This window comes from Stenotrophomonas sp. SAU14A_NAIMI4_8, assembly GCF_003086695.1.
Classification (GTDB): domain Bacteria; phylum Pseudomonadota; class Gammaproteobacteria; order Xanthomonadales; family Xanthomonadaceae; genus Stenotrophomonas.
In genome coordinates this window covers 2786046-2843716 of sequence record NZ_CP025999.1, presented here as the reverse complement: position 1 = coordinate 2843716, position 57671 = coordinate 2786046, and the positions used below count along the sequence as shown (strand labels likewise).

The window sequence follows — 57671 nt, the reverse complement described above, 5'->3', positions numbered from 1 at the left end:
TGGCGGGCTGTCGCCGCGCCATGCGCTGGGCCTGGCCCAGTTCGTGTCGGCCCATGTGCTGGCCGGCCGCGAAGTAGTGATCGTCTCCTCCGGCGCTGTCGCGGCGGGGCGGGCGATCCTGCCGCGCGTGGATGAACCCGGCGCCGCCATGGCCGCCCGCCAGGCGCTGGCCGCACTGGGCCAGGCGCAGCTGATCGGTTTGTGGCAGCGCTTCTTCGAGCGGCCGGTGGCGCAGGTACTGCTGACCCACGACGACCTGCGCAACCGCCGCCGCTACCTCAATGCGCGCGCAACGCTGAACGAGCTGCTGCGGCTGGGTGCATTGCCGGTGGTGAACGAGAACGACACCGTTTCGGTGGACGAACTCAAGCTCGGTGACAACGACAACCTGGCCGCCACGGTGGCCGCGCTGGTCGATGCCGATGCGCTGTTCATCGCCACCGACATCGACGGGCTGTACAGCGCCGACCCGCGCACGGTGGCCGACGCGCGGCCGCTGCACGACGTGGCCGAGCTGAGCGATGCCGTGCTGGCCATGGCCGGCGGTGCCGGCTCGCGTGCCGGTACCGGTGGCATGCGGACCAAGCTGGAAGCCGCTGCCAAGGCCGGCCGGCTCGGCATTGAAACCTATCTGTTCAACGGTCGCAGCGGTGACGTGGTGCGCGCGCTGACCCGCGATCGGCTGTTTGGCACGCGCATCCACGCCGCACGCAGCCGTGAAGCGGCGCGCAAGCATTGGCTGCGGCATGCGCCGCTGGCCGAGGGCGCGATCCTGGTCGATGCCGGTGCTGCGCAGGCCATGCGCGAGAAGGGCGCCTCGCTGTTGCCCGGCGGCATTACCGGCGCCGACGGCGCGTTCCGTCGCGGTGACATGGTGCAGGTGTGCTGGAACAGCGACGCGGGGCGGGTCTGCGTGGCGCGCGGGGTCAGCCAGTACGCCGCCGACGATGTGCGCCGCATCGCCGGCCGCCACACGCGCGACATCCAGGCCGTGCTCGGCTACAACTACGGTGGCACGGTCGTGCATCGCGACGATCTGGTGCTGCCATGAACGAACTGCAGGACATCCCCATGAGTGAAATCGAAGCGCAGGCGCGGGCCTGCCGTGATGCGGCCACGGTGGTTGCCGGGCTGGACACTGCGGCGCGCCGTGCGCTGCTGCTGTCCATGGCTCAGGCTCTGGAAGTGAACGCTGGCCTGATCCTGGCCGGCAACGCACGCGATCTGGCAGCAGCGCGGGAAAAAGGCGTGGGTACGGCGATGCTGGACCGCCTGGCGTTGGACCCGGCGCGGTTGTTCGGCATGGCCGAAGCGGTGCGCGACGTGGCTGCGCTGCCCGATCCGGTCGGGCAGGTAACCCGCGACGATGTGCGCCCCAATGGCATCCGCGTGCAGAAGGTGCGCGTGCCGCTGGGCGTGATCGCGATGATCTACGAGGCACGCCCGAACGTGACCGCAGAGGCCGCCGCGCTGTGCCTGAAGGCCGGCAACGGGGTGATCCTGCGCGGTGGTTCCGAGGCCATCCATTCCAACACTGCCATCGCCCAGGCCCTGGCCGGTGCGCTGAAGGCCAACGGCGTGCCGCCGGCGGCGGTGACCGTGCTGACCGATCTGCGCCGCGAGGCCATGCTGGAACTGCTGCAGCTGCACGAGCTGATCGACCTGGCCATTCCGCGTGGCGGTGAAGGCCTGATCCGCTTCGTTGCCGAGCACGCGCGGGTCCCGGTCATCAAGCACTACAAGGGTGTCTGCCATCTGTTCGTGGATGCCAGCGCCGATCTGGACGAGGCCGTTGCGCTGCTGGTGGATGGCAAGTGCAGCCGCCCGGCGGCCTGCAATTCGCTGGAAACGCTGCTGGTGCACCGCGACGTGGCCGAGGCATTCCTGCCGCGTGCGGCGCAGGCGCTGGGCGAGCGCGGGGTGGAGCTGCGTGCCGACGCGCGCGCGCAGTCGTTGCTTCCGGGCAGCACGGCCGCTACCGACGAGGATTTCGCTGCCGAATTCCTCGATCTGGTGCTGGCAGTGGGCGTGGTCGATGACCTGGATGCGGCAATCGCCCACATCCGCACGTATACCTCCGACCATACCGAAGTGATTGCGACCGAAGACGCCGGCAATGCCGAGCGCTTCGTCAACGCGCTGCGTTCGGCGGTGGTAATGGTCAACGCGTCCTCGCGTTTCTCCGACGGTGGCCAGCTGGGGCTGGGGAGTGAGATCGGCATTTCCACCACGCGCCTGCACGCGTATGGGCCGATGGGCCTGGAAGCGCTGACCGTGGAACGGTTCGTGGTGCGCGGCGAAGGGCAGACCCGGTAGGGGGCGTTGCGGCAGGGCCTGCGGCCCTGCACCTGCTGCACGTCAACGTCAACGTCAACGTCAGAAGCGGGATGTCCGTGGGATGGCGGGGCGGTGTTGGAATGCGGGGACGCCGCAAGTCCCCCTCCGGGGCCCGGCCCAGCCGCTGGCGGCTGTGCGTTCGGGCGCTTGCGAAGCAGTGCTTCGCAAGCAAAGCGCCCTCACCCCTGTAGGCTTGGCAGCCGCATCCATGCGGCTGACACCCCGCATTCCGACACCGCCCCGCCTCTGACAGTGTCCCGCGATCTGTCGGAACGGCAGCGGGGTCGGATCCCGTTGCTGCGCAACGGGCTCTGACCCCGAGGAAATGCATCCACGCATGGCGTGGATCTACTGTGTCGACCAAGGTCGACACCTACCGTCGGCGTGCTGTGTCAGAACGGCAACGGGCTCTGACCCCGGAATTGTTTCGGCATCCGTCAGTAGATCCACGCCATGCGTGGATGATTCATTCGATACCTGACAGATGTGTCGACCAAGGTCGACACCTACCGTTGGCAAGCGCTGCCGGAACGGCAAGGGGTCGGATCCCGTTGCTGCGCACCGGGCTCCGACCCTGGATTCAATATTCGATTTTCATGGAAGTTCATCCACGCATGGCGTGGATCTACTGTGTCGACCAAGGTCGACACCTACCGTCGGCGTGCTGTGTCAGAACGGCAGCGGGGTCGGATCCCGTTGCTGCGCAACGGGCTCTGACCCCGGAATTGTTTCGGCATCCGTCAGTAGATCCACGCCATGCGTGGATGATTCATTCGATACCTGACAGATGTGTCGACCAAGGTCGACACCTACCAGCAGCCGCGAGAATCTGTCAGAGGTGGGGCGGTGTGGGTGGGCAGGACCGCAGGCGCCATGGATGGCGCCTACGAGCCTACACGGACGTACTTGCGGCGTGTCCTGCCCACCCACACCGCCCCGCCACCCACGGATACCCAGCTGTTGACGTTGCTCTTGCTTGAAGCAGGTGCAGGGCTGCAAGCCCTGCCAAAAAAACACCCCTTACAAAAGCGGCTGCCGCGTCAGGCCGACCGGGCGTGCGTTGTCATCCATGTGCAGCGTCACCGCCTTGGCATTCACCAGCAGATCGGCCAGTGCATCGCTGGCGCCCAGCGAATGGGCGATCTCCGCCCGGCTCGAATCCACCCGCGGCGCGCGCCGCTCCTTGCCGGCGAAACGGTAGCGGTTGTACTCGGCCCAGGCGATCAGCAGCAGCGCGCAGCACACCAGGATGATCGGCAGCGCGATCATCACGAACGGATCCAGATGCTGCTTGTGCTGGTACAACTGCACGAACGCCATCTGCCCGCCCAGCAGCCACGAGATCAGCGTGACCAGTGGTGCCCACAGGTAGAAGTAGAAGCCCCAGAAGGCCAGGGTGACGAAGCCCCAGGCCGTGCGCTGCAGGCGCGGCTGCTGGCGAGGCTTCTGGATCAACCGCGAATCGAAGCGGTTGGACGGTTTCTTGGTGGTGGTGCCACGTACGGTGCTCATCGGATCCCCCGGTCAGGGCTGACCCAGGTGGCGCGCTTGCCGCGGCGCTTGAACAGCGTCTTCGGCAACGCCACCAGAGTGGTGAACAGGCTGATCAACCAGTACGCCATCGGGTACCAGATGACCCAGAAGTAGTTGCGTCCAATGTGTGTTTCGTAACGACGGTCGATGATCAGGCTGCTGGCGAACTGCAGCAGACAGACCAGCGCCAGGATCACGCCGTGCCATTGCGGCAGCAGCGTATCGATGTACAGCGGAGCCGGCAGCGGAACGAACTTGCCCAGCGCCCACAGCACCACGATCAGCAACATGGTGTACGCCCAGAACACGCTCAGGATGTACTCCAGCAATACCCCCCACATCCGCCGCTTGCGCCAGCTGAACAGCGAAGTGCCATGCCGCAGCAGCACCTCCACGCCACCCTGGGCCCAGCGCAGGCGCTGCCGCCACAGACCCTTCAGGGTTTCGGGCATCAGGATGAAGCACAGCGCGTTGGGCTCGTAACGGATGTCCCAGTGGTCCAGCTGCAGGCGCCAGCTGATGTCGATGTCCTCGGTCACCATGTCGTCGGCCCAGTAGCCGATGCGGTGCAGGGCGGTACGGCGGAACGCGGCGATCACCCCGGACACGGTGAAGATGCGCCCGTACACGCGCTGGGCGCGCTTGATCATGCCGATGATCGAGGAGAACTCGGCCACCTGCAGGCGACCCAGCAGGGTGGAGCGGTTGCGGATGCGCGGGTTGCCGGTCACCGCGCCCACGCGTGGGCCGCTGGTCAGGTGCCAGACCATCCAGTGCATCGCGAACTCTTCCAGCATCGCATCGCCATCGATGCACACCAGGTATTCCGAACGCGCGGCCAGGGCGCCCATGCGCAGTGCATTGGCCTTGCCCAGGTTGCGGTCCAGGTGCACCACGCGCAGGCGCGGGTGCTGTGCGGCCAGTGCGTCCAGGCGCGCGCCGGTGTCATCGCGGCTGCCATCGTTGATGGCGATCACCTCGAAATCCGGGTAGCGCTGGGCCAGCGCCGCGCCGATGGTGTCGTCCAGGTTGTCCGATTCGTTGTGGCAGGGAATCAGCAGCGTGGCGAACGGGTATTCGGCCATCGGTGGCGGATCGTTGCGCGGCCGCGACTTCCGCTCGCGGCGGAAGAAGTAGTACAGGCCACCGGACATCCAGAAGAACGCCATCACCATCGGGTAGAAGAAGGCGAACTGGAACAGGGCATACAGCCAGGGGCTCATGTCCATGTCACTTCTCCGGGTACGGGAAGTTGCGCGCAGACATCGCGGCGCGCGCGTCCACGGTCGACGGCTTGTCGGCAATGAAATCGTCCGGGTACCACGCGAAGTGGCGTACACCCTGTGCCTGCAGGCGGCGCACCTGGGCGCGCAGGCGCTGGCCGCTGATCGGCGTCTGCGTGCGCCAATCCACGGTCTGCAGTTCGAACATGGTGTGCTTCAGGTCCGGGTCGTGCGCGCGCACGGCGGTGACCAGGCGGTCCAGCCAGCGCTCGGGGTGGCGGCTGCCTTCCATCCACGGCATGGCCATCAGCGCGGTGCGGTCGTAGGCCTTGTTGAACAGGTCCAGACGCTGGGCGAACCAGGTGGCGCTCTGCGGTTCCAGCACCGGCTGGGCGTACAGGTTGCGCACCGTGCCCAGCTTCGGCCGCCAGCGCTGCGCGCTGTCACGCAGTTCCAGGGTGAAGTCGATCAGTGCCTGTGTGCGGCCGCCATCGGGGCCTTCCTGCGGCAGCTGCGCCAGTTCGGTGTCGCGCACGTAGGCATCGTCATGGAACAGCAGGCCTTCGAAGTACGAATTGATGGCCAGGTCTTCGTAGATGTCCTTGATGATCTGCCGCGCCTGCGGCTTGGTGAAGTCCAACCGGTACATGCCATCGTGTTCCGGGCTGGCGATACCCAGCGCGGTGCGCTGTGCAGCGTCGGGCAGTTCGTAGCCCAGCACCGGCAGCCACGCATACACCTTCACCCCGGCACGGGTCTTCAGCTGCCAGGCCACGCGGTTGAACAGGTCCGCGCGCATCGGCAGGTGGCGGTTGGGGAAGTACAGCGCATCAGCGGTGTTGTTGCCGTCCGGATCGGCGAAGGCCTGCAGGTAGACGTGGGTCGGGCCGACCTTCTTTACGCGCTCGATCAGCGCATCCAGGTTGCGCGCCTGCTGCGCGGGGTTGGCGTCGTACACCGCATCCATGTCGATCTGCAGCGCGCGGGTGCCGTCCAGGCCGACATTGCGGCGCAGTTCAAAGGCCAGCGAGGCCGTGTTCGGGTTGTTGGTCACCAGCAGGCGCGCCAGGCCGTGCAGGTCGCGGGTCACCGGCGTGCTGCGGCCTTCCAGGTCGAACGACACCGGCATGCCCAGCTGCTCGGCAATATCGTTGCTCAGCTGGTTGTAGGCGGCGTACGGCCAGACGATCGCCTTCGGCGTCACCCCCAGCTCTTTCCTGATCAGCTGCACGCTGCGGCCCAGGTCGGCGCGCAGGCGCTGTTCGTACTCCTGCGCGGTTTCGTAGCGCTGCGCCTTCGGGTCGTACACACGGGTGATCACCGCCGGGGTCTGGTTGCCCTGCGGGTTGGACTGCACGCCGTGGTGCAGGTTGTCGGTGTGGCTGGCCAGTTCGATCAGCCCGCTGGACTGCATCTCGCGCAGCTGTGCCCAGGTCAGGAAATCGTCATGGCCGAACGGGCGGTAGCCGTAGTCGATGGTGCGGCCCGGTGCCATGTCCACGTAATCGGTGATCACCGCCACCAGCGCCGGGTAGTTGTAGGCACGCAGCAGGGGGTACACGCGCGTGTAGACGCTGCGCAGGCCGTCATCGAAGGTCAGCAGCACTGGCCGCGGCGGCAGCGTGGCTTCCCCGCGCGAGGCCTTGATCAGCTGCGACAGCGAGATCGGGTGGTAGCCATGCGCCGACAGCCAGTCCAGGTGTGCGGCGAAGTTCTGCGTGCTGACCGCGTAGGCGTCGGCGTCGGCCTTTTCGCGCACGTCATCGCGGATGTCGTGGTAGCTCAGGATCAGCAGGCCGTTGTCGCTGGCATCCAGCTCGGTGGGCTGCTGGGCGCCGGCCGGCAGTGCCAGGGCCAGCAGGCCCAGCAGCACGGTGGTCATCAGGTAGCGAAGCATCCGTTCCATCTCACTCTCCCCAGCGCAGCGCGGCATCGAAGCCGATATGACGTTCACGTTGGCCGTCGTAGACCGGCCGCGACCAGCTCACCCCGTATTCCAGGATGCGCCCCTGGCTGAACTGCCATTCGTGGCGGTAGGCCACGCTGGGAATCAGTGCACTGCCATAGCCTTCCTGCCAGTAGTCGCCCAGCGACACCGTCAGGCGGTGGCGGAAGTGACGTTCGTAGTGGCGCCACAGCTGCTGGTCGATGCGCAGGCCGATCTCAACCGAGCGGTCGCGCGAGGGGTTGAAGTACGGTGCGTCGTCCTGGCTGCCACGGCTGGTGTAGACGCTGCCCAGGCCATCGATCAGCAGACGCGGGCGGGTCAGCAGGCGCTGCTCGATGGCGCTGGTCAGGGTGTCGCGGCGGTTGCCATCGTCGTAGCGGAACTGGCTGCCGCCCAGGCTCCAGTGGGTGCGCTCGTTGCGCGTGTAGTCCACGGCCACGGCCACGCTGTCGGCGGTGATGCCCGAGACGCGGGCCTGCATCGAGGCTTCCGGATCGTTGCGCGCGGCGGTGACGCCGGCATGCCACTGGTCGTTGAACTGCCAGCCGAAACCACCGCGCAGGCCGGTGTCGCCGATGCTGTCGTTGGGACGGAGCACGGCGGCTTCGGCGTCGGCGCGGCCGAAGCGGTAGCGCACGCCGGCACCCATCCACAGCGGGTTGATCTTCTGGTCCTGGAAGGTGACCGAACGGCGGTCGGCGAAGGCGAACAGCCGCCAGCGGTCGTCCAGGATGGGCGTGGCCACTTCCATGCCGTAATGCAGGTCGTCGTTGCCCAGCGGCGAGGTGCCGCCGCCGCCCGAGCTGCGGCCGCCCTCAACGGTGGCCTGCAGCTGCCAGCCGCGGTGGGCGCGCCAGTCGCGGTCCATGCGCAGCACCGAGGGCTGGTTGGGGTAGCGTTCCAGCAGATCGTCGTGCAGCGGCCGCGCCAGATCGTCGCGCTGCAGCTGCACGTAGGCTTCGTGCATGCCCAGGCGCGGCGAGACGTCGCGCGGGTCCAGCGTGTAGGCCATCTGGTGGCGTTCCAGCGAACGCCGCGGCCAGCCGCGCATCTGGTACACGCTGCCCAGTGCAGTCTGCAGGCCGCCATTGCCCGGGCCGACGTCCACCAGGGCCTCCAGTTCGCGCTGCGCGGTGGGCAGGTCGCCGCTGTAGGCGCGGATCATCGCCAGGTTCACGTCGGCCTCGTAGCGCGCCCAGTTGGCGTACGGGCTCTTGCCGCCGCCCCAGCGCCAGGCCGGTTCGTCCTTCTGCCACGCCTGCAGGTAGCCAATGGCCTTTTCCGCCTGCTCGGTTTCCAGGTAGGCGTAGGCCAGTTCCGAGCGCGACTGGAAGCGCGACGGATCGTTCTTCACCGCCGCTTCCAGCAGCGGAATGGCTTCGTCGGGGCGCTGGGTGGCCATCATCGAATCGCCCACTGCCGGCAGCACATAGTCGGGCAGGGCATGGCCTTCGGCCTGCAGGGCGCGCGCTTCATCGCGCACCTGTGCGTGCCGTGACAGGCGATTGAGCAGGATCAGCCGGTCCATGCGGATGCGCAGGGGGGCCTGCGCCAGCGGCGTGCCGTCGCGCTGCACGTAGCGTTCCATTTCCGCCAGCGCATCCTCGGCCTCGTCCAGGCGCGAATCTTCGGTCTGGCCGTAGGCCAGGCTCCAGTTCACCAGCTTGGCCACGTAGTTCGCTTCCAGCCGGGCCTTCTGGTCGGCATCGAACAACTGCGGCCGTGCCTGGTACAGGCGCCAGGCGCGGTGCGCATTGCCGATGTCGCCCAGGGTGAGCACCTGCAGCTTGTACAGCAGGTCATCGTTGGGTTCGACCTGCTGCGCGCGCTCGATGGCGGCCAGCGCATCAACCCAGTGGGCCTGGTCACGGTAATGGCTGATTTCAGCCAGCCGATCGGCACGGGTGGCCTGGGTGGGCGGCGGCGCCGCGTGGGCCCCGGACGCCAGAGCGGCGCAGGCCAGGCCGACGCAGAGCGCCAGCGGTCGGTGAACAACCATGAATTCCCCCTTCAGCATCCATTCTTAGACGATGTGCAAAAATTGTGACGCACATCACATGCCAACTTTAGCCGACACGCCCCAAGGAGGCCAGAGCCTCGCTGTTCCCTCTACACGCAACCGCCACCGGATACAGGCCATTTCCATCGCACCGCCCCTTCCGCCAAAGGCTTGGACTGCGAAATAACGTTGAACCGGCCGCCGCAGCGGCGCGGTGCGCAGGCACGGTGGGCGCGCCCCGGCCAATGGGCCTGGACGCGCCCCGCGTCAGCTTTGGACACGCTACGTCAGTTCGCGCCGAAGCGGTGTGTAGACGCGCGGGGGAAGGTGGATCGGATCACCACAGATCTTCCAGGCGGCGCGGCTTGCACGCCACCCAGGACGCGCACAGCATCACCGTGGCACAACCGAACAGGAAGCCGAACGGCAGGCCCCAGCCGTTGCTGACCGTGTGCAGCCAGCCGACCAGGAACGGCCCCAGGCAGCTGAAGCTGTAGCCCACGCCCTGCATGAAGCCGGACAGCGCCGCCGAGCCGGTGGCGGTGCGCGTGCGCAGGTTGATCAGGGTCAGTGCCAGCGGGAAGGTGGACGGGCCCACGCCCAGCAGGGCGCCCCACAGCAGGGGCGCCTTCATCGGCGCCAGCAGCAGGCCGGCAAAGGCGATCACGAACGAGAAGAAGCCGATCAGCACCAGCGGAAACGGGTTCTGCAGGCGCACCGCCAGCGACGGGATGACCAGCGACGGCAGCAGCCCCAGCGCCGAGAATACGGCCACCATCACCCCGCCGAAGGCCGGCGTGGCGCCGGCTTCCACCACGATGCGCGGCAGCCAGGTGAACATCGAATAGGTCATCAGCGAGGTCATGCCGAACATCAGCGACATGCTCCAGCCCAGCGACGTGCGCCAGACCTTGCCATGCGGCTGGGCGCTGGGATCGTTGGCCGCCAGCTGCGCGTGCGGCGCGCGGCGGGCCAGCATCAGCCACGGCAGGGCGGCGGCCAGGGCCAGCAGCGCCCACATGCCCAGCGACACGCGCCAGCCGGCCGCCTGCGCGACCGGCACCGCCAGCAGCGCCGGCAGCATGGTGCCCAGCTGCAGCATGCTGATGTACAGCGTGCTCATGGTGCCCACCTTGTTGGCGAAGTAGCGCTTCACCAGCGGCGGTACCACTACGTTGCCGATGCCCATGCCGGCCAGGGCCATCACCGAGCCCAGCAGCAGGGTGCCGACACCGCCGGCGCTGGAGCGCAGCAGCAGGCCGGCCATGGCCAGGGTCATGGCCAGCAGGGTGGTGCGTTCCAGCCCCAGGCGCCGGGCCAGGGCCGGGGTGGCCACGCCGAACAGGGCGAACGAGGCGGTCGGCAGCATGCCCAGCACGCCGGTCATGGTGGTGCCGAAGCCGAAGTGCTGGCCCAGCACGTCCAGCAGCGGGGTGATGGAGGTGACAGCGGTGCGCAGGTTCACGGCCGCCAGCAGGATGGCGGCGAAGGCGAGCAGCCGCCCGTGCAGCAGTGAGGGCGAGTCGTGGGGGGCGTTCGTCATGCGGAATCCTTGCAGGTGGCGCACGCGGGATCATGGGCGTGTAGCGGCGGCACCAGACCAGGCCGGTGCGACAGGTGGGAGCAGGGGGCCATTGTACGTGGCCGCGGCATTGCGGCCGCCACGCGGGCGGGGCGCCGATTTCAGATACAAAAAAACCCGGAGGACTGTCGTCTTCCAGGCTTCTTGCTGACCACCGAAGTGGTCGGGGAGACAGGATTCGAACCTGCGACCTCTACGTCCCGAACGTAGCGCTCTACCAGACTGAGCTACACCCCGAAGGGAGCCGCCTATTCTAGCTGTTCACCCCGACGGCGGCAAGGGGTGAAAGCCGTTTCCTTCACACTGCCAGGGCAGTGTCACTTCAGGGAACAAAAAAGCCTGGACAACTTCACCAGGCTTCAATGCGACCACAAAAGTGGTCGGGGAGACAGGATTCGAACCTGCGACCTCTACGTCCCGAACGTAGCGCTCTACCAGACTGAGCTACACCCCGAAGGAGCCGCCTAAGATACCGTGTGAAGGCCAAGGCGGCAAGGTTTTTTTACAACTCAGCGACGGTTTTCCTGTTCGAGCCGGTTCTGCTCGCGCGATTCGAACCACATGCCGTTGAGGATGGCCACGGTGGAGGCCAGGCCGGTGCCGAGAATCCAGGCGAAATACCACATGTTCGTTTCTCCTCTTGTCGGGGTAGGTGCCGACCGTGGGTCGGCACACCTTGCTTGTGGGTGGGTGCCGACCGTTGGTCGGCACACCTTCAAATCAATACGCGTTCGGGTTCTCGTCCATCTCTTCGGTGGTCGTCTTGCCCTTCAGCACGCGGTACACCCAGGTGGTGTAGGCCAGGATGATCGGCAGGAAGATCGCCGTGGCCACCAGCATGATGCCCAGCGTCAGGTGGCTGGACGAGCTGTCCCAGACGGTCAGGCTGGAACCGGGCTGGCTGGAAGACGGCAGCAGGAACGGGAAGATGGCAAAGCCGACGGTGAGGATGATGCCGGCAATCGACGCGCCCGAGGCGATGAACGCCAGGCCGCCACGACGGGCCCGCAACAGCGCCGCGCTGGCCAGTGCACCCAGCAGGCCCAGCACCGGGAACACGATCGTGAGCGGCATGCTGCTGTAGTTGCGCAGCCAGCCACCGGCGGCCGTGCCGATGGCAGCGGTCTTCAGCAGCGGGTTGGTCGGGCCGTCGGTCACCACCTGCGAGGTGATCTGGTAGCCGGGCAGGCCGAAGGCCACCCAGGCACCGGCTGCGGCGAACAGCACGAAGCTGATGATCGCCGCCACGCTGCCGTAGCGGGCGGCACGATCGGCCACCGGGCCATCGGTCTTGATCACCAGCATGGCTGCGCCGTGCGACACCAGCATCGCCACGCTCACCAGACCTGCCACCAAGGCGAACGGGGTCAGCAGGCCGAAGAACGAGCCGGTGTAGAAGATGCGCATGCTGTCATCGAAGTGGAACGGCACGCCCAGCAGCACGTTGCCCACCGCCACACCGGCGATCAGGCCCGGCAGCAGGCCACCGACGAACAGCACCCGGTCCCAGTTGTCGCGCCAGCGCTTGCTGGGCAGCTTGCTGCGGTACTTGAAGCCGACCGGGCGCAGGATCAGCCCGAACAGCATGGCAAACACCGCCAGGTAGAAGCCGGAGAAGCTGACCGCATACAGCGGCGGCCACGCGGCGAAGATCGCGCCGCCACCCAGCACCAGCCACACCTGGTTGCCTTCCCACACCGGGCCGACGGTGTTGATCACCAGACGGCGCTCTTCATCGGTCTTGGCCACGAAGGGCAGCAGGGTGCCCACGCCCAGGTCGAAGCCATCCATCACCGCCCAGCCGATCAGCAGGATGCCCAGCAGCAACCACCAGATCACGCGCAGCGTGGTGTAATCCAATCCAAGAAATTCCATGTGCGTTCTCCTGCCTCAGACCTGGCCGGGGGCCGGCATTGCGGCATTGGGGGATGCGGGGCGGATATCGGCCTGCAGCGTCGGCAGGATATCTTCCGGGCCCTTGCGGATCGCCTTCAGCATCAGCTTCACCTCGATCACCAGCAGCACCGTGTACAGCGCGGTGAAGATGGCCAGCGTGGTCAGGATTTCATGCAGGGCCAGGCCCGACGCGGCATAGAACGTGGGCAGCACGCCATCCACCGCCCACGGCTGGCGACCGTATTCGGCCACGAACCAGCCGCACTCGATCGCAATCCACGGCACCGGCAGCGACCACACCGCCAGCTTCAGGAACCAGCGCTTGTCCTGGAAGTTGTTGCGGCAGGAGAAGTAGAACGCCAGGGCGAAGAAGGCGATCAGGTAGAAGCCCAGGCCGGCCATCACGCGGAAGGTCCAGAACAACGGTGCCACGCGCGGCACGGTATCCAGCGCCGCCTTGGAGATTTCTTCCGGCGTGGCGTTGAGGATGTCCTCGCGGTAACGCTTCAGCAGCAGGCCGTGGCCCAGGTCCTGCCAGTGGCGGTCGAACATCTCGCGCGCTTCCACATCGTCCTTGTTGGCACGGATGCGTTCCAGCGCACCGTAGGCCAGCTGGCCGCCGCGGATGCGGTGTTCGGCGCGCTCCACCAGTTCCAGGATGCCCGGGATCGGCTGGTTGGTGGAACGGGTGGCGATCAGGCCCATCAGGTACGGGATCTTGATCGCATAGTCGTTCTGCTGGGTGGTCTGGTTGGGAATGCCGAAGGCGGTGAAGTCGGCCGGCGCACGCTCGGTTTCCCACATTGCTTCAATGGCGGCCAGCTTCATCTTCTGGTGTTCGCTGGCGGCGTAACCACTTTCGTCACCCAGCACCACCACCGACAGCGACGACAGCAGGCCGAAAGCAGCGGCCACCGCGAACGAGCGGCGGGCCATGTCGCGGTGCTTGTTGCGCAGCAGGTACAGGGCGCTGATCGACATCACGAAGATCGCACCGGTCACGTAGCCGGCGCTGACGGTGTGCACGAACTTGGCCTGGGCCACCGGGTTCAGCAGCACGGCGGCGAAATCCACCACTTCCATGCGCATCGTTTCCGGGTTGAACACCGCGCCGGTCGGGTTCTGCATCCAGCCGTTGGCGATCAGGATCCACACGGCCGACAGATTGGTGCCCAGCGCCATCAGCCAGGTCACCGTCAGGTGCTTGACCGGGCTCAGCCGCTTCCAGCCGAAGAAGAACAGGCCGATGAAGGTGGCTTCCAGGAAGAACGCCATCAGGCCTTCGATGGCCAGCGGCGCACCGAAGATATCGCCCACGTAGTGGCTGTAGTACGACCAGTTCATGCCGAACTGGAATTCCATCACCAGGCCGGTGGCCACGCCGATGGCGAAGTTGATGCCGAACAGGGCGCCCCAGAACAGGGTCATCTGGCGCCAGACCTGCTTGCGGGTCATCACGTATACGCTTTCCATGATGGCCACCATGAAAGACAGGCCAAGGGTGAGCGGTACGAATAGGAAGTGGTACATCGCGGTCAAAGCGAATTGCAGCCGCGACAGTTCTACGACTGTCTGATCAATCATGGCCTGGCTACCTCGTTGGATAGTGCCGTTGCAGGTGGCGGGAAGGGTGGTCTACGGGGTGGATGATGTGACCGACTACTTCAAACAGCCTTGATCCAGATCAATGTATGAATGGCTCTGCACAGGGATCGTATGCCAAACCGGATGAAGACTGCGACCGCTGGCCGCAGGGGAGGGTGCCTGTGTGTGCCTACAATGCCGGCCATGCCCTGTTGCCCGTGACCCCCTTGAGCGCTGCCGAATCTTCCGCTGTTGACACCGACCCGCACGCCGAATCGGCCCTGCAGCGGCGTACCCGTACGGCCTGGCTGGCCGATCTGGCACGCGCGGCGCGGGGCCGCCAGCGCCTGGCGGGGCTGTGCCTGGGCGTGTCCGGCGCGTTGCTGATCGGCCAGGCCGCGGCCATCGCCTGGCTGGTGCAGCACGTGCTGGTGCAGCGTGCGCCGCTGGCGTCGGCGCTGCCGGTGCTGGCCGGGCTGGTGGTCATCCTGCTGCTGCGCACCGCACTGGGCGGCGCCAGCCAGGCTGCGGCAGGCGACGTGGCCGACGCCGCGCGCCTGGCCCTGCGTGAGCGCGTGTTCGCACGCCTGCTGGGGCAGGGCCCGCTGTGGCTGCGGCAGCGTCGCACCGGCGAGCTGGGTGAATTGATGCTGCATCACGGCGATGCGATTGAGAACTATTACAGTGGGTTCCTGCCGGTACGCATCGAAGTGGTGGTGGTGCCGCTGCTGATCCTGGCGGCGGTGGCCTGGGTGGACTGGGTGGTGGCGCTGATCCTGCTGTTCACCGCGCCGCTGGTGCCGTTCTTCATGATGCTGGTCGGCTGGGGCGCCGAAGCCGCCGGTCGCGCGCAGCTGGGTGAACTGGCGCGCATGAGCGGGCACTTCGCCGATCGCATCAAGGGCCTGGGCCTGCTGCGCCTGTACGGCCGTGGCGATGCCGAACTGGCCGGTGTGGAAGCGGCCGCCGAAGGGGTGCGGGTGCGCACGATGAAAGTGCTGCGCATCGCCTTTCTGTCGTCCACCGTGCTGGAATTCTTCGCCTCGGTCAGCGTGGCGATGGTGGCGCTCTACCTGGGCCTGAGCTACCTGGGCCTGATGTCATTGCATGCCAGCGTGCCCACTCTGGGTGCGGGGCTGTTCTGCCTGCTGCTGGCACCGGAGTTCTATGCGCCGCTGCGGCGGCTGGCCGCCCATTACCACGACCGCGCCAACGCGTTGGCCGCTGCGGCCGAAGTAGAACGCCTGCTGCACGCATTGCCGGAAGAAACGGCGTTGCCGGACGAAGGCATGGCCACGCGCGCGCCCGAACCGGCCGAGGCCGCGTTGCCGCCGCTGCAGGCGCAGGGCCTGGTGCTGCGCCCGCTGGGCGCGCCGCAGGATGTGCTGAGTGGGCTGGATGTACGCCTGGAACCCGGCCAGCGCCTGGCCCTGGTTGGCCCCAGTGGTTCGGGCAAGAGCACGCTGCTGGAGGCACTGGCGGGCTGGCTGCCGCCGCGCGAAGGCCGCGTGCTGGTGCGGCCCGGCGTGCAGGTGGCCTACGCCAGCCAGCGCCCGTACCTGTTCCATGGGTCGATTGCCGATAACCTGCGCCTGGCCGATCCCGGTGCCAGCGATGCACGGTTGCGCGCGGTGGCCGAGGCGGCACAGGTGCTGCAGTTCGCCCAGCGCCTGCCGCAGGGCCTGGATACGATGATCGGTGAGCGCGGCTTCGGCTTGTCCGGTGGCGAAGCACGGCGCATCGGCCTGGCGCGGTTGCTGCTGCGCGATCCGCAGGTGCTGCTGCTGGACGAGCCCACTGCGTTCCTGGATGCCGACACCGAGGCCGCACTGCTGCGCAGCCTGGCCGCCTATGCGCGTGGCCGCGCCGTGGTGGTGGCCACCCACAGCCCGGCGGTGATCGCCTGGGCCGATCGCTGCCTGCTGCTGCCTGAAGGCCGCCTGGTGGACCCGGCGCAGGCGGTGCACGCATGAGCCGCTCGCCCGATTCGCTGCGCGCGGTATTCATGCGCCACCGTCCGCGGCTGCTGCTGACCGTGCTGCTGCTGTGGATCACGATGCTGGCCGGCACCGCGTTGCTGGGGCTGTCCGGTGGCTTCCTGACCGCCGCGGCGCTGGCCGGTGCCGCAGGCTTGGCGCAGGGCTTCAATTTCTTCTCGCCGTCGGCCGGCATCCGCGGGCTGACCATGGCCCGCATCGTCTCGCGCTATTTCGAAAAACTGGTGGGCCACGATGCCACCCTGCGCATCGCCCGCGACCTGCGCGTGTGGTTCTTCCGCCGCGCGCTGCCGCTGGCACCGGCGCGGCTGGGGGCCACCCGTACCGGTGAACTGCTGGCACGCCTGCTGGGTGACATCGGCGAGGTCGATGGACTGCTGGTGCGCGCGCTCGGGCCGCTGTTCGCGCTCGCTGCGCTGTCACTGGTGGCCATTGCATCGGCAGCGCTGATCCTGCCCGCGGCGGCCGTGCTGCTGGCCGTGCTGGCGCTGCTGATCGGCTTCGGCGTGCCGTGGCTGGGCGTGCGCGGGCGCGATGCCGAAGAAGCCGACCGCGCTGCGCATCGCGCCGCGTTGCGCACTGCCGCGTTCGAAGGGCTGGAAGGGGCGGGTGACCTGGCGGCCCTGCATGCGGCTACCGCGTGGCAGTTGAAGGTGCGCGTTGCAGCCAAGCAACTGGCGGCGCGCGATCGGCGCCGGCGCTGGCGCCTGATTGCAGCGTCCACCCTGCACGGCGCGGTGGCCGGGCTGGGCCTGGTCAGCATGTTGGCGCTGGCCCTGCACGCGGCCGAACAGCAGCGTATTGCTGCGGAAATGGCCGCAGGCCTGGTGTTCCTGACCGTGGCGCTGATCGAGCTGTGGGCCGGCATGGGCCTGGCCTGGCAATCGCTGCAGTCTGGCCGTATTGCGGCCGATCGCCTGCAGGCCATCGTCGAACAACCCGCCGCCGTGGACGAGCCGCACTCGCCGCAGCCGGTGCCGCAGGCATCGGCGGTGCAGTGGGAAGACGTGCATTTCCAGTGGCCGGGCGCGGCGCGGCCGGTGCTGTGCGGGCTGCAGCTGCGCTTGGCCCCGGGTGAACGCATCGCGATCCGTGGTGACAGCGGTTGCGGCAAGACCACCCTGTCCAGCCTGCTGCTGCGCTTGTGGGACCCGCAGCAGGGGCGCTTGAGCTATGGCGGCCAGGACCTGCGCACGTTCGCCCAGGCCGATTGGCACCGGCAACTGGCCTGGCTGCCGCAGAACGCGCCGGTCTTTGCCGGCAGCGTGGCCGACAACCTGCGTCTGGGCGACCCGGATGCCAGCGATGCCACGCTGTGGGCCGTGCTGCGCCGGGTGCGGCTGGGCGAGTGGGCCGAGCGCAACGGCGGCCTGGACGCCTGGGTGGGCGAGAACGGCGCGACGATGTCGGCCGGGCAGGCACGTCGCCTTGCGCTGGCGCGCGCGCTGCTGCGCAATGCGCCCATCCTGGTGCTGGACGAACCTACCGAAGGGCTGGACGTGGATACCGCGCACGCGTTGCTGCGCGACCTGCCGGCGCTGCTGGACGGCCGCAGCTTGCTGATGATCACCCACGACGACCTGCCGGACGGCGTGGTGGATGCGCAGTACCGTCTGCGCGATGGCGTAGTGGTGCGCGAAACGTAATCGCGGTGGTAGCGCCGGGCCATGCCCGGCGGCCGTTTGCGTGATGGCGTGCCGACCGGCACATCCACGCATGGCGTGGATCTACCGGTTTCGGGCCGCTTGGTAGCGCTGGGCCATGCCCGGCGGCCGTTTGCGTGATGGCGTGCCGACCGGCACATCCACGCATGGCGTGGATCTACCGGTGTCGCGCCGCCTGGTAGCGCCGGGCCATGCCCGGCGGCCGTTTGCGTGATGGCGTGCCGACCGGCACATCCACGCATTGCGTGGATCTACGGGTGTCGTGCCGCCTGGTAGCGCTGAGCCATGCCCGGCGGCCGTTTGCGTGATGGCGTGCCGGCCGGCACATCCACGCATGGCGTGGATCTACTGGTGTCGCGCCGCCTGGTAGCGCCGGGCCATGCCCGGCGGCCGTTTGCGTGATGGCGTGCCGATCGGCACATCCACGCATGGCGTGGATCTACTGGCGTCGTGCCGCGTCGTTCGAACGGCTACCGCGAAAACTCGCGCAGCATCACTGTGATCGAGGCCACGTTGGCCACCACGCACAGCCAGAACACCCACTGGAATTCCGCCTTGCTGTGCTTGTGCCGGAACAGCGCCTGGCCCAGCAGCGCACCGGGCCAGCCACCGGCGAAGGCCAGAAGCTGCAACGTGCGTTCGGGAATGCGCCACTGCCTGCGCTGTGCTGCCCGCTTGTCATGCCCGTACAGCCCGAACGACACCACGCTGGCCAGCACGCACCAGCCGCCCAGCCACAGCGGCAGCACGCCACAGACCGTCAACGCGATGAGCGCGCCGAACGCGGCCAGCGCGAGGTTGCGCCGCCAGGCCACTTACAGCCCGTCGAGGAAATCGCGTACGGCTGGGCCGAAACGCTCGAAGTCGACCAGGAACGCATCGTGCCCCTGCGGCGAGTCCAGGCCGATGAAGCGTGCGTCGGCACCCCCGGCACGCAGGCCGTCGGCCACCTGTTGCTGCTGCTGCACCGGGAACAGGATGTCGGTGTTGGCACCGATCGCCAGCGCCTTTTCAACGCGTATCCGCGCCAGGCCGGCCAGCACGTCACCGTCGGCATATTCGGCCAGGTCGAACCAGTCCATCGAACGGCTCAGGTACAGGTAGCAGTTGGGATCGAAGAAGCGCACGAAGCGCCGTGCATGGCCTTCCAGATAGCTTTCCACCTGGAATTCCAGGCCGAACGGATCGTCGTCGGTCTGGTCCGAATCCAGCCGCACGCGACCGAAGCGCCCATCCCATTCCAGCGCGGAACGGTAGGTGATCACCCCGAGCTTGCGCGCCATGCGCATGCCCGATTCGGGGTAGTGCGCATCGTCGTAGCGGCCGCCGTTCCACTGCGGGTCCAGGCGGATGGCTTCGCGCTGCAACGAGCGGATGGCGATGGAGAACGGCAACGCCTGCGCGCTGCCGGAAATGTTGATGTGGCTGCGGGCGATGCCCGGCTGCAGCATCAGCACCGCCAGCGCGGTCATGCCGCCCATGGAATTGCCGATCACGCAGGCCAGCTGTTCGATGCCCAGCGCATGCACGACCTCGATGGCTGCGCGCGCACCGTCTTCCACCGACAGTTCCGGGAAGTCGAGGCGATAGGGCTCGCCAGTGGCCGGGTTCAACGAGGCCGGGCCGGTGGAGCCCTTGCAGCTGCCCAGTGAGTTCACGCAGACCACGAACCAGCGGTCGGTGTCGATCGGCTTGCCTGCACCAACCATGGCTTCCCACCAGCCGGGCGCGGGGTTGGCCGCGTTGGCGGCGGCGTGCGCATCGGGCGACAGACCGGTAACGATCAGGATCGCGTTGCGGCCGTCGGCGGCCAGCGTGCCCCAGGTCTCGTAGGCCACGCGCGCGCCGTGCAGGGCGCCACCGCGCTTGAACGGGAACGGCGAGGGCAGGGCATGGAAGCGGGTGCCGGGCGGAATGAATTCAGTCATGGCGCCATTCTAGCGGGGCGGCCCGTGGAGCTGGCGGCACGCTGGTTTCCATGGACGGCATGCGCGCAAAGCCGCCGGGCATGGCCCGGCGCTACCGGTGGTACGTGCACGAGGGGGGTAGCGCCGGGCCATGCCCGGCGAGCGCAGCGGTGTGTGGATCACGGGAACCGCAGTTCCACCACGCCGTCATGCGGCAGCGTTACCCGCACCGCCTCGCTCTGCAGATCGCCTTCACTGCGGTTGGCGCTGCCGCTGCGCGAAATGCGCGCCAGCACCTCCACCTCGCGGTGCGCCGACAGCGGTGCGGTCGGCATCGGGCTGTCAGCGTCGCCCAGACCGACCGTGGCCGGGAAGGCGGTCAGCGGCAGCTTGCGCGCCGCCACCGGCATCGGCGGGCCGCCCACGGCGCGGGCCAGCACGAACACCTGCGCACTGGCCGGCCAGTCGCCGTGCTTCACCGCGTCGGGCAGCTGCACCTGCACCTGCAGCAACGCCGGTGCCGCCCTGGTGGAAGGATCGACTGACTGTCCCGCGGCTTCGCGGGCAATCGCAATCTGCGCCTGCAGGGCCTGCGCGGCGCCCGGTTCCAACTGCGGCAGCACGCTGCTCCAGATTTCGGCCGCTTCGGCATTGCGGCCGCGCTGGCGCAGGGCAATGCCCAGCAGCCAGCTGGCCCGCTCGGCCTGCGATGCCACCCGCCGCGCCTGCTGCAACCACGCCATGGCGGTGTCATCGAACTGCTTGCCGGCATCGGCCTGCGCGCGCGCCTGCGCCGCTTCCACCAGCACGCCGACATCGTCCGGAGCCAATGCTGCGGCACGTGCAAAGGCATCGGCCGCCGCCTGTGCATCGCCCAGTTCGGTCTGTGAACGGCCCAGCAGTGCCCAGCCATCGGCACGCTGCGGATCGCGCTGCAGGGCCTGCTGCAGCGCCGTTACACCCTCGCGCAGGGTCGCCACCGACGGTGCCGGCTGCACCTGTGCGGCGCGCGGGTCGCCCACCAGCAGGTACAGGCAGGCACCGGCCACGCCCAGCGCGAACACGCCCAGTACGTAACCGCGGCGTCCCTGCCGACGCAGCGGCCACAGCACCAGCGCGGCCATCACCGCGGCCACCAGGCCGGCCAGCACGGGCAGTGTGTAGCTCACCAGCCATCTCCTTCATCGGCGTTGCGGTCGGCCGCTGCCGGTGCCACTGTGCGGCCGCGCCGGCGCACGATGCCCAGCACCAGCAGGGCACCGCCGCCAAGGATCAGCAACGGCCCGCCCCACAGCAGCCAGGTGCCCGGCTGCAGCGGCGGCTGGTACAGCACGAATTCGCCGTAGCGGGCGACCAGGAATTGTTTGATCTGTGCATCGTCGTGGCCCTGCTGCATCAACTGCAGCACTTCACGGCGCAGGTCCTGAGCGATCTGTGCGTTGGAATCGGCCAGCGACTGGTTCTGGCACTGGACGCAGCGCAGCTGCGCTGCCAGGTCGTGGAAGCGGGCTTCTTCGGCCGCGCTGCGGAAGGCGAGCGGCCGTGGGTCGTGCAGCGGCTGCTGCGCCAATGCGGGCAGCACCGCGCACAGCAGCAGCGCCAGCAGCGCGTTACGGATTGCCGTGCAGGCCGGTATCGGCATGGCCTTGGGCCTTTTCGATCTTCTGCAGCGCGGGAATCAGCTTTTCGTCCACCACCTGCTGGGTCATCGCGCCGCTGTACTTCCAGCGCACGATGCCACTGCCATCGACCAGGAAGGTTTCCGGCGCAGCGGTAACGCCCCAGTCGATCGCGGTACGGCCTTCCATGTCACTGAGCACCACCATGAACGGGTTGCCCAGCGTCTCCAGCCAGTGCAGCGCATCGGTGGGCTCGTCCTTCCAGTTGTAGCCGATCACGCGCACGCGCTTGCTTTCGGCGAAGCGGGTCAGCACCGGGTGTTCCTCGCGGCAGGCCGCGCACCAGCTGCCCCACACGTTCAGCAGGTAGGGCGCACCGCGCAGTTCCTCACTGCGCACGGTCATGCTCGGGTCGTGCAGCACCGGCAGCGCGAAGGCGGGGGCCGGCTTGTCGATCAGCGCCGAAGGCAGCACGTCGCGCTGCGGATCCCCCGACTTCATCACCCCGTACACCATCAACCCCAGCAGGCCGAAGAAGAACAGCACGCCGATGACGATGGCGATGGGGGGCAGCGGGCGCGACGGACGCGGGGCAGGGGACGACGACATGAAAACTCCTACGGACGACGGAAACGGCGGTCGGCGGCGGTGATGAATCCGCCCAGTGCCATCAGCAGTGCGCCCAGCCAGATCCAGCGCACGAACGGTTTGATGTGCACCCGTACCGCCCACGCATTGTTGCCCAGCGGCTCGCCCAATGCCACGTAGACATCGCCGTTCAGGCGTGCATCGATGCCGGCCTCGGTCATCACCTGGCCGCCGCTGGCGTACTGGCGTTTTTCCGGGTGCAGCAGGGCCTGCTCGCGGCCGTTGCGGAACACCCGCAGGTGGCCACGGTCGGCCACGAAATTGGGGCCTTCGCGGTGGTCCACGCCTTCGAAGCGGACTTCGTAGCGGCCAACGACCAGTTGCTGCCCCGGCGCCAGCGCCACTTCGCGCTGCACGTTCAGTGCTTCCACCAGCAGCGCCCCGGCCAGGAACACCGCCATGCCGCCATGGGCCACGATCATGCCGAGCATTTCGGCGGTGAAGCGGCCATTGCCGCGCAGCCGCTGCCAGACGAAGCGCGCGGTGCCCAGGCCGACCCAGGCCGCGGCCGCAACGCCCAGCCCTGCCTTCCAGCCATTCTGCGGCGCCTGCCACCACGCCAGCGCACCCAGCACGATCGCCAGCCCCATCCACGGTGCCAGCAGGGCCAGGGCGCGCGAGGCCTGGTCGCGTTGCCACTTCACCAGCGGCCCGAACGGCAGCAGCAGCACCAGCGGTGCCATCAGCAGCAGGAACAGACTGCCGAAGTACGGTGGGCCGACCGAAATCTTGCCCAGCGACAAGGCATCGGCCAGCAGCGGGTACAGGGTGCCCAGCAGCACCATGGCGCAGGCCGTGGCCAGCAGCAGGTTGTTGCCCAGCAGCAGGGTCTCGCGCGAAGTGGCGGTGAAGCCACGGCGTGGATCATCGCTGTCCATGCCCAGACGGCCGGCACGCAGCGCGTACAGCACCAGGCTGCCACCGACCAGCAGCGACAGGAAGATCAGGATGAACAGGCCACGTGACGGGTCGGCGGCGAACGAATGCACGCTGGTCAGCACGCCCGAGCGCACCAGGAAGGTGCCCAGCAGGGACAGCGCGAAGGCGGCGATGGCCAGCAGCAGGGTCCAGCTGCCGAAGGTGCCGCGCTTTTCAGTGACGGCCTGCGAATGGATCAGTGCGGCGCCGACCAGCCAGGGCATGAAACTGGCGTTCTCCACCGGGTCCCAGAACCACCAGCCGCCCCAGCCCAGCTCGTAGTAGGCCCACCAGCTGCCCAGCGCGATGCCCAGCGTCAAGAAGCCCCAGGCCACGTTGGTCCAGGGCCGCGTCCAGCGCTGCCAGCGTGCATCCACGCGGCCCTCCAGCAGCGCGGCCACGGCGAAGGCGAAGGGCACCGAAAACCCGACGTAGCCCAGGTACAGCATCGGCGGGTGGATGATCAGCCCCGGATCCTGCAGCAGCGGATTCAGGTCGCGACCTTCCAGCGGCGCCGGATTCAGGCGCAGGAACGGGTTGGAGGTGAAGATCAGGAAGGCCAGGAAGCCGACGCTGACCACGCCCATCACCGCCAGCACGCGGGCCTGCACCGGCGCCGGCAGCTGCCGCGAGAACAGCGCCACCGCACCGGTCCACAGCGCCAGCACCAGTGCCCACATCAGCAGCGAACCCTCGTGCGCACCCCACACCGCCGAATAGCGATAGATCAGCGGCAGCAGCGAATTGGAATTCTCGGCCACGTAGCGCACCGAAAAATCCTGCTGCACGAAGGCGGCCGTCAGCACCGCGAAGGCAGCGGCCACCAGCAGCAGCTGGGCGAAGGCGGCCGGGCGTGCGGTGGCCATCCAGGCGCTGTTGCCGCGCTGGGCGCCGGCCAGCGGCAGGCCGGCCTGCAGCAGCGCCGCCAGCAACGCACACAACAGCAGGATCTGACCCAGCTCCGGCAGCACTCAGCGCACCTCGGGCGCCGTTACCGGCACGTCGTGCTTGCGATGGGCATCGCCCATCTTGTCGGCCACTTCCTTGGGCACGTAATTCTCATCGTGCTTGGCCAGCACTTCGTCGGCCACGAACACCCCATCCTGCAGGCGGCCGCTGGCGACCACGGCGGTGCCCTCGCGGAACATGTCCGGCAGGATGCGATCGGTGCTGACCGGCAGCGTGGCATCGCCATCGGTCACCACGAAATGCGCCTGCAGCGAACCACTGGGGCGATCGAAGGAACCCTTCACCACCATGCCGCCCAGGCGGAAGCGCGACTGCGCGTCGACATCCCCGCGCAGCACTTCAGACGGGGTGTAGAGATAGGCGATATTGCGCTGCAGAGCGAAGGCCACCAGGGTGGTCGCCAGCCCGGATGCCAACAGCAGCAGCATTACCCAGACCATGCGGCGTCGCTGCACCGGCGTCATCGGCTGAGCTCGGTGGCCAGCGGCGCCGCTGCCGGGCCATTGCTGCGCGCCTGCAACCGCTGCTGGCGGCGCTGTGCCTGTTGCCGGGCGTGGCGCAGGCGCAGCCAGGAACCCAGCGCATCGCAGCCCAGCACGAGCAGGAACACCGAGAACGCTGCGATCAGATAGGGCAGGTGGGTCATGGCCGTGGCTCCGTGTGGCGGGCTGCCGCTGGCGTGCCGAAGCGTTCGCCGATCCAGGCCTTGCCGGCCTCGCGGGCGATGTTGTCGGCGCGCGCCTTGGCCAGCAGCGAGCCGACGAACCACAGTTTGGTGGCCACCACCATCCACCACAGCGGCGCAATCAGTTCCGGGCGTACCGCGTTTTCGCCGAACACATTGATCGACTGGCGCTGGTGCAGTGCCCCCCACCAGTCCACCGAATAGCGGATGACCGGCAGCAGGCCCACGCCGATGATCGCCAGCAGCCCGGCGGCGCGCGCGGCGCTGCGGCGGTCCTCAATGGCGTGGTACAGCCCGATCACGCCCAGGTACAGGAAGAGCAGGATCAGCTCACTGGTCATGCGCGGGTCCCAGTCCCACCAGGTGCCCCAGGTGCCTTTTCCCCAGATGCTGCCGGTCAGCAGGGTGATCAGGGTGAAGCCGGCGCCCATCGGCGCACAGGCCATGGCCAGGATTTCGCAGATCTTGATCCGCCAGATCAGTGCGATGGCGGAATAGGCCGCCATCAGCGCGAACACGAACAGGCTCATCCATGCACTGGGCACGTGGATGTAGATGATGCGGAAGGCATCGTGCTGGTTCTGTTCCGGCGGCGCCACGAACAGCCCCTGCCACAGGCCGATCAGCAGCACCGGTACCGCTGCGGCGTAGAACACGCGGGACCAGCGCGCGGCGAAACGATCGAAGGTCGGAGGTGAACCGAGTTGGTGGAACCAGCGGACGATCGGATTCATGCGTGGCGGCTATCCAGCAGGGATGGATTGGCTCTCAGCTCGTTCAACTCAGAGAAATACGGATGGCCGCGGCCGTGGCCAGCGGTGCCAGCACCAGGGCAACCACCAGCCCCGCGCCCAGCATCAGCAGCGCACCGACTGGATCCTGCCCACGGCCGGCTGCCGCCAGACTGCCTGCACCGAACACCAGCACCGGTACATACAGCGGCAACGACAGCAACGCCACGAGAATACCAGAGCGCCGGATGCCGACGGTCAGTGCTGCCACCACACCGCCGATCAGGCTCAACACGGGTGTTCCCAGCAGCAACGATGCCAGCAACATCGGCAGTTGGTCATGTGGCAGATGCAGCATTTCCGCCAGCAACGGGCTGACCACGATCAGCGGCAGCGCCGTGGTGGCCCAGTGCACCAGCACCCGCACCAATACCAGCCAGGCCAACGGCACCGGGGCCAGCAGCCATTGTTCCAGCGAGCCGTCTTCGGCATCGGAACGGAACAGCGAGTCCAGCGCCAGTTGCCCGGCCAGCAGAACCGCCAGCCACAGCACGGCACCGGCCGTAGCGGCCAGCGGCTGCGGATCGCGGCCCTGGGCCAGGGCGAACAGCACCACCACCAGCAGCGCGAACAGCAGCGGCTGCAGGGCATCGCCACGGCGGCGCCACAGCAGGCGCATGTCGCGCGCCACCAGGGCGCGCGCGGTCTGCCACAGACCCGGTTCGGTGCCCGGCGCGATCATGCGGCTTCTCCCTGGGCAAGATCCGGCTGCAGTTGCAGCAGGCGCGTGCGTACCGGCGGTGCGGCATAGGCGCCATGGGTGGTGACCAGGGCGGCACCGCCGCTGCGCAGGTGCGCGGAAATCATCCGGTTGACCAGGTTGATGCCGTCCAGATCCAGGTTGGCGTAGGGCTCGTCCAGCAGCCACAGCGGGGCCGGTGACAGCCAGATGCGGGCCAGTGCCAGCCGCCGTTTCTGCCCGGCCGACAGGTGCCGCACCAAGGTGTCTTCGTAACCGGCCAGGCCGACGATGGCCAGCGCATTGCCCGGCATCTGCCGTGCGCGCCGCCCATGCAGGCCGCACAGGAAGTGCAGGTTTTCCAGCGTGTCCAGGTCCGGCTTCAGCGCGGGCAGGTGGCTCAGGTAGGCCACGTAGCGCGCGCGCTCGGCCGTGCTGGCCTGCTTGCCGTCGATGCGTACCTGACCGGCGCCCGGCCGGGCCAGGCCGGCCAGCACGCGCAGCAGGGTGGTCTTGCCGGCGCCGTTGCCGCCCTGCACCAGCAAAGCCTCGCCGGCGTCCACATGGAAGTCCAGCGGGCCGAACACGGGCTCATCATTGCGGGAGAAGCTCAGGCCGCTGGCGGCCAGCAATGCAGGGGTGTTCAAGGGGCAGGGATCTTCATGCCGGGGTGCGGCGGCAATTGTAGCGGTGAATGCGGCCCCGGTACCGCCAGACCCGGGCCGCTGGCGGCGTGGAATATGCAAAGAACGGCCCGGTTCCGCAGGCAGGGCGTGGATTTCGTACACTTCCGGGCCTTGTTCTCCCATATTCCAGGCCGATGCAACCGAACACCAAGCTGCCCAAGGTCGGCACCACCATCTTCACGGTCATGTCCCAGCTCGCCGCCGAGCACGGCGCGGTCAACCTGGGCCAGGGCTTCCCGGATTTCTCCGCACCGCAGCGGCTGATCGACGAGACCAGCAAGGCGATGGCGGCCGGCCTGAACCAGTACCCGCCGATGACCGGCGTGGCGCCGCTGCGCCAGGCCATCGCGCAGAAGTCGCTGGACCTGTACGGCGCCACTATCGACCCGGAAACCGAAATCACCGTGACCAGCGGTGCCACCGAGGCCATCTTCAACGCCATCCACGCCGTGGTGCGTGCCGGCGAGGAAGTGATCGTGCTGGACCCGGCCTACGACTGCTACGAACCGGCCATCGAGCTGGCCGGCGCCACCGCCGTGCACGTGCCGCTGGACCCGCAGACCTTCGCCGTGGACTGGGACCGCGTGCGCGCGGCAATCACCCCGCGCACCCGCATGCTGATGGTCAACACCCCGCACAACCCGTCCGGCGCCATGCTGGACGAAGCGGACATGCAGGCGCTGGCCGACCTGCTGCGCGGCACGCAGATCTACCTGATTTCCGATGAGGTGTACGAGCACATCATCTACGACGGCCGCCGCCACGAATCGGCGCTGCGTTACCCGGAACTGCGCGAGCGCACCTTCGTCATCTCCAGCTTCGGCAAGACCTACCACTGCACCGGCTGGAAGATCGGCTACGCGGTGGCGCCGCCGCTGCTGACCGCCGAATTCCGCAAGGTGCACCAGTACAACACCTTCACCAGCTTCGGCCCGGCCCAGTACGGGTTTGCCGCGATGATCCGCGACGAGCCGGAACATCACCTGGAGCTGGGCGCGTTCTACCAGGCCAAGCGCGATCGCTTCCGCGAGCAGCTGGCCGGCACGCGCCTGAAGCCGCTGCCGGTGCCGGGCGGCTACTTCCAGTTGGTCGACTATTCGGACGTCAGCGATCTGCCCGACCACGAATTCGTGAAGTGGCTGACGATTGAAAAGGGCGTGACCGCCATTCCGCTGTCGCCGTTCTACGAAACCGCGCCGGTGGGCCAGCGCCTGGTGCGCCTGTGCTTTGCCAAGAACGAAGCCACCCTGGACGCGGCGATCGAACGCCTGCGCCTGCTCTAAGGGGACACGACCATGCAGGACCTTCGCATTTCCCTCGTCCAGGGCGACACCCGCTGGCATGACCCGGCGGGCAACCGCGATTACTACGGTGCGCTGCTGGCGCCGCTGGCCGGCCGCACCGACCTGGTGATCCTGCCGGAGACCTTCACCAGTGGGTTTTCCAACGATGCCATCGCCCACGCCGAAGGCATGGACGGGCCGACCGTGGCCTGGCTGCGTGAGCAGGCACGTGCGCTGGATGCCGCGGTGATCGGCAGCGTGCAGCTGCGCGAAGGCGAGGGCGTCTACAACCGCCTGCTGTTTGCCACGCCTGACGGTGCGCTGCAGTACTACGACAAGCGCCACCTGTTCCGCTACGGCGGCGAGCACGAACGCTATGCCGCCGGCCGCGACCGCCTGAGCGTGGAATGGAAGGGCTGGCGGATCAACCCGCAGGTCTGCTACGACCTGCGTTTCCCGGTGTTCTGCCGCAACCGCTTTGACGTGGAGCGGGCAGGGCAGATGGATTTCGACCTGCAGATCTTCGTGGCCAACTGGCCCTCGGCACGTGCCTATGCGTGGAAGACCCTGCTGCGCGCGCGCGCCATCGAGAACCTGTGCTTCGTGGCGGCGGTCAACCGCATCGGCGTGGACGGCAACCAGCTGCACTACGCCGGCGACAGTGCGGTGATCGATTTCCTGGGCCAGCCGCAGGTGGAGATCCGCGAGCGCGAGCAGGTGGTCACCACCACCATCTCGGCCGAGGCCCTGGCCGCGCACCGCGCGCGTTTCCCGGCCATGCTCGATGCCGACGCCTTCCATCTGGACGAGCGCGCCTGAGCGCGCGCTGCGGCGGCTGAACGCTTGCCGCACCCACGCGCGCGCCTGCATCCACCGTGCACGCGCGCGCTGCTAGATTCGCCAGCAGTCCGATTGAAGTGGAAGTGCTGCCGATGAAGAAGTCCCTTGCCCTGCTGCTGGCCCTTGCCGCCAGCGCCCTGGCCCCGGCCGCGCAGGCCGGCGGCAACCTGGATTGCCAGTTGCGCTACAACCTGTCCGGCTGGTCGCTGATCTACAAGACTGCCTCGGGCACCGGTACGGTCCGCTGCAGCAACGGCGCCAGCATGCCGGTGCGCATCCAGCTCAAGGGCGGCGGCCTGACCGTGGGCAAGTCGAAGATCACCGATGGCCGTGGCAGCTTCACCGGCGCCAGCAGCGTGGGTGAGCTGCTGGGCACCTATGCCTCGGTCGGTGCCCATGCCGGTGCGGTGAAATCCAGCAACGCCCAGGTGATGACCAAGGGCGATATCTCGCTGGCCCTGTCCGGCACCGGCAAGGGCTGGGACCTGGGCGTGGATGGTGCGGCGTTCACCATCAGCCGCCGCTGAACCTTACCAGCCGATCTGCAGGTGCCAGGCGTGGCCGGTCACGCTGAGCTGTTCGACCACGTAGCCGCGGTCCTGGTAATGCGCCAGTACCGCTTCGGCCTGGCCTTCGCGGGCCTGGCCGCGGGGCAGGGCCACCACGATGCGGCGTTCGCCCTTGCGCGAGTTGGCGTCGATGGAATGATCGATGTCCTGGATGAATTCGCCGGTGGTACGGCCAGCGAGGTCGGCGTTGGCACGGGCCTGGTCGGGAGTGATGCCGGTCATGGGTGTTGCCTTGTCATGTGAGTGAGGCTTGACGATAGGCAGCGGGCGCACCAAATGCGGCGACCTATGGCACAAATGGCATGTTTTCAAACAATTCCTAGAGAAAATCCGCGCAACGATCAGGCGCCCTCGCGACCTGCACGCCAACAAAAAACCCCGGCCGAAGCCGGGGTTTTTCATTTCAGCGAGGACCGCGATCAGCCGCCGCGCGGGCCGCTGCGGCGCGGGCCGCCCGGGCCACGGTTGCCGCCGGGGCCACCCGGGCCGCGGTTGCCACCCGGACCGCCGGGACCACGGTTGCCGCCCGGGCCACGGTTGCCACCGGGACCGCCCGGACCGCGACCGCCCGGACGGGCGCCGTGCGCCGGCTTCGGGCTGCCATACGGGTTGAAGCCCGGAGTGGCATGGTCGGACGGGAAGCTCGGGGCGTTGCCCGGATGGCCGTACGGGTGCTTGTTGCCCTGGCCCTGCGAGCGGTTGCCCGCGCCGGCCGGACGACCCTGGCCGCCACCGGCGCCACCACGGCCTTCACCGCCGAAGCCGCCACGGCCCTGGCCGCCGGCATTGCCGCGACCTTCGCCGCCGAAGCCACCACGGCCCTGGCCGCCGCCGGCACCCGCACCCGGGGCCTTCGGCTTGCCGTACGGACGGCCCTGGCCGCCTGCGCCCGGACCACGGGCACCCGGGCCACGCGCGCCGGGGCCGGCATTGCGGTGGCCGCTCGGGCCAGTGCTCACGCCGTCGGGCACGTACCAGGTGCGGAACGCGGCCGGGTTGCCTTCCGGCAGCGAGCGATCGTTCTTCGGCGCGCGCTGCTTGAACGGCTTCTGCGACTGCTTGGCCGCCGCTTCACCGCTGACGGTCAGGCCGCCCTTGAAGCCGCCGCCCTTGCCGCCACGGCCACGGCCGCGGTCTTCGCGCACGTTGTCGAAGCGGCGCAGTTCGCGGCCTTCATCGGCCGTGCTGTGGCCATTGACGTAAGCATTGCCGCGGCCACCTTCGCGCACGCGCACGGTGGTCTTGGCGGCGCGGCGCTGGCCGATCACCGGCTGCAGGGTCAGCGCCGACGGCGCGCCTTCTTCCAGCTTCAGCTGCGCGCGCAGGGCTTCCACCTGGGCGCTGGGCAGTTCCACGGTCTGGCCACGGGCCAGTTCGCGCGGCAGCGACACCTTGCCGTAGCGGGTGCGCTTGAGGCGGCTGACCTGGCAGCCCTGCGATTCCCACAGGCGGCGCACTTCGCGGTTGCGGCCTTCCTTCACCACCACGCGGAACCAGTCGTGCGAGTCGGTGCCGCCGATGCGTTCGATCTCGTCGAACTTGGCCGGGCCGTCTTCCAGCGCCACGCCACGGGCCAGGCGGTCGACGATCGCGTCGCTGACCTTTTCTTCGCCTTCCGGTGCACGCACGCGCACCACGTACTCGCGCTCGACCTCGAACGACGGGTGCATCATGGCATTGGCCAGTTCACCGTCGGTGGTGGCCAGCAGCAGGCCGGTGGTGTTGATGTCCAGGCGGCCGATCGCGATCCAGCGCGCGCCCTTCAGCGGCGGCAGCGCTTCGAACACGGTCGGGCGGCCTTCGGGGTCTTCGCGGGTGGTCACTTCGCCTTCCGGCTTGTTGTAGACCAGCACGCGCGATGGCTCGGCCAGCGCGGTGGCGACGAAGCCACGGCCGTCCAGCTCGATCTTGTCGCCGCTCTTGACCGACATGCCGGTCTGCGCGACTTCGCCGTTCACCTTGACCAGGCCTTCGGCGATGCGCTGTTCCAGCGCGCGGCGCGAACCCAGGCCGGCCTGGGCCAGCACCTTGTGCAGGCGCTCTTCCAGCTTGAACTGTTCGGAGGTGGCTTCGCGCTTCAGCGACAGCTTGTTACGGGGGGTGTCACTCATCAGATTTGCTCCGGCCGACGGTTTCGAGGTCGGCCTCTGGTTCGGAATCGGCTTGGTCAACAGCCACGGTCGTCATCGCGACGGCGTTGTCTTCGCGTTCGTTCACGGGAACCGCGCGCTCGCCCGGCGCGGAATCGGGGTGCCCAGCATCGAAGGGCGAAGGTGCTTGCTCGTCACTGGCCGGTGCAGGGGCTGCGCCGGCGGAATCGGGGGTGTTGCCTGTGCCTGCGTCCAGGCGGGTGTCATCGTTGGCAGCGCCGTCAGGGTCGGCACTGATGTCCGGGCCGGCGGCGCCTGCGGCGGCCGGGCCGTCACGGTCCAGCGCCAGCTGCGGTTCCAGTTCGCCCAGGTCCTTCAGTTCGGACAGTGGCGGCAGTTCGTCCAGCCGCTTCAGCCCGAAGTAGTCCAGGAAGCCCTTGGTGGTGCCAAACAGCGCCGGCTTGCCGGGTACGTCGCGGTGGCCGACCACGCGGATCCATTCGCGCTCTTCCAGCGCCTGGATGATGTTGCTGCTGACGGCCACGCCGCGCACCTGCTCGATCTCGCCGCGGGTGATCGGCTGCCGGTAGGCAATCAGCGCCAGCGTTTCCAGGGTGGCGCGGGTGTAACGGGTCTTGCGTTCGGTCCACAGCCGGCTGATCCAGCCATGCACTTCGGCGGTCACCTGGTAGCGGAAGCCGGAGGCCACCTCCAGCAGTTCCACGCCGCGGCCGGTGCAGGCCTCGCGCAGCTGTTCCAGGGCGCGCTCGATGCTGCCCGGCGGCGCCGGCTCGTCTTCCGGGAACAGGTCTTTCAGCTGGGCCAGGGTGAGCGGCTGGCTGGACGCCAGCAGGGCACCTTCGACAATACGGTTGATCAGCGGTTGGTCCATCGGCAGGCAGCGCTCACTCGTTCTCGTTGGCGGCGTCGTTGTCGTCGAACTCGCTGCTGAACTGCAGCGGGGCGTTGGTGTTGCCGGCCGCCAGCGACTTCACGTAGATCGCCGCCAGCGGTTCTTCCTGCACGATGTCCAGCAGCTGTTCCTTGGCCAGTTCCAGCATGGCCAGGAAGGTGACCAGCACGCCCAGCTTGCCTTCCTCAGTGGTGAACAGACTTTCAAACCGGTAGAACCGGCCATCTTCCATGCGGCCCAGGATCTCGCCCATGCGCTGGCGCACGCTCAGTGCCTCGCGCTTGATCGCATGGCCAGTGAACAGCTCGGCGCGCTTGAGCACGTCGTGCAGGGCCAGCAGCATTTCCTTCAGGTCCACCGGCGGCGGCAGCTTCACCGTCGCCCGTTCCGGCATGAACGCATGCGCCACCGTGGTGTCGCGGTCCTGCCGGGGCAGGGCGTCGATATCCTCCGCCGCCTGCTTGAAGCGTTCGTACTCCTGCAGCCGGCGCACCAGCTCGGCGCGCGGGTCGGCTTCGTCGCCATCCTCGCTGACCGGGCGCGGCAGCAGCATGCGCGACTTCACTTCGGCCAGGATCGCGGCCATCACCAGGTACTCGGCGGCCAGCTCGAAACGCAGCTCGCGCATCACCGTGATGTATTCCACGTACTGCCGGGTGATCTCGGCCACGGGAATGTCCAGCACGTCCAGGTTCTGCCGGCGGATCAGGTACAGCAGCAGGTCCAGCGGCCCTTCGAAGGCATCCAGGATGACTTCCAGCGCGTCCGGCGGGATGTACAGGTCCTGCGGAATCTGCAGGACCGGTTGCCCATGCACCACGGCCAGCGGCATTTCCTGCTGCTGGGGGGCGGGCGGCCGGGTTGGCGGGTTCGCGTCGAGCGCGAGTTCGGAAGTCATCTAATGGACGTCAGCATTGCAACGGACCAGTCGCGGTACCCGTCATGCCGGGCCAACGCCACGGCCACGGGGGCACCAGGCACGCCTGTCTCGGCGCGATTCCACACATATGAAACAGCAGCACGCGCTGCACAACAGCGGCAGCGACAAGACTACGGGGAGGTCGTCTACGTGGCCCGTCAGGAAGCGGCGGGGCGATCGTCGGGGGCTGCGGAAGCCGCGGAAACCGACGGGCTGCTGCATCCAGCCACGTGCAATTGACCCTAGGGTAAGGCTTTGCCGCGCCAGTGTCCAGCAACGGCAGGCAACAGGCCGGCATTGGCTAGAATCGGCGCACCGCAACATGAACGAGGAACCACCCCATGTGGTACGTGATTGAAGGCTATGACGACCAGGACGTGCTGGCCCAGCGGCTGCAGGTACGTCCGCAGCACCTGGCGCGCCTGCAGGCGCTGAACGACCAGGGGCGCCTGCTGCTGGCCGGTCCATGCCCGGCCATCGACAGCGAAGACCCGGGTCCGGCCGGCTTCAGCGGCTCGGTGGTCATCGCCGCATTCGACTCGCTGGCGCAGGCACAGGAATGGGCCGAAGCCGACCCGTACGTGGCCGCGGGCGTGTACGTGCGCACCCAGGTGCGTCCGTTCCGCAAGGTGCTGCCATGAACGCGGGGCGCATCGAACAGATTCGTGATGCACTGCAACAAGCGTTGGCCCCCAGCGTGCTGGAGATCGAAGACGACAGTCATCGCCATGCCGGCCATGCCGGCGCGCGCGATGGGCGCGGCCATTTCAACGTGCACGTGGTCAGCGAACGCTTCGCCGGCATGGCCCCACTTGCGCGCCACCGCGCGGTCTACGCTGCGCTGGGCAGCCTGATGGACACCGACATCCATGCGCTGTCCATCCGTGCACATACCCCGTCAGAACAGGGCTGAACATGACCCAGATACTGTCTTTGCAGGTCACCGTGCGGGCCTGCCCGGGACAACTTTTTGTGTCCGGAATGGGACATTCGCCTAACGGACAGTTTACAAGCGCAGATGGAAACGCTTACATTCCGCGCCAAGCTGGTAGGTCCAAGCCGTGGAGGGCGGCTTCGTGAACAAGGCAGCCATAACAATCAAAGATGTCGCACGCGAAGCCCGGGTCTCCGTGGCCACGGTTTCCCGCGCGCTCAACGGGCATGAGAACGTTGCCGAACCGGTCCGCCAGCTTGTGCTGGAAGTGGCCGCGCGGCTGCGCTACACCCCACATGCTGCCGCGCGCAGCCTCAGCAGCCGCCGTACCAATACGGTGGGCGTGGTGCTGCCCGATCTGTACGGTGAATTCTTCTCCGAACTGATGCGTGGCATCGACGGAGTGGCCCGCAGCCGCCGCCAGCACCTGCTGGTGTCCAGCTACCACGGCGACCAGGAACAGCAGGGCGCTGCGCTGCGCGCCATGCGCGGCCGCGTCGATGGCCTGCTGGTGCTGTCCCCGTATGCGGAAAGCCCGGGGTTCCTGACCGACAACCTGCCGCAGTCGCTGCCCACCGTGCTGATCAACACCTACCTGCCCACGCAGGACCACCCGGTGTTGAGCATCGACGACCACGCAGGGGCGATGGCCATGACCCGCCACCTGCTCGATGCCGGCCACCGCCGCATCGCTTTCATTTCAGGCCCGGACCTCAACTTCGACGCGCGCGAGCGCCTGCGCGGCTTCCGTGACGCGCTGGCGGCTGCTGGCAATGGCGCCGAAGGCATCGAGCTGCCCGGTGATTTCGACGAAGCTTCCGGCCATCGCGCCGGTCAGGAGTTGCTGGCAGCCGGTGCGCTGCCCGATGCCGTGTTCGCCGCCAACGACATGATGGCCCTGGGATGTCTGTACGCGTTCGCGCAGGCAGGTGTCCACGTGCCCACCGATGTCGCCCTGGCGGGTTTCGATGACATTCCGCTGGCGCGGTTCGTACACCCATCGTTGACCACCATGCAGGTCAGTATCGCCGAGTTGGGCGATCGGGCCATGACGCGCCTGTTGCAGTTGATGGACGGCACTACCACGGAAGGGGCAGGGGACAAGCAGACGCTGGTACCCCGCCTGATCGTTCGAGATTCCACCACCTCGCCATCCGGCCGTTGAAGCCGGAGGCTTTCCTTTTCTTTTGACTGATCGCAGGAACCGCGCAAGCGGTTACCACCACCCGGAGATTGAGTTGATGATGCATTCCACCATCCGCACGCCGGCACGCCGGCTGCTGAGCACCGCCCTGGTCAGCTGCCTGATGCTGGCCGCCGCCCCGAACGTGATGGCCCAGTCGGCCAACGCCAGCCTGCGTGGCCAGGTGTCCGGCGCCCAGGCCGGCGCGGAAGTGACCGCCACCAACGTGGCCACCGGTTCGGTGCGCCGTGGCACCGTGCGTGCCGACGGCAGCTACTCGCTGATGGGCCTGGACCCGGGCACCTATGACGTGGTGGCCAACGGCCAGACCCAGAAGGTCACCGTCACCGTGGCCTCCACCGCCACGCTGAACTTCAGCGAAGCGGCCGCCACCGGCGGCGGCACCTCGGCGGCCACCAACCTGGACACCGTGAACGTGGTCGCGCCGACCCTGCTGCAGGAAGTGCGCACCTCCGAAGTCGGCAAGACCGTCAGCCTGCAGCAGATCCAGACCACCCCGCAGGTGTCGCGCAACTTCCTGGAGTTCGCCGACGCCGTGCCGGGCATGATCTTCACCCGTGATGCCAAGGGCAACACCTCGCTGCGTGGCGGTGCCACCAATGCCGACGGCACCAACGTCTACATCGACGGCGTGGGCCAGAAGAGCTACGTGAAGGGCGGCGGCGTGGCCGGCCAGTCCGGCAGCGCCGGCAACCCGTTCCCGCAGCTGGCCATCGGCGAATACAAGGTCATCAGCGGCAACTACAAGGCCGAGTACGGCCAGGTGTCCAGCGCCGCGGTGACCGCCGCCACCAAGTCCGGTACCAATGAATTCAAGGGTGAGGCGTTCTACCGCTACACCGACGAAGACATGCGCGCCAAGACCCCGGCCGAGCGCCAGGCCGGCCAGGAAAAGATGGTCTCGGCCGAGAAGGAATACGGCTTCGCCCTGGGCGGCCCGATCGTCAAGGACAAGGCCCACTTCTTCGTGACCTACGAAGCCAAGCGCTTCGACCTGCCGGTCACCATCGCGCCGGACGGTGCGGTGACCAGCAGCGTGGGTCTGCTGCCGGCTGACGGCGCTGCCGGCCTCGGCCCGGCCAGCCAGCCGTTCCAGCAGGACCTGATCTTCGCCAAGGTCGACTTCGAGCCGACCGACAACGATCGCATCGAGCTGACCTTCCAGGACCGCGACGAAACCCAGCAGCAGTTCAGTGGCCAGACCTCGCCGGAAGCCGGCCGTGAAGTGGTCAACACCGACCGCCGCTATGCCCTGCGCTGGAACCACAGCGGTGAGCGTTACTACAACGAATTGATGGTCACCCATGAAGATTCGTTCAACAACCCGACCCCGCTGACCCTGGCCAACGGCATCACCTACACCGCACCGGACGGCACCGAAGACCGCACCATCGTGAAGGTCGGCGGCGCTTCGGCACTGGATTCGCAGGTGAAGGGCCAGAAGGGCTGGTCGATCGAAGACAACCTGACCCTGGACGGCATCCAGTGGGCGGGCGACCACACCATCAAGATGGGCGTGAAGTACAAGGAAATCGATCTGTACGCCTCTGACGCGGCGCAGATCAACCCGACCTTCACCTATACCCTGGGCGATCCGGACTTCCCGTCGGACATCCCGTACAAGGCGCAGTTCGTCAAGCCGGTCACCGGCGTTGCCGGCGTGTCCGGTGAAGTGCGTTCCAAGGCCAAGCAGCTGGGTCTGTTCATCCAGGACGACTGGCAGGTCAACGACCACCTGCAGGTCAACCTGGGCCTGCGCTGGGATTACGAAAAGAACCCGGCCTACCTGGACTTCGTGACCCCGCAGCAGGTGGTGGACGCCATCTACTCGCAGGACCCGCGCGCTGCCGCCGGCCAGACCTACGCCGATTCGCTGGCGCTGGGCGGCCTGGACATCAGCGATTACATCAGCAACGGCCACAACCGCAAGGCGTTCAAGGATGCCTGGCAGCCGCGCCTGGGCTTCTCGTATGACATCAACGCCGACGAGCAGCACGTGATCCACGGTGGTGCCGGCCGTTCCTACGACCGCGACCTGTTCGACAACCTGCAGCTGGAAACCACCAAGCTGGCCCTGCCGCAGCCGACCATCTACTTCCGCAACCCGGCCACCGGCACCTGCATCAACGGCCAGGCCGCCTGCTACGACTGGAACCCGAACCTGCTCAACGGCATCGGCAACCTGCAGGCCCTGGTAGGCGCCACCAGCAATGCCGGTCTGGAAGTGGACCTGCTGAACAACAAGCTGAAGGCCCCGTACTCGGATCAGTTCAGCCTGGGCATGAGCAACCAGATCGGTGACTGGCTGACCGACGCCACGATCGCCCGTACCCTGAGCTACGACGGCTTCGCCTTCACCCTGGGCAACCGTTACCCGACCGGCCAGTTCTTCGATGACCCGCGCCTGTGCGGCGGCACCGACCCGGGCCTGAGCCAGGCCTGGAGCTGCAACGTGCCGGGCTTCGGCAGCCTGATCATCGGCCAGCAGGGCATCAAGACCCGTGCGACCCAGGTGCTGCTGTCGGCGCAGAAGCCGTTCACCAAGGAAAGCGGCTGGGGCACCTCGATCGCCTACACCTGGACGACCGCGCGCCACAACCGCGACATCAACGAGAAGTACGCGTTCGACCGCGGCCTGATCGGCGATTACCCGACCATCCGTTCCAACGGCGCGCCGCGCCACCGCCTGGTGGTGACCGGTTCGTACGCGGGCTTCTGGGGCATCACCTTCGGTGGCAAGATCACCCTGGCCACCCCGACCGCCGTCAACGACTGGTACGGCATCCCGCAGGCCAGCGGCTACACCCTGCCGACCCCGCAGGCCGCCGTGCCCAACGCCAATGGCAAGTTCCTGATCGGTGGCAAGGTGTTCGGCTACCGCTCGGTCGACCTGCAGGCGACGAAGACGTTCAAGATGCCGGGTGATACCGAGCTGTACGCTCGCCTGGACATCATCAACGTGTTCAACTTCGACAACTTCTCCAGCTACAACTACATCAAGAGCAACGGCAAGCTGGAAGCCAGCTACAACGAGACCGGTGACATCATCGGTACGCCGCGCCAGATCAAGGCCGAAGTGGGCTTCCGCTTCTGATGATCGCGCTTGGTACCGCCGGTTCGCCGGCGGTACCGGTTGTGCAATGGCCGGCCGTGATGGCCGGTCCATTGCCCATGCCAGTGCACCGCGACTGCACGGTGCACTGGCATGGGCAATGACGCCGACACCCGGGCCACGTTTTTCGTGGTTTTTTAAGAGTCCGTGCTGTAAACGATTTCAGGTGTTTGGACGTTATGCTCTTCCATCGAACAGCCCACCGGAGGAACCGCGCCATGCAGGCACGCCACCTGTTGACCGCCGCTGCGATGACCCTGGCCATCGCCGCCTGCAAACCGGCCCAGCAGGAAGCACCTGCCAAGCCCAAGCCGCAGGTGATCCTGGTCGAGGCCGACGCACCGCCACGGCCGATGAAGCCGGAACTGCCGCCGCTGTTCGACGATATCGAGCGCCGCACCTTCCAGTTCTTCTGGGATACCACCAATGAACTGAACGGCCTGACCCCCGACCGCTATCCGTCGCGTCCGTTCGCCAGCATCGCCTCGGTGGGCTTCGCGCTGACCGCCTACCCGATCGGCATCGAGAACGGCTGGGTCAGCCGCAACCAGGCCATCGACCGCACCCTGACCACGCTGAAGTTCTTCCGCGACGTGCCGATGGGCCCGCAGCGCACCGGCAAGGCCGGTTACAAGGGCTTCTACTACCACTTCCTGGACATGCAGGAAGGCCGTCGCTACGACAGCTGGGTGGAACTGTCCTCGGTGGATACCGCGCTGCTGATGATGGGCGTGCTGTTTGCCCAGTCGTACTACGACGGCGACGACCCGCGCGAAAAAGAGATCCGGCAGATTGCCGACAGCCTGTACAAGCAGGTCGACTGGCCGTGGCTGCAGCAGCGCGCACCGCTCATTTCAATGGGCTGGTTCCCCGAAAGCGGCTTCATCGACCACGACTGGATGGGCTACAACGAAGCGATGATGGTCTACATCCTCGCCCTGGGCTCGCCCAGCCACCCGGTCAGCCCGGATGCGTGGACCGTGTGGACCCGCACCTACGACAACGACTGGGGCGTCTACCAGGGCCAGGAATACCTGTCCTTCGGGCCGCTGTTCGGCCACCAGTACAGCCACGTCTGGATCGATTTCCGCGATATCCAGGACGCGTACATGCGCGAACGCGGCAGCACTTACTTCCTCAACAGCCGTTCGGCGGCGCTGGCCCAGCGTGAGTACGCCATCGCCAACCCGATGAACTGGAAGGACTACGGCGAGAACGTGTGGGGCCTGACCGCCAGCGATGGCCCGCAGAACACCACCCAGGAATACCGCGGCGAGCAGCGCCAGTTCCGCCATTACTCCTCGCGCGGCGCAGGCCTGCGCGAGAACTTCGACGACGGCACCATCGCCCCGACCGCGGCGGTGTCTTCGATCGTGTTCGCGCCCGAGGAAGTGATCCCGGCCACGGTGGAGATGCACAAGCGCTACGGCGACTACATCTATTCCAGCTACGGGTTCCTGGATTCGTTCAACCCCAGCTTCAACTACGACATTCCGATCAAGACCGGGCGCCTGGTGCCCGACCGTGGCTGGGTTGCCAGCGATTACATCGCCATCGACCAGGGCCCGATCCTGACCATGATCGCCAACTACCGCGATGATTTCGTCTGGGAAGTGATGAAGAAGAACCCGTACATCCGCAAGGGTCTGGAACGGGCAGGATTCAGTGGTGGCTGGCTGGCACCGGAAGGCGAGTTCCAGCCGCTGCAGCTGCAGAAGGATGAGAAGGCCGCGGCGGCGCGCGCGGTAGGTATCGCAGAATCGCGCGCGGCCGCCGCGCAGGAACAGAAGAACAATGCCAACCGCAACACTGGACAGGGGAAGTAAGCCGGTGCAACCCTGGACCCATCGCCTGCGCCGCTGGGCGCTGCCGCTGCTGGCCGCGCTGGCCGTTGCCGGCTGCGCCCGCACCGAGCCGGGCACCACCACCGTGCGCTTCTGGGCCATGGGCCGTGAAGCGGAAGTGGTCAGCGAGCTGATCCACGAGTTCGAAGCCGAAAACCCCGGCATCAAGGTGGATGTGCAGAACATTCCGTGGACGGCCGCGCATGAAAAGCTGCTGACCGCCTTCGCCGCCGATGGCCTGCCCGATGTCTGCCAGCTCGGCAACACCTGGGTGCCCGAGTTCGCCGAACTGGATGCACTGACCCCGCTGCAGCCGTTCGTGCAGCGCTCCACCGTGGTCGATCCGCAGGACTATTTCCAGGGCATCTGGGATACCAACGTGATCCACGGCGAGCTGGTGGGCGTGCCGTGGTACGTCGATACGCGCCTGATCTATTACCGCAAGGACCTGCTGGCCAAGGCCGGTTTCGACCACCCGCCGCGCACCTGGGCCGAGTGGGACCAGCAGATGGCCGCGATCAAGAAGATGCAGGGACCGAACCGCTATGCGGTGCTGATGCCGATCAACGAATTCGAGCAGCAGCTGTCGCTGGCACTGCAGCAGCCCGACCCGCTGCTGCGCGACGATGACACCCGTGGCAACTTCGCCAGCCCCGGCTTCCGCCGCACCCTGGCCTTCTACTCGAACATGTTCGAGCAGGGCTGGGCGCCGAAGATGTCCGAGACGCAGATCTCCAACGTCTGGGATGAATTCTTCCGCGGCTTCAACGTCTTCTACATCTCCGGGCCCTGGAACATCCGCGAGTTCAAGAAGCTGCAGCCCAAGGAACTGGAAGGGCAGTGGGGCACCGCTGCGCTGCCGGGCCCGGACGGTCCGGGCGCGGGCATCGCCGGTGGCACCAGCCTGGTGATCTTCCGCAAGTCGCAGCAGAAGGAAGCCTCGTGGAAGCTGATCGAGTTCCTGTCGCGGCCGGAAATCCAGGCCCGCTTCCATTCCATCATCGGTGACCTGCCGCCGCGTCGCAGCACCTGGAACGCGCCGTCGCTGGCCGGTGATCCGCTGGCCGCGGCCTTCCGTGACCAGCTGGAGCGGGTCAAGCCCACGCCGAAGGTGCTGGAGTGGGAGCGCATCGTGCAGGAAATGCGCATCGTCACCGAAAAGGTGGTGCGCGGTGGCCTGCCGCAGGACAAGGCCGTGGAAGAGCTGGACCAGCGCGTGGACAAGGTGCTGGCCAAGCGCCGCTGGATGCATGAACAACAACGCCTGCAGGGCGGCGGTGCGCAGGCACCTGCCGATGCGCCGGCCGCAGCGGCCGGGAGCCCGCAATGAAACGTACTTCGCTTGCCGGCTGGATCTTCGCCGGCCCCTCGCTGATCGTGCTGGGCCTGTTCTTCGGCCTGCCGGTGGCCTCGGCGCTGGCGCTGAGCGTGACCGACTTCGATCTGTATGCCCTGTCCGACAGCAGCAACCTGCGGTTCGTCGGCCTGGGCAACTACATCGATCTGCTGCAGACCCCGATGTTCTGGAAGTCGCTGTGGAACACCACCTACTTCGTGCTGATCGGCGTACCGCTGTCGATCGGCGTGTCGCTGGGCGCGGCGATGCTGCTGAACGCACCGGCGGCGCGCTTCAAGGCGCTGTTCCGTACCGCACTGTTCGCCCCGGTGGTGACCACCCTGGTGGCGGTGGCGGTGATCTGGCGCTACCTGTTCCACACCAGCTACGGTCTGGTGAACTACGGCCTGGGCCACATCGGCATCAGCCCGATCGACTGGCTGGGTGACCCGAACTGGGCCATGCCCACCATCATGCTGTTCGCCGTGTGGAAGAACTTCGGCTACAACATGGTGATCTTCCTGGCCGGCCTGCAGGCCATTCCGCATGACCTGTACGAGGCCGCGCGCATCGATGGTGCCTCGCGCTGGAAGCAGTTCCTGCACATCACCCTGCCGATGCTCGGCCCGGTGCTGCTGGTGGTCGGGGTCATTACCGTGTCCGGCTACTTCCAGCTGTTCGCCGAACCCTACGTGATGACCCGCGGCGACCCACTGCAGAGCACCGTCAGCGTGCTGTATTTCATGTTCGAGGAAGGCTTCAAGTGGTGGAACCTGGGTCGCGCCTCCGCGGTGGCGTTCCTGCTGTTCCTGATCATCCTGGCGGTGACCACCGTGATGCTGCGTTTCGGCCGCAAGAGGCAGTTGGTATGAGTCGTGAAATCGGCCAGTCGCGCTGGCACCCGTGGATGGTCAATGGTGCGTTGCTGGTGCTGGCCCTGGTCAGCCTGGCACCGCTGCTGTGGATGGTCTCGGTCTCGTTCATGCCGCAGGGCGAGGCCACCCATTTCCCGCCGCCGTTGCTGCCCTCGCACGTCACCACGCGCAACTACCTGGAGTTGTTCGCGCGTACCGGCATGGGCGGCAACTTCGCCAACAGCCTGCTGGTGTCGCTGGCCATCACCCTGGGCTCGCTGCTGCTCAACACCATGGCCGGCTACGCCTTCGCCAAGCTGAACTTCGTCGGCCGCGAGCGCCTGTTCCAGGTGTTGATGGCCGCGCTGGTCATCCCGGCGCAGGTGGCCATGCTGCCGCTGTTCCTGCTGATGAAGCAGCTGGGCCTGGTCAACAGCTTCGGCGGCGTGATCGTGCCGGCCCTGGCCAGCGTGTTCGGCATCTTCCTGGTGCGCCAGTACGCCCGCTCCATTCCCGATGAGCTGCTGGAAGCGGCGCGCATCGACGGGGCAGGGGAGCTGCGCATCTTCTTCCAGATCGTGCTGCCGATGCTCAAGCCGGTGCTGGTCACCCTGGCGATCTTCACCTTCATGGGCGCATGGAACGATTTCATGTGGCCGTTGATCGTGTTGACCGACCAGGAGCACTACACTTTGCCGGTGGCACTGGCCACCCTCTCGCGCGAACACATCATGGACGTGGAAATGATGATGGCCGGCGCGGTGGTCACCGTGGTTCCGGTGCTGGCGCTGTTCCTGGTGCTGCAGCGGTACTACATCCAAGGTCTGTTGCTGGGGAGTGTTAAGGGATGAAGCGTGCGATCGCCGTTGGATTGGGCCTGCTGTGGTCTTCCCTGGCGATCGCCGCACCACCGGCGCTGCCCGCGCCGAAGGTGCTGGATGACTTCGACGACATCGGCGCATGGAAGCTGGTGCTGTCCGACCAGGTCAGTGGTTCGCTGCGCCCGGTCACCGCACCGGGCGGTGGCCGCGCGCTGTGCCTGGATTACGACTTCCACAAGGTCTCCGGCTATGTGGGCCTGCGCCGTGCGCTGAACATCGAATACCCGGTCAATTACCGCTTCGGCTTCCAGCTGCGCGGCGATTCGCCGGGCAACGACCTGCAGTTCAAGCTGATCGACGCCAGCGGTGACAACGTGTGGTGGGTCAACCGCCCCGGTTACAGCTTCCCCAAGGCCTGGACGCCGGTGGAGTACCGCCGGCGCCAGATCGACAAGGCCTGGGGGCCATCGCCGGACAAGGAGATGGCGCGCAGTGCCGCAGTCGAGTTCACCATCTACAGCAAGGTGGGCGGGCGCGGCACGGTCTGCTTCGACAAGCTGACCCTGCAGGGCCTGCCGGCGCAGGACACCTCGCCGCTGCACCCGGCGGTGATTGCCGACACCGCGCCTGCGCTGCAGGACCGCATGATCGACGGCAAGAGCGATACCTTCTGGATCAGCGGCGGGGTCAAGCAGCAGACCATCAGCCTGGATCTGCACGACACCCGCGAGATCGGCGGGGCGGTGATCGACTGGCTGCCCAGTCTGGAAGCCACCCGCTACACCGTGCGCACCTCGCAGGATGGCCGCGACTGGCGCACCGTGCGTGAGGTGACCAATGGTGGCGGTGGCCGTGATTGGCTGGCGCTGCCCGACACCGACGCGCGCTATGTGCGTTTCGACCTGCAGGGCGGCCCGAACTGGCGCTATGGCATCCGTGACATCGCGCTGAAGCCGCTGGCCTTTGCGGCCACGCCCAACGCCTTCCTCTCGTCGGTGGCGGCAGACCTGCCGCGCGGCGCACTGCCGCGTGCGTTCGTGGGCGAGCAGCCGTACTGGACCCTGCTGGGCCTGGATGGTGGCCAGGAACAGGCGCTGATCAGCGAAGACGGCGCGCTGGAGCCGGCCAAGGGCAGCTTCAGCATCGAGCCGTTCGTCCGCCTGGATGGAAAGCTGCTGGACTGGTCCAACGTGGCCATCACCCAATCGCTGCAGGACCGCTACCTGCCCATCGCCAACGTCGATTGGTTGCATGAAAAGGCCGGGCTGTCAGTGACCGGTTTCGTGCAGGGCACGCCCGATCGCGCGCAGCTGATCGGCCGCTACCGCTTGAGCAACCCGGACAAGGTGGCGCACGAATACACCCTGGCGCTGGCGATCCGGCCGTGGCAGGTGAACCCGCCGACCCAGTTCCTGAACACCACCGGCGGCTTCAGCCGCATCGACAGCCTGGACGTGGGCGAGCAGCTGGTGCGCATCAATGGCGAGCCGCGGGTCTATCCGCTGCAGGCGCCCGATGCGCGCTTTGCCACCACGTTCGACGGCAAGTTGGACGCGATGCACCTGGCCAGCGGCAAGCTGCCCGGCACCACGGCGGTGAAGGACAGCACCGGGCTGGCCTCCGGCGCCTTGCTTTACACCATCAAGCTGGAGCCGGGGCAGAGTCGCGAAGTGGCGGTGGTGCTGCCGCAGACCGGCAGCTGGGCGCCGCAGGCGCTGGATGTGGCCAAGGCGCAGCAGCAGGTGGCCGCGCAGTGGCGGCAGAAGCTGGGCGTGGTGTCGCTGCAGGTGCCGGCCGCCGGCCAGCCGCTGGTGGAAACCCTGCGCACCGCCGTCGCACATATGCTGATTTCCCGCGTGGGGCCGCGCCTGCAGCCGGGCACGCGTTCGTATGCGCGCAGCTGGATCCGCGATGGCGCGATGATTTCCGAGGGTCTGCTGCGCATGGGCCGCAGCGATGCGGTGCGTGACTACGTGAACTGGTACGCGCCCTTCCAGTTCGAGAACGGCAAGGTGCCGTGCTGCGTGGATGCGCGCGGCAGCGACCCGGTGCCGGAGAACGACAGCCATGGCGAACTGATCTACAACATCGCCGAGTACTGGCGCTACACCGGCGACGGCACCTTCCTGGAACTGATGTGGCCGCATGTGCAGGGCGCCTACCAGTACATGGAACAGCTGCGCGCCAGCGAGCGCACCGAAGAGAACCGTGCGCGCAATCCCGCGTTCTACGGGATGATGCCGGCCTCGATCAGCCACGAAGGCTATTCGGCCAAGCCGATGCATTCGTACTGGGACAACTTCTGGGCGCTGCGCGGCTACAAGGACGCGGCGATCATCGCTGCGCAGCTGGGCAAGGTCGAAGCAATGCAGATCAGCGAATCGCGCGACCAGTTCCGTGATGACCTGCAGGCATCGCTGCAGTCGGCCATGCAGCAGCACCGCATCGACTTCCTGCCCGGTTCGGCCGAGCTGGGGGACTTCGATGCCACCTCCACCACCATCGCCCTGGCGCCCGGTGGTGAGCAGGGGCGCCTGCCGCAGCCCGCGCTGGACACCACGTTCGAGCGCTACTGGAACGAATTCGTGGCGCGCCGCGACGGCAAGCGCGAATGGAAGGATTACACCCCGTACGAGTGGCGCAACGTGGCCGCGTTCGTGCGCCTGGGCTGGCGTGACCGCGCCTGGCAGGCCAGCCAGTTCTTCTTCAAGGACCGCGCGCCGCAGGCCTGGAACCAGTGGGCCGAAGTGGTCTCGCGCACGCCGCGCACGCCGTTCTTCGTGGGCGACCTGCCGCATGCCTGGGTGGCCTCGGACTTCGTGCGCTCGGCGCTGGACATGTTCGCCTACAACCGCGATGTGGATGACGCGCTGGTGCTGGCCGCAGGTATTCCCACCGCCTGGTTCCAGGGCGAGGGCATTGCCGTGCAGGGCCTGCGCACCCCACAGGGGCAGCTGAACTACCGCCTGCAGCGCAACGACAAGCAGCTGGTGCTGGAAGTGCAGCCGGGCCTGCTGCCGCCGGTGGGGGGCGTGGTGCTGCCGTGGCCCTACAGCGGTGAACCCGGCGCGGCCACGGTCAATGGCGAGCCGGCCGAATGGGTGGACAACGAGCTGCACGTGCACGCGCTGCCAGCGCGGGTGGAAATTGAAGTGCCAAGTGCGGTGCGCCGCGCCGAACGCAAGGGGCAGTAAACATGGCGTTGAAGCAGGGGAGGGCGCGCGTGGCACTGCGCGCCTTGGGGCTGGCGATGGCACTGGCATGGCCCGCGTTGGCGGTGGCGCAGCAGGCAGGTGAGCCTGCCGTTGCGCAGGCATCGACCGCGCCCGGCATGGGCATGGTCACCTTCAACCTGCACCATGACCGCGAAGACTGGCCAACCCGGCGGCGCACGATCGTGGCCGAGCTCAAGCGCCTGCAGCCCGATGCCATTGCCCTGCAGGAAGTGATCCAGCGCCGCAACGTGCGCAACCAGGCCCAGTGGCTGGCCAGCCAGCTCGGTTACAAGTACGTCTTCGTATCCACCGATCCGGTGGGTGCGCCCAAGCGCTATGGCAACGCGCTGCTGACCCGGCGCCCGATCCTGGCCCACGGCGAGCACCTGCTGCAGCCGCTGGATGACTACCGCACCGTGGCCCACCTGCGCATCGACGTGGACGGGCAGCCGGTGAACGTCTATGCCACGCATCTGAACGAGCGTAGTGACGAGCGCGGCCAGGGCATCCGCCGCAGCCAGGTGGAAGACCTGCTGCGCTTCATCACCGAAACCTCGGCCGGTGCGCCGGTGGTGATCGCCGGCGACTTCAACGCGCTGGTGGATGCCGGCGACCTGAGCGAACTGCGCAGCCACTACGGTGACAGCTACGGCAGTGTGCACGTGAACACCGACCTGGCGGCGGTCAGTACCTTGAACCGGCACTATTACCAGGCGCCCTCGCGCATCGACCACATCTTCTTCCAGCAGGACCGGATGGTGGCGCGCGAAGCCAGGATCCTGTTCGACCAGCCCGACGACAGCGGTCGCTGGGCGTCGGACCACTACGGCGTGTGGACCCGCCTGCAGTTCGCCCCGGCCCGCTGACACCACGGGGCTTCATGCTCTGGTAGGTGCCAACCTTGGTTGGCACGGACGTATCCGCGTGCGATGAATCAAAGTGCCAACCAAGGTTGGCACCTACCAAGCAAGCGCGGACGCACCTGCGCGCGGTGAAGCAAAGGCGCTCTGGTAGGTGCCGACCTTGGTCGGCACGGACGCACCTGCGCGCGGTGAAGCAAAGGCGCTCTGGTAGGTGCCGACCTTGGTCGGCACGGACGCACCTGCGCGCGGTGAAGCAAAGGCGCTCTGGTAGGTGCCGACCTTGGTCGGCACGGAAGCATCCGCGTGCGGTGAATCAAAGGCGCTCTGGTAGGTGCCGACCTTGGTCGGCACGGACGCATCCGCGTGCGGTGAATCAAAGGCGCTCTGGTAGGTGCCGACCTTGGTCGGCACGGACGCATCCGCGTGCGGTGAAGCAAAGTGCCAACCAAGGTTGGCACCTACCAAGCAAGCACGGACGCATCCGCGTGCGGTGAATCAAAGTGCCAACCAAGGTTGGCATCCACCACGGCCGTACGGGCCGACAAACAAAAACGGCGGGGATCATCGATCCCCGCCGTTTCGCTTTCACGTGATCAAAGAACGATCAGTTCGCCGGCGGCGTGCGCTTGGCGGCTTCTTCGTCTTCGTCCGACGCCGGGGCCTCGGCAGCCTGGCTGGCCGAATCGGCGTGGCCATCGGCCACCGGGTCAATCGACGGCGTCACCACGGCTTCGGCCACCGGCGCGGCAGCTTCAACCGGCGCGGCTTCCACCACGGCCGGGGCGACCGACTGCTCGGCCATCGGCTGCTCGGCCACCGTCTCAACGTGCACGACCGGCGCGGCTTCGACTGCCGGTGCGGCGACCGGAGCAGCCTCCACGGCGACCGGCTTGGCCTCGACCACCGGGGCGGCGTCGGTCACGACCGGAGCGGCTTCCACCACCGGAGCGGCCTCGACCACGGCCGGCTTCACCTCGGCCACGGGCGCGGCGGCAACCGGCTGCACCGGGGTGGCCGCATCGATGGCATCCAGCATGCTGGTCTGCACCGGGGTCGGCTTCGGCTGTTCCGGCTGCGGGGCGGCTTCGCGGGCCACCGGCACGTCCACGGACTGCACTTCGGCAACCGCTTCCAGCACGGCGCTGCTGACCGCAGCCACCGGTGCGGCAGCGGCAACAGCGGCCGGTGCACGCGCGGGCTTTTCGGCCTCTACGCTGGCCGGCTCGATTTCGTCGTCGAAATCGAACTCGGGCTGCGAACGCGCCGGCTGCTGGGCAGCGACCGCAGCGGGCGCGCTGCTGTCGCGGTTCGGTTCGACCACGTCCTGGTCTTCGCCTTCGTCACCTTCGTCCTGGTCATCGCCCAGCGCGTCGGTGCCGTTGGCGTTCTCGGCGCCACCGCGACGACGACGACGGCCACCGCGACGGCCGCGGCGACGGCGGGTTGCGCCTTCGCCAGCCTGCTCGCCGTTGGCCGCATCGGCCGCAGCGTCTTCATCGCCGGCAACCACGCCTTCGGCCTCAACGGCCGAGGTCGGGGTCGGGGTCGTGTCAGCGGGGGCCGCGACCTGCGCTGCCGGAGCGGCAGCCGGGGTCGCCACCGGTGCGGTGGCTTCCTGCGCGGTGACCACGTTGGCGGCCACGGCAGTGGCGGCAACCGCGGCGGCCGGCACGGCTTCCACGGCCTCTTCGGCGGCGTTGCGCTGCGGCTTGTCGGTCGGCTTCTCGCCATCCTGTGGACGCGGCTGGCGCGGCTGCTTCAGCTTCGGCTGCTGCTGCTGGCCCTGGCCCTGGCCCTGGTTGGGGTTCTGGCCCTGCTGCTCGTTGCGCGGCTTGTTGTGCTGCGGCTGCTGCGGCTGGGCAGCGTCCTTCTGCTGCTTGCCCTGCTGCGGCTGCTGCTGCGCGTTGCCGTTGTTGTTGCGGCCGTCCTTGCGCTGTTCGTTGCGGTCCTTGCGGTTGCCGCCATCCTTCTGCGCATTGCCGTTGCCGCCGTTGCCACGGTTCTCGTCGCGGCGGTCCTTGTTACGGTCCTTGTTGCGATCCTTGTTACGGTCCTTGCGCTGGCCGCCGTCGTGCTGCGGCTGGCGCGCGGCCGGGGCCGGCGCGGCGGCCGGGGCCGGCTCGCCACCAAAGATGCGCTTCAGCCAACCGACCACGCCGCCGCTGGCAGCGGCCGGGGCAGCCGCAGCCACCGGGGCCGGTGCCGGCGCAGCGGCCGGTTCGGCTTCGGCACGCACCGGGGCCGGCGCGGTGTGCTTGACCTGGGTGACCGCCGGCGGCGGGATGTTCAGCTGGCCCTTGGTCAGGGCATGCACCGGCAGCTTGCGCGGGGTGCCGCGCTGGTAGCTGGGCTTGTTGCTCTCTTCACCCAGCTCGTTCTCGCGCAGGCGGGTAACGGTGTAGTGCGGGGTGTGCAGCTGCTCGTCGGCAACGATCACGATCGGCGCTTCGTGGCGGCGTTCGATCTCGCGCAGCGCGCTGCGCTTCTCGTTCAGCAGGTAATTGGCGATCTCCACCGGGGCCTGGACCAGCACCTGCCCGGTGTTTTCCTTCATCGCATGCTCTTCGGCAACGCGGATGATCGACAGCGACAGCGACTCGACGCTGCGCATGCGGCCATGGCCATCGCAGCGCGGGCAGACGATCTGGCTGGATTCGCCCAGGCTCGGGCGCAGGCGCTGCCGGCTCATTTCCAGCAGGCCGAAGCGCGAGATGCGGCCGACCTGCACGCGCGCACGGTCGTACTTCAGCGCGTTGGCCAGGCGGTTCTCGACTTCGCGCTGGTGCTTGTTGGAGGCCATGTCGATGAAATCGATCACCACCAGGCCGCCGAGGTCGCGCAGGCGCAGCTGGCGGGCCACTTCCTCAGCCGCTTCCAGGTTGGTCTGGAAGGCGGTGTCTTCGATGTCGCTGCCCTTGGTGGCGCGCGAGGAGTTCACGTCCACGGCGGTCAGCGCTTCGGTCTGGTCGACCACGATCGAGCCGCCCGACGGCAGGCGCACGTTGCGCTCGTAGGCACCTTCGATCTGCGATTCGATCTGGAAGCGGTTGAACAGCGGGATGTCGTCCTTGTAGTGCTTGAGCTTGCGCAGGGTCTGCGGCATCACCTGCTGCATGAATTCCTTGGCGTGCTCGTACATCTCCTCGGTGTCCACCAGGATCTCGCCGATGTCGGCGCGCAGGTAGTCACGCAGGGCGCGCACGATCAGGCGCGATTCCTGGTAGATCAGGAACGGGGCCGGCTTGCTCAGGGCGGCTTCGGCAATGGCGCGCCAGACGCTCAGCAGGTAGTCCAGGTCCCACTGCAGCTCTTCGGCATCGCGGCCGACGCCGGCGGTGCGGATGATCACGCCCATGTCGTCGGGGATGTTCAGCTTGTCCAGGGCGTCCTTCAACGCGGCCCGGTCTTCGCCCTCGATGCGACGGGAGACACCGCCGGCGCTGGGCGAATTCGGCATCAGCACCATGTAGCGGCCGGCCAGGGAGATGAACGTGGTCAGGGCGGCGCCCTTGTTGCCACGCTCTTCCTTGTCGACCTGCACGACCACTTCCTGGCCTTCCTTCAGCAGCTCGCGGATGCCGGCCTTGTTGTGGTCGACGCCGGCCTGGAAGTAGTCGCGGGAGATTTCCTTCAGCGGCAGGAAGCCATGGCGGCCGCCGCCGTATTCGACGAAGGCCGCTTCCAGCGAGGGCTCGATGCGGAAGATCCGGCCCTTGTAGATGTTGGACTTCTTCTGTTCCTTGGACGGCTGCTCGATATCGATGTCATACAACGACTGGCCATCGACGATGGCAACACGCAGCTCTTCGGCCTGCGTGGCGTTGATCAGCATTCGCTTCATTCTTGCGTTCCTCGCAAGCGGCTACCGCGCGGAACGCCATGGGGTTTCGCCTCTGGATACGGCTCGCCGCCCATTCGCGCATGCGCGGGGAGGGCAGCTTCGGTTTCCAGCGCTACGACACCACGGCAGGCCGCGGGAGCGCTTCACTCTTATGGGTTTTGGGGTGTTGCAGGGCCGCAGGCAGCTGTCAGCCAGGCTGGAGCGCCACGCGGGACATGTTCAGCTCGGTTGCGTGTCAGGCATCCGGCGATGGCCGGGAAGGCCGGTGAGCCGCTAACATGGCCGCCCCGCGGGCGGTGGTCGCGCACTGTGCCGGATTCGTCGGAAGCTGGGCTTCTGGCCCTGAGTAACTTCCAACGAAATCAATCCCTTATCTCGCCCCCCGAGTGTAACAGAATAAACAGCCCGATGACTGCATCAGACCCCACCAAGCCGGCCGGCGACAAGCCTTCCGTGCGCATGATCACCGTTCCCGAGGACCGCGCCGGCCAGCGGCTGGACAACTTCCTGCTGGGCCAGCTGAAGGGCGCCCCGCGCAGCCTTGTCTACAAGCTGGTGCGCAGCGGCCAGGTGCGTGTGAATGGCGGCCGCGCCAAGGCCGAACGCAAGCTGGAGGCGGGCGACGAGGTGCGTGTGCCGCCGGTTCGTCTCACTGAAGAAGGAGACAAGGCCGGCCCGCCCGAGGCGTTCATGCGCCGGCTGGAGCAGGCGATCGTGTTCGAGGACGCGCGCCTGCTGGCCCTGAACAAGCCCACCGGCGTGGCCAGCCACGGCGGCAGCGGCATCAGCTTCGGCGCCATCGAAACCCTGCGTGCGCTGCGCCCGGGGCAGACCCTGGAGCTGGTCCACCGGTTGGATCGCGACACCTCGGGCCTGCTGATCGTGGCCAAGAAGCGTTCGGCGCTGAGCGAACTGCAGGCCCTGCTGCGTGAAGACCACGGTGCCGGCATTCGCAAGCGCTACCTGACCCTGCTGGCCGGGCGCATGCCCGACGGCGTGATGACCGTGGACGCCCCGCTGCACGTGGGCCTGCGCCAGGGCGGCGAGCGCCATGTGCAGGTGAACGCGATCGGCAAGGAATCGATCAGCCACTTCCGCGTGCTGGAACGGCGCGGTGGGCACTCCTACTGCGAGGTGCGCATCGAAACCGGCCGTACCCACCAGATCCGCGTGCATGCCCAGCACCTGGGGCACCCGGTGGCCGGTGACGACAAATACGGCGATCCTGCCGTCAACAAGCGGCTTCGTGAGCAGATCGGGCTGAAGCGCCTGTTCCTGCACGCGGCCTCGCTGGAGTTTGCGCTGGACGCGGGCAAAACCCCGTACGTGCTGAACGCGCCGCTGGCCGAAGAACTGGTGGAAGCGCTGGACCGCCTGCGCTGACGTCGCGCGGAACGCCAGTCGAGCAAGCTCGACGCTACGGGGCCGTGGCGGTAGATCCACGCCATGCGTGGATGCGCCGTGCGGGGGCCGTCACCACTTGAACAGCACCAGGCTGATCGCCAGCGTGCCCATGCCGGCCACCAGCCCGTACACGGTCTCGTGGCCCTTGGCATAGCGCTTGGCCGCCGGCAGCAGCTCGTCCAGCGCCAGGAACACCATCACCCCAGCAATCAGGCCGAATACCCAGCCGAACGTGGCGTGCGACAGCGCGCCCTTCAGCAGCACATAGCCGAGCACGGCGCCCACCGGCTCGGCCAGGCCTGACAGCAGGCTGGCGGCGAAGGCGTGCAGCTTGTTCTGCGTGGCGAAGTACACCGGCACGGCGATCGCGATGCCTTCGGGAATGTTGTGGATGGCGATGGCAAAGGCCAGCGGCATGCCCACCGACGGGCTTTCCAGGGTGGCGAAGAAGGTGGCCAGACCTTCCGGGAAATTGTGCGCGGTGATGGCGATGGCGGTCAGCAGGCCAACCCGCTTGATGTACGCCTTGTTGTTGTCGCGGAACGCGGGGTCCTGCTTGTCCAGCGTCTCGTGCGGGTTGGGAATCAGGTGGTCGATGACCACGATCGCCAGCATGCCCAGCAGGAAGGCTGCCGTGCCGTAGGTGAAGCCGCTGCGCTCGCCGTAGGCCAGCGAGAACGAGTCGATGGCCTTGTTCAGGATTTCCGACAGCGAGACATAGACCATCGCGCCGCCAGCGAAGGCCAGGCCGAAGGCCAGCAGGCGCGGGTTGGGCCGGCGCGAGAACAGCACCAGCAGGCTGCCGATGGCCGTGGCCAGGCCGGCCGCCAGGGTGACGGCCAGCGCCATCCAGATGTTTTCAGGGGGGATCTGCAGCATGTGCCGACGCGTTCCAGGGGGTCAGTCGACCGCCCCGGCACGGGCCGGGGCGGCAGGGGCGAGGCGGGCGTCGGCTGGCCTCGTCGCAGTCAGCGCGATCAGCCGCCGCGGCGGGCGCGCTCTTCAATGGCAAAGCACTGGTCGGGCTTGGGCTGCGGCGGGTTGAAGCTGACCGGCACCTGGATCGTGGCCGGCACCGCCGCCCCATTGCGGGTGGCGGCCTTGAACTGCCAGCCCTGCACGGCGGTGCGGGCCAGTTCGTCCAGCTGCGGGTTGCCCGCGCCAGTCAGCAGGGCCACGTCGCTGGGCTTGCCGTCGGTGCCGATCACTACCTTGAAGGTGCTGGTGCCGCCCACGCCCAGGCAGGCCAGTTCCAGCGGGTACTGCGGCGGCGGTGTCTTCACCGCGGCCACCTCGGTGGGCGGCGCGGCCGGCGCCGCCGGCGGTTCTGCGCCACCGCAGCCGGCCAGGCCGGTGGCAGCCAACAGGGATAGGGTCAGCAGTCGCACATTCATCACTTTTGCTCCGTCAGGGCCGAAGTCTTGGCCGCGCAGATGAAGTCGTTCTCGCTCAGGCCGCCCACGTCGTGGGTGGAATAGCGCACGACGGCGCGGTCGTAGTGCACGCCCAGGTCCGGGTGGTGGTCCTCGTGGTGGGCGATCCAGGCCAGCGCGTTCACGAAGGCCATGGTTTCGTAGTAGTTCTTGAAGCGGAAGGTGCGCAGCAGGGCCTGGCCGGCCTCGGCCAGCTCCCAGCCCGGCACCTGCGGCAGCAGCTCGGCCAGGCGGGCTTCGCCCAGCTTGTGGTCGCTGCCCTTTCGCGGCACGCAGTGCGCCTGTGCCAGCGGAATCAGGTCGGACATGGGTTCCTCCACCTCGTGTTGACTGAACAATGCGCCGGACAGTGTATAAATCGAATGAGCGGCCGACGCTGACTTGGCTAGAATAGCCTGATGATCCAGATCTCCGACACTGCCCAGACCCATTTCCGCAAGCTGATCGAACGTGAGGGCGTGCCCGGCATGGGCGTGCGCCTGAGCGCCGTCGATCCCGGCACCCCACGCGCCGATGCGCGCCTGGAGTTCGCCGAGCCGACCGATCTGCTGGGCGACGAATGGGCCGTGGATTGCGACGGCTTCACCCTGTACGTCGACGCCACCAGCGTCGGCTGGCTCGATGGCGCGGAAATCGACATCGTGCCCGGCACCGCCGGTACCCAGCAGCTGACCATCAAGGCGCCGCGCATCAAGGGCGAAGCGCCCGGCGAAGCGGCTTCGCTGGTGGAGCGCGTGCATTGGGTGGTGGAAAACGAGGTGAACCCGCAGCTGGCCTCGCACGGTGGCAAGGTGGCCGTGCAGGAAGTCTCGGCCGACGGCGTGGTGCTGCTGCGCTTCGGTGGCGGCTGCCAGGGCTGCGGCATGGCCGATGTCACCCTGAAGCAGGGCATTGAAAAGACCTTGATGGGCCGGGTGCCGGGCGTGACGGCGGTGCGTGACGCCACCGACCACGACAGCGGCCACGCGCCGTACATTCCCCGCGGCAACGCCGCCTGACCGGCACCGCGTGCCTCTGCCCAGGGCTGAGCAACTTGTCGATGTGCTGCTGGCACGCCAGCAGCAGCGTCTCATTCTCGAAAAGCACACCCGCCTGCCGTATGGCTGGGCGATCTGGCTGCGCTCGCTGAAACCCCTGCCACGTCTGTTCCATGCCCGCGATGTGATTGCGGTGCTGCTGCCGCGGCCGTTGCCGGGGCGTCCGGGACGACTGCCCGCACTGTCGCCGTGGAATGCGGCGCGCCGCCTGTTCTGGCAGGACTGGGAGCCGGCGCCGCGTGACCAGCGCTGGATGCGCTGGACCTCGGCCGTGCTCAGCGCCTTGCTGCACCTGCTGTTCTTCCTGCTGCTGCTGTGGGTGGCAGTGATCCGCACCACCGAGCCCGATGCGGACGGCGCCGAAGGCGAGCGGGTGCAGATTGAATTCATCGGTGCCGGCGCGCAGGAAGGTGGTGGCGACCAGGCCGGTGCCGAAGCCGCCGCTGCCGCAGCGCCGGCCGGTTCCAGCGCTGCCAGCGGTGCGCCCGGCGGTGCTGCCACCGCACCGCAGCCGCAACCGCAGCCCGTTCCGCCCGCACCTGCAGCGCCCGCCGCAGCGGCTGCGACGAGTGCCCCGCCGGTGGCCGAGCCGGCGCCTGCGGTGGAGACCGCGCCGCCGCCTTCACCGGTGCAGGCCACCGAGGTTGCCGAGGTCACGTCCGATTTCGTGGTGCCACCAGTGACGGTGCCGCGCACCGAAGTGAGCGTGGTGCCGCGCAGTGTCACCCCCAGCGTGACCGAGCGCAGCGTGCCGCTGCTGCAGGCGCCGGCCACCCCGGCGCCCGTGGCACCGACGCAGGTGGTGGTGCAGACGCCTGCACCGCGCGATATCCAGGTGCGCGAGCGCGAAGTGGCCGTGGTGGATGCACCCGTGCTGTCGCCGCAGCCGATGCGCAGCGTGGACGTGCCGGTGTCGATGCCGCAGCGCGAAGTGCAGGTGCGCGAACGCGAAGTGCAGGCGGTGGTTGATCCGCAGGTGCGCATGGCGACCGTGGCCGGCCGCGAGCCGACCGTGCGTGCGCCACAGGGCCGTGACGTGCAGGTGCGCGAGCGTGCGGTCGCCCCGGCACCGGCTGCCGCGCCGTCGTCGGCCACCGGTAGTGGTGCTGCGCAGGCCGCGGCAGCCTCGGCCCAGAGCGCGGCGGCGCAGAGCGCGGCCAGCACGGCGGCCAATGCTGCGCCCGCTGCTGCAGCGAAACCGGCACAGGCCGGTGCGCGGCCGGCGCCGACACCGGGCAACTGGGCCACACCGGCGCGCGGCGACGATTGGGGTGCATCCAGCCGCAACCGTGACGGTGCCACGCAGGGCAGCAGCCAGGCCAGCCGCAGTGGCCAGGGCGAGGGCTTGTTCAACGCCGACGGCAGCGTGCGCGTGCCCGGCCAGGAGGGCGCGGGCGCGGCCGAGCGCGGCGCCCCGGGCGGGGCCAATGATGGTTGGAGCAAGGAACGCATCGCCCAGTCCGGCACCTGGCTCAAGCGCCCGCCGTACGACTACACGCCCACCTCGTTCGACAAGTACTGGGTGCCGCAGGAATCACTGCTGGCCGAATGGGTACGCAAGGGCATCAAGGCCATGGAGATTCCATTGCCTGGCACCAGCACGAAGATTTCCTGCGTGATCTCGATCCTGCAGGCCGGTGGTGGCTGCGGCCTGAGCGACCCGAACATGCAGGACCAGCCGGCCATCGCGCGACCGCCGCCGGACATTCCGTTCAAGAAAGAGCTACAGGAAGACAATGGGAGCCGCTAGCGGCTCCCGTTGTCCACGCATGTTTCCTTATCCCCGCGCCGTTGGCGCGAGCGCCGACCAAGGTCGGCCTCTACCAATGCAGAAGTAGATCCACGCCATGCGTGGATGAACCGCCGACGCGGCCTGGTCCTCACTCGCTCTGCGACAGAAACACCCAGAACGGCACATCACGCCCGACCCAGTCGCGGCAGGCTTCATCCATCACGTCCAGCAGCGTGTCGAAGTCCTTGCCGGCGTCGGCACGCAGGGTATCCACGTCGGCCAGGAACAGTGCATAGCCCGGCGCCGGCAGCCACTGCAGGTCGCGCAGGTTGTCTGAAAGGGCATCCCAGTTGCCACCGAAACCGGCGGGGAAGTCGAGCTGCGCCGACAGCCGCGCCAGCAGCGTGCGCTTGTCGGCCACGCCCTGCAGGTCGATGCGGATCACCTTCAGCTGCGCATCGCGCATGGCAGCCGACAGTGCGGCGATGTCGCCGGTGTCGATGGCATAGACGCCAGCATTGTTGATGTCGTGCAGGCCGAGGCCGAAATCATCGTGGCTCATGGGCGGTCTCCGGAAGCGGGTACGGTGAAACTGCGGAACGATTCGTAGTGGTCGTCGGTGTAGTACCAGGCCTGGGCCGGGTCGCCGCCGGTAACGATGCGGCGCGCACCGCGGTTGCGGGCGCCCGGAGTGTCGACGGTGTATTCGCGGTAATAGCCACGGTCACGCGGCGGCAGCCGCTGTTCGCGGTTGCCGAAGGT

General features: G+C 67.6%; 50 protein-coding genes and 2 tRNA genes (2 of these 52 cut by a window edge). 20 read left to right on the top strand and 32 right to left on the bottom strand.

Features of this window, described 5'->3' with window-relative positions; translation table 11 throughout:
• Together proB and C1930_RS13095 are read left to right on the top strand one after the other, a co-directional pair.
• A protein-coding gene (gene proB / locus C1930_RS13100; protein ID WP_108771930.1) for a glutamate 5-kinase crosses the window boundary here: on the top strand, positions 1 to 1051 show its 3' portion. 107 nt of this gene lie to the left of the window's left edge; 1051 of the gene's 1158 nt are visible here — the last part of the coding sequence; its start codon lies beyond the left edge, outside the window; the stop codon is at positions 1049 to 1051.
• On the top strand, positions 1048 to 2316 hold the full coding sequence (locus C1930_RS13095) for a glutamate-5-semialdehyde dehydrogenase (protein WP_108771929.1): 1269 nt from the start codon (positions 1048 to 1050) through the stop codon (positions 2314 to 2316). The genes proB and C1930_RS13095 overlap by 4 nt, the downstream gene beginning before the upstream one ends.
• Positions 2317 to 3357: 1041 nt before the next feature.
• Here the strand turns inward: C1930_RS13095 and pgaD are convergent.
• From pgaD to C1930_RS13045, 10 genes are all read right to left on the bottom strand, one after another.
• Positions 3358 to 3849: a poly-beta-1,6-N-acetyl-D-glucosamine biosynthesis protein PgaD gene (gene pgaD, locus C1930_RS13090; protein ID WP_108756667.1), complete on the bottom strand. Its 492-nt coding sequence runs from the start codon at positions 3847 to 3849 to the stop codon at positions 3358 to 3360.
• Entirely contained in the window at positions 3846 to 5099 is a 1254-nt protein-coding gene (gene pgaC, locus C1930_RS13085) for a poly-beta-1,6-N-acetyl-D-glucosamine synthase (protein WP_108750122.1), read from the bottom strand. The genes pgaD and pgaC overlap by 4 nt, the downstream gene beginning before the upstream one ends.
• A 1-nt stretch (position 5100) precedes the next feature.
• Positions 5101 to 6990 carry a poly-beta-1,6-N-acetyl-D-glucosamine N-deacetylase PgaB gene (gene pgaB, locus C1930_RS13080; RefSeq protein WP_108771928.1) on the bottom strand — a complete coding sequence of 630 codons (1890 nt, stop codon included), beginning with the start codon at positions 6988 to 6990 and terminating at the stop codon, positions 5101 to 5103.
• A 10-nt stretch (positions 6991 to 7000) separates the two neighbouring features.
• Positions 7001 to 9040, bottom strand: a complete 2040-nt coding sequence (gene pgaA / locus C1930_RS13075; RefSeq protein ID WP_108772598.1) for a poly-beta-1,6 N-acetyl-D-glucosamine export porin PgaA — start codon at positions 9038 to 9040, stop codon at positions 7001 to 7003.
• A 337-nt stretch (positions 9041 to 9377) separates the two neighbouring features.
• The gene (locus C1930_RS13070; protein WP_108771927.1) at positions 9378 to 10583 is read right to left on the bottom strand and encodes an MFS transporter; all 1206 of its coding nucleotides are present in this window, start codon (positions 10581 to 10583) and stop codon (positions 9378 to 9380) included.
• 199 nt (positions 10584 to 10782) lie between these two features.
• Positions 10783 to 10859: transfer RNA gene (locus C1930_RS13065), tRNA-Pro, on the bottom strand.
• A 140-nt stretch (positions 10860 to 10999) separates the two neighbouring features.
• Positions 11000 to 11076 (bottom strand) — tRNA-Pro (locus C1930_RS13060).
• A gap of 55 nt (positions 11077 to 11131) precedes the next feature.
• A complete protein-coding gene (gene cydX / locus C1930_RS13055) occupies positions 11132 to 11248 on the bottom strand; it encodes a cytochrome bd-I oxidase subunit CydX (RefSeq protein WP_108750119.1) in 117 nt (38 codons plus the stop codon).
• Between the two features lie 94 nt (positions 11249 to 11342).
• The gene (gene cydB / locus C1930_RS13050; protein WP_108762455.1) at positions 11343 to 12497 is read right to left on the bottom strand and encodes a cytochrome d ubiquinol oxidase subunit II; all 1155 of its coding nucleotides are present in this window, start codon (positions 12495 to 12497) and stop codon (positions 11343 to 11345) included.
• A 15-nt stretch (positions 12498 to 12512) separates the two neighbouring features.
• Positions 12513 to 14102: a cytochrome ubiquinol oxidase subunit I gene (locus C1930_RS13045; protein ID WP_108771926.1), complete on the bottom strand. Its 1590-nt coding sequence runs from the start codon at positions 14100 to 14102 to the stop codon at positions 12513 to 12515.
• A gap of 227 nt (positions 14103 to 14329) precedes the next feature.
• Between C1930_RS13045 and cydD the strand changes: the two genes are divergently transcribed.
• Together cydD and cydC are read left to right on the top strand one after the other, a co-directional pair.
• Positions 14330 to 16075, top strand: coding sequence for a thiol reductant ABC exporter subunit CydD (gene cydD / locus C1930_RS13040; protein ID WP_108772597.1), 1746 nt, complete (start codon positions 14330 to 14332; stop codon positions 16073 to 16075).
• Positions 16072 to 17745, top strand: coding sequence for a thiol reductant ABC exporter subunit CydC (gene cydC, locus C1930_RS13035; RefSeq protein WP_108771925.1), 1674 nt, complete (start codon positions 16072 to 16074; stop codon positions 17743 to 17745). Before cydD ends, cydC begins: the two co-directional genes overlap by 4 nt.
• A gap of 488 nt (positions 17746 to 18233) precedes the next feature.
• Here the strand turns inward: cydC and C1930_RS13030 are convergent, their stop codons facing one another.
• The 11 genes from C1930_RS13030 to ccmA all read right to left on the bottom strand — a co-directional run bounded on the left by C1930_RS13030 (position 18234) and on the right by ccmA (position 26626).
• The gene (locus tag C1930_RS13030; RefSeq protein WP_108771924.1) at positions 18234 to 18578 is read right to left on the bottom strand and encodes a DUF1294 domain-containing protein; all 345 of its coding nucleotides are present in this window, start codon (positions 18576 to 18578) and stop codon (positions 18234 to 18236) included.
• Positions 18579 to 19691 (bottom strand): homoserine O-acetyltransferase, encoded by a 1113-nt coding sequence (locus tag C1930_RS13025; RefSeq protein ID WP_108771923.1) that lies wholly within the window; start codon positions 19689 to 19691, stop codon positions 18579 to 18581.
• Between the two features lie 158 nt (positions 19692 to 19849).
• Positions 19850 to 20842 carry a tetratricopeptide repeat protein gene (locus C1930_RS13020; RefSeq protein WP_108771922.1) on the bottom strand — a complete coding sequence of 331 codons (993 nt, stop codon included), beginning with the start codon at positions 20840 to 20842 and terminating at the stop codon, positions 19850 to 19852.
• Positions 20836 to 21312 (bottom strand): cytochrome c-type biogenesis protein, encoded by a 477-nt coding sequence (locus C1930_RS13015; protein WP_108756657.1) that lies wholly within the window; start codon positions 21310 to 21312, stop codon positions 20836 to 20838. Before C1930_RS13015 ends, C1930_RS13020 begins: the two co-directional genes overlap by 7 nt.
• Positions 21281 to 21898, bottom strand: coding sequence for a DsbE family thiol:disulfide interchange protein (locus C1930_RS13010; protein WP_108753610.1), 618 nt, complete (start codon positions 21896 to 21898; stop codon positions 21281 to 21283). Before C1930_RS13010 ends, C1930_RS13015 begins: the two co-directional genes overlap by 32 nt.
• Positions 21899 to 21906: 8 nt before the next feature.
• The gene (locus C1930_RS13005; RefSeq protein ID WP_108756656.1) at positions 21907 to 23826 is read right to left on the bottom strand and encodes a heme lyase CcmF/NrfE family subunit; all 1920 of its coding nucleotides are present in this window, start codon (positions 23824 to 23826) and stop codon (positions 21907 to 21909) included.
• Entirely contained in the window at positions 23827 to 24288 is a 462-nt protein-coding gene (gene ccmE, locus C1930_RS13000) for a cytochrome c maturation protein CcmE (protein ID WP_108750109.1), read from the bottom strand.
• Positions 24285 to 24470, bottom strand: a complete 186-nt coding sequence (ccmD, locus tag C1930_RS12995; RefSeq protein WP_108753608.1) for a heme exporter protein CcmD — start codon at positions 24468 to 24470, stop codon at positions 24285 to 24287. The genes ccmE and ccmD overlap by 4 nt, the downstream gene beginning before the upstream one ends.
• Complete coding sequence (gene ccmC / locus C1930_RS12990) at positions 24467 to 25243, bottom strand: heme ABC transporter permease CcmC (RefSeq protein WP_108756655.1); 777 nt, start codon at positions 25241 to 25243, stop codon at positions 24467 to 24469. The genes ccmD and ccmC overlap by 4 nt, the downstream gene beginning before the upstream one ends.
• Before the next feature lie 43 nt (positions 25244 to 25286).
• Positions 25287 to 25982: a heme exporter protein CcmB gene (gene ccmB, locus C1930_RS12985; protein WP_108753606.1), complete on the bottom strand. Its 696-nt coding sequence runs from the start codon at positions 25980 to 25982 to the stop codon at positions 25287 to 25289.
• Positions 25979 to 26626 carry a heme ABC exporter ATP-binding protein CcmA gene (gene ccmA, locus C1930_RS12980; protein WP_108753605.1) on the bottom strand — a complete coding sequence of 216 codons (648 nt, stop codon included), beginning with the start codon at positions 26624 to 26626 and terminating at the stop codon, positions 25979 to 25981. Before ccmA ends, ccmB begins: the two co-directional genes overlap by 4 nt.
• A 173-nt stretch (positions 26627 to 26799) precedes the next feature.
• Between ccmA and C1930_RS12975 the strand changes: the two genes are divergently transcribed.
• From C1930_RS12975 to C1930_RS12965, 3 genes are all read left to right on the top strand, one after another.
• A complete protein-coding gene (locus tag C1930_RS12975) occupies positions 26800 to 27948 on the top strand; it encodes a pyridoxal phosphate-dependent aminotransferase (protein WP_108771921.1) in 1149 nt (382 codons plus the stop codon).
• A gap of 12 nt (positions 27949 to 27960) precedes the next feature.
• Complete coding sequence (locus C1930_RS12970) at positions 27961 to 28767, top strand: amidohydrolase (protein ID WP_108771920.1); 807 nt, start codon at positions 27961 to 27963, stop codon at positions 28765 to 28767.
• Positions 28768 to 28880: 113 nt separating this feature from the next.
• Positions 28881 to 29315: a hypothetical protein gene (locus C1930_RS12965; RefSeq protein WP_108751591.1), complete on the top strand. Its 435-nt coding sequence runs from the start codon at positions 28881 to 28883 to the stop codon at positions 29313 to 29315.
• Between the two features lie 3 nt (positions 29316 to 29318).
• Here C1930_RS12965 and C1930_RS12960 read toward each other — a convergent pair whose 3' ends face one another.
• The 4 genes from C1930_RS12960 to C1930_RS12945 all read right to left on the bottom strand — a co-directional run bounded on the left by C1930_RS12960 (position 29319) and on the right by C1930_RS12945 (position 33258).
• Positions 29319 to 29579 (bottom strand): hypothetical protein, encoded by a 261-nt coding sequence (locus tag C1930_RS12960; RefSeq protein WP_108756652.1) that lies wholly within the window; start codon positions 29577 to 29579, stop codon positions 29319 to 29321.
• A gap of 197 nt (positions 29580 to 29776) precedes the next feature.
• Entirely contained in the window at positions 29777 to 31468 is a 1692-nt protein-coding gene (locus C1930_RS12955) for a pseudouridine synthase (RefSeq protein WP_108756651.1), read from the bottom strand.
• The gene (scpB, locus tag C1930_RS12950) at positions 31461 to 32339 is read right to left on the bottom strand and encodes an SMC-Scp complex subunit ScpB (RefSeq protein WP_108750100.1); all 879 of its coding nucleotides are present in this window, start codon (positions 32337 to 32339) and stop codon (positions 31461 to 31463) included. The genes C1930_RS12955 and scpB overlap by 8 nt, the downstream gene beginning before the upstream one ends.
• A gap of 13 nt (positions 32340 to 32352) precedes the next feature.
• A complete protein-coding gene (locus tag C1930_RS12945; RefSeq protein WP_108771919.1) occupies positions 32353 to 33258 on the bottom strand; it encodes a ScpA family protein in 906 nt (301 codons plus the stop codon).
• Between the two features lie 362 nt (positions 33259 to 33620).
• On the opposite strand from C1930_RS12945, the gene C1930_RS12940 reads away from it, so the two are divergent.
• The 10 genes from C1930_RS12940 to C1930_RS12895 all read left to right on the top strand — a co-directional run bounded on the left by C1930_RS12940 (position 33621) and on the right by C1930_RS12895 (position 47465).
• On the top strand, positions 33621 to 33920 hold the full coding sequence (locus C1930_RS12940; protein WP_108756649.1) for a YciI family protein: 300 nt from the start codon (positions 33621 to 33623) through the stop codon (positions 33918 to 33920).
• Positions 33917 to 34192, top strand: a complete 276-nt coding sequence (locus C1930_RS12935; RefSeq protein ID WP_108771918.1) for a BolA family protein — start codon at positions 33917 to 33919, stop codon at positions 34190 to 34192. Before C1930_RS12940 ends, C1930_RS12935 begins: the two co-directional genes overlap by 4 nt.
• A 148-nt stretch (positions 34193 to 34340) precedes the next feature.
• Positions 34341 to 35378: a LacI family DNA-binding transcriptional regulator gene (locus tag C1930_RS12930; RefSeq protein ID WP_108750096.1), complete on the top strand. Its 1038-nt coding sequence runs from the start codon at positions 34341 to 34343 to the stop codon at positions 35376 to 35378.
• Between the two features lie 76 nt (positions 35379 to 35454).
• The gene (locus tag C1930_RS12925) at positions 35455 to 38511 is read left to right on the top strand and encodes a TonB-dependent receptor (RefSeq protein WP_108771917.1); all 3057 of its coding nucleotides are present in this window, start codon (positions 35455 to 35457) and stop codon (positions 38509 to 38511) included.
• A gap of 236 nt (positions 38512 to 38747) precedes the next feature.
• Entirely contained in the window at positions 38748 to 40355 is a 1608-nt protein-coding gene (locus C1930_RS12920) for a glucoamylase family protein (RefSeq protein ID WP_108750094.1), read from the top strand.
• A gap of 4 nt (positions 40356 to 40359) precedes the next feature.
• The gene (locus C1930_RS12915) at positions 40360 to 41703 is read left to right on the top strand and encodes a sugar ABC transporter substrate-binding protein (protein WP_234412664.1); all 1344 of its coding nucleotides are present in this window, start codon (positions 40360 to 40362) and stop codon (positions 41701 to 41703) included.
• Positions 41700 to 42581 (top strand): sugar ABC transporter permease, encoded by an 882-nt coding sequence (locus tag C1930_RS12910; protein ID WP_108750093.1) that lies wholly within the window; start codon positions 41700 to 41702, stop codon positions 42579 to 42581. Before C1930_RS12915 ends, C1930_RS12910 begins: the two co-directional genes overlap by 4 nt.
• Positions 42578 to 43414: a carbohydrate ABC transporter permease gene (locus tag C1930_RS12905; protein WP_108750092.1), complete on the top strand. Its 837-nt coding sequence runs from the start codon at positions 42578 to 42580 to the stop codon at positions 43412 to 43414. Before C1930_RS12910 ends, C1930_RS12905 begins: the two co-directional genes overlap by 4 nt.
• Positions 43411 to 46578 (top strand): discoidin domain-containing protein, encoded by a 3168-nt coding sequence (locus C1930_RS12900; protein WP_108771915.1) that lies wholly within the window; start codon positions 43411 to 43413, stop codon positions 46576 to 46578. Before C1930_RS12905 ends, C1930_RS12900 begins: the two co-directional genes overlap by 4 nt.
• Before the next feature lie 2 nt (positions 46579 to 46580).
• Complete coding sequence (locus C1930_RS12895) at positions 46581 to 47465, top strand: endonuclease/exonuclease/phosphatase family protein (protein ID WP_108756644.1); 885 nt, start codon at positions 46581 to 46583, stop codon at positions 47463 to 47465.
• Positions 47466 to 47558: 93 nt separating this feature from the next.
• On the opposite strand, the gene C1930_RS12890 is transcribed toward C1930_RS12895, so the two are convergent.
• Together C1930_RS12890 and rne are read right to left on the bottom strand one after the other, a co-directional pair.
• Positions 47559 to 47873 (bottom strand): hypothetical protein, encoded by a 315-nt coding sequence (locus C1930_RS12890; RefSeq protein WP_108771914.1) that lies wholly within the window; start codon positions 47871 to 47873, stop codon positions 47559 to 47561.
• Between the two features lie 193 nt (positions 47874 to 48066).
• Complete coding sequence (gene rne, locus C1930_RS12885) at positions 48067 to 51303, bottom strand: ribonuclease E (RefSeq protein WP_108771913.1); 3237 nt, start codon at positions 51301 to 51303, stop codon at positions 48067 to 48069.
• A gap of 408 nt (positions 51304 to 51711) precedes the next feature.
• Between rne and C1930_RS12880 the strand changes: the two genes are divergently transcribed.
• Positions 51712 to 52686 (top strand): RluA family pseudouridine synthase, encoded by a 975-nt coding sequence (locus C1930_RS12880; protein WP_108771912.1) that lies wholly within the window; start codon positions 51712 to 51714, stop codon positions 52684 to 52686.
• Positions 52687 to 52776: 90 nt separating this feature from the next.
• Here C1930_RS12880 and zupT read toward each other — a convergent pair whose 3' ends face one another.
• The 3 genes from zupT to C1930_RS12865 all read right to left on the bottom strand — a co-directional run bounded on the left by zupT (position 52777) and on the right by C1930_RS12865 (position 54448).
• Positions 52777 to 53586, bottom strand: coding sequence for a zinc transporter ZupT (gene zupT / locus C1930_RS12875; protein WP_108756640.1), 810 nt, complete (start codon positions 53584 to 53586; stop codon positions 52777 to 52779).
• A gap of 98 nt (positions 53587 to 53684) precedes the next feature.
• Entirely contained in the window at positions 53685 to 54101 is a 417-nt protein-coding gene (locus C1930_RS12870; RefSeq protein ID WP_108756639.1) for an energy transducer TonB, read from the bottom strand.
• Positions 54101 to 54448, bottom strand: a complete 348-nt coding sequence (locus tag C1930_RS12865) for a 4a-hydroxytetrahydrobiopterin dehydratase (RefSeq protein ID WP_108750085.1) — start codon at positions 54446 to 54448, stop codon at positions 54101 to 54103. The genes C1930_RS12870 and C1930_RS12865 overlap by 1 nt, the downstream gene beginning before the upstream one ends.
• A 90-nt stretch (positions 54449 to 54538) precedes the next feature.
• Here C1930_RS12865 and C1930_RS12860 point away from each other — a divergent pair, with 90 nt between their 5' ends.
• Complete coding sequence (locus C1930_RS12860) at positions 54539 to 55138, top strand: NfuA family Fe-S biogenesis protein (protein WP_108753590.1); 600 nt, start codon at positions 54539 to 54541, stop codon at positions 55136 to 55138.
• Between the two features lie 10 nt (positions 55139 to 55148).
• Positions 55149 to 56927, top strand: a complete 1779-nt coding sequence (locus C1930_RS12855; RefSeq protein ID WP_108756638.1) for a hypothetical protein — start codon at positions 55149 to 55151, stop codon at positions 56925 to 56927.
• Between the two features lie 130 nt (positions 56928 to 57057).
• Here the strand turns inward: C1930_RS12855 and C1930_RS12850 are convergent, their stop codons facing one another.
• Entirely contained in the window at positions 57058 to 57471 is a 414-nt protein-coding gene (locus tag C1930_RS12850) for a barstar family protein (RefSeq protein WP_108771911.1), read from the bottom strand.
• Positions 57468 to 57671, bottom strand: the final stretch of a protein-coding gene (locus C1930_RS12845; protein WP_108756636.1) for a ribonuclease domain-containing protein. 246 nt of this gene lie beyond the right edge of the window; the window shows 204 of its 450 coding nt (coding positions 247–450); the start codon falls outside the window, past its right edge; it ends in the stop codon at positions 57468 to 57470. Before C1930_RS12845 ends, C1930_RS12850 begins: the two co-directional genes overlap by 4 nt.

Coding starts and splice junctions, on each gene's coding strand:
- C1930_RS13095 (WP_108771929.1), top strand. CDS start 1,048: ATGAACGAACTGCAGGACATCCCCATGAGTGAAATCGAAGCGCAGGCG.
- pgaD (WP_108756667.1), bottom strand. CDS start 3,849: ATGAGCACCGTACGTGGCACCACCACCAAGAAACCGTCCAACCGCTTC.
- pgaC (WP_108750122.1), bottom strand. CDS start 5,099: ATGGACATGAGCCCCTGGCTGTATGCCCTGTTCCAGTTCGCCTTCTTC.
- pgaB (WP_108771928.1), bottom strand. CDS start 6,990: ATGCTTCGCTACCTGATGACCACCGTGCTGCTGGGCCTGCTGGCCCTG.
- pgaA (WP_108772598.1), bottom strand. CDS start 9,040: ATGGTTGTTCACCGACCGCTGGCGCTCTGCGTCGGCCTGGCCTGCGCC.
- C1930_RS13070 (WP_108771927.1), bottom strand. CDS start 10,583: ATGACGAACGCCCCCCACGACTCGCCCTCACTGCTGCACGGGCGGCTG.
- cydX (WP_108750119.1), bottom strand. CDS start 11,248: ATGTGGTATTTCGCCTGGATTCTCGGCACCGGCCTGGCCTCCACCGTG.
- cydB (WP_108762455.1), bottom strand. CDS start 12,497: ATGGAATTTCTTGGATTGGATTACACCACGCTGCGCGTGATCTGGTGG.
- C1930_RS13045 (WP_108771926.1), bottom strand. CDS start 14,102: ATGATTGATCAGACAGTCGTAGAACTGTCGCGGCTGCAATTCGCTTTG.
- cydC (WP_108771925.1), top strand. CDS start 16,072: ATGAGCCGCTCGCCCGATTCGCTGCGCGCGGTATTCATGCGCCACCGT.
- C1930_RS13025 (WP_108771923.1), bottom strand. CDS start 19,691: ATGACTGAATTCATTCCGCCCGGCACCCGCTTCCATGCCCTGCCCTCG.
- C1930_RS13015 (WP_108756657.1), bottom strand. CDS start 21,312: ATGCCGATACCGGCCTGCACGGCAATCCGTAACGCGCTGCTGGCGCTG.
- C1930_RS13010 (WP_108753610.1), bottom strand. CDS start 21,898: ATGTCGTCGTCCCCTGCCCCGCGTCCGTCGCGCCCGCTGCCCCCCATC.
- ccmE (WP_108750109.1), bottom strand. CDS start 24,288: ATGACGCCGGTGCAGCGACGCCGCATGGTCTGGGTAATGCTGCTGCTG.
- ccmD (WP_108753608.1), bottom strand. CDS start 24,470: ATGACCCACCTGCCCTATCTGATCGCAGCGTTCTCGGTGTTCCTGCTC.
- ccmC (WP_108756655.1), bottom strand. CDS start 25,243: ATGAATCCGATCGTCCGCTGGTTCCACCAACTCGGTTCACCTCCGACC.
- ccmB (WP_108753606.1), bottom strand. CDS start 25,982: ATGATCGCGCCGGGCACCGAACCGGGTCTGTGGCAGACCGCGCGCGCC.
- C1930_RS12975 (WP_108771921.1), top strand. CDS start 26,800: ATGCAACCGAACACCAAGCTGCCCAAGGTCGGCACCACCATCTTCACG.
- C1930_RS12970 (WP_108771920.1), top strand. CDS start 27,961: ATGCAGGACCTTCGCATTTCCCTCGTCCAGGGCGACACCCGCTGGCAT.
- C1930_RS12965 (WP_108751591.1), top strand. CDS start 28,881: ATGAAGAAGTCCCTTGCCCTGCTGCTGGCCCTTGCCGCCAGCGCCCTG.
- C1930_RS12960 (WP_108756652.1), bottom strand. CDS start 29,579: ATGACCGGCATCACTCCCGACCAGGCCCGTGCCAACGCCGACCTCGCT.
- C1930_RS12955 (WP_108756651.1), bottom strand. CDS start 31,468: ATGAGTGACACCCCCCGTAACAAGCTGTCGCTGAAGCGCGAAGCCACC.
- scpB (WP_108750100.1), bottom strand. CDS start 32,339: ATGGACCAACCGCTGATCAACCGTATTGTCGAAGGTGCCCTGCTGGCG.
- C1930_RS12945 (WP_108771919.1), bottom strand. CDS start 33,258: ATGACTTCCGAACTCGCGCTCGACGCGAACCCGCCAACCCGGCCGCCC.
- C1930_RS12940 (WP_108756649.1), top strand. CDS start 33,621: ATGTGGTACGTGATTGAAGGCTATGACGACCAGGACGTGCTGGCCCAG.
- C1930_RS12935 (WP_108771918.1), top strand. CDS start 33,917: ATGAACGCGGGGCGCATCGAACAGATTCGTGATGCACTGCAACAAGCG.
- C1930_RS12925 (WP_108771917.1), top strand. CDS start 35,455: ATGATGCATTCCACCATCCGCACGCCGGCACGCCGGCTGCTGAGCACC.
- C1930_RS12920 (WP_108750094.1), top strand. CDS start 38,748: ATGCAGGCACGCCACCTGTTGACCGCCGCTGCGATGACCCTGGCCATC.
- C1930_RS12910 (WP_108750093.1), top strand. CDS start 41,700: ATGAAACGTACTTCGCTTGCCGGCTGGATCTTCGCCGGCCCCTCGCTG.
- C1930_RS12905 (WP_108750092.1), top strand. CDS start 42,578: ATGAGTCGTGAAATCGGCCAGTCGCGCTGGCACCCGTGGATGGTCAAT.
- C1930_RS12900 (WP_108771915.1), top strand. CDS start 43,411: ATGAAGCGTGCGATCGCCGTTGGATTGGGCCTGCTGTGGTCTTCCCTG.
- C1930_RS12895 (WP_108756644.1), top strand. CDS start 46,581: ATGGCGTTGAAGCAGGGGAGGGCGCGCGTGGCACTGCGCGCCTTGGGG.
- rne (WP_108771913.1), bottom strand. CDS start 51,303: ATGAAGCGAATGCTGATCAACGCCACGCAGGCCGAAGAGCTGCGTGTT.
- C1930_RS12880 (WP_108771912.1), top strand. CDS start 51,712: ATGACTGCATCAGACCCCACCAAGCCGGCCGGCGACAAGCCTTCCGTG.
- zupT (WP_108756640.1), bottom strand. CDS start 53,586: ATGCTGCAGATCCCCCCTGAAAACATCTGGATGGCGCTGGCCGTCACC.
- C1930_RS12870 (WP_108756639.1), bottom strand. CDS start 54,101: ATGAATGTGCGACTGCTGACCCTATCCCTGTTGGCTGCCACCGGCCTG.
- C1930_RS12865 (WP_108750085.1), bottom strand. CDS start 54,448: ATGTCCGACCTGATTCCGCTGGCACAGGCGCACTGCGTGCCGCGAAAG.
- C1930_RS12860 (WP_108753590.1), top strand. CDS start 54,539: ATGATCCAGATCTCCGACACTGCCCAGACCCATTTCCGCAAGCTGATC.
- C1930_RS12850 (WP_108771911.1), bottom strand. CDS start 57,471: ATGAGCCACGATGATTTCGGCCTCGGCCTGCACGACATCAACAATGCT.